Source organism: Phenylobacterium sp., assembly GCF_036677185.1.
Lineage (GTDB): Bacteria > Pseudomonadota > Alphaproteobacteria > Caulobacterales > Caulobacteraceae > Phenylobacterium.
Genome location: NZ_JAKFEN010000012.1, coordinates 1 through 54,504, shown reverse-complemented (window position 1 = coordinate 54,504; position 54,504 = coordinate 1). Strand labels below are relative to the sequence as shown.

The 54,504-nt window shown below is 69.5% G+C and carries 57 protein-coding genes (1 of these 57 only partly in view); 28 read left to right on the top strand and 29 right to left on the bottom strand.

From position 1 onward, the window contains the following. Positions 1-837, bottom strand: partial view of a toll/interleukin-1 receptor domain-containing protein gene (locus V6M51_RS01760; protein ID WP_332764107.1) — the 5' portion only. Its footprint begins 27 nt before the window's first position; only the first 837 of its 864 coding nucleotides appear in the window; the start codon lies at positions 835-837; its stop codon lies beyond the left edge, outside the window. Positions 838-954: 117 nt separating this feature from the next. Beyond that, the gene (locus tag V6M51_RS01755) at positions 955-2,640 is read right to left on the bottom strand and encodes a hypothetical protein (protein WP_332764106.1); all 1,686 of its coding nucleotides are present in this window, start codon (positions 2,638-2,640) and stop codon (positions 955-957) included. Positions 2,641-2,940: 300 nt separating this feature from the next. Between V6M51_RS01755 and V6M51_RS01750 the strand changes: the two genes are divergently transcribed. Continuing rightward, positions 2,941-3,522, top strand: a complete 582-nt coding sequence (locus tag V6M51_RS01750; RefSeq protein WP_332764104.1) for a hypothetical protein — start codon at positions 2,941-2,943, stop codon at positions 3,520-3,522. A 38-nt stretch (positions 3,523-3,560) separates the two neighbouring features. Here V6M51_RS01750 and V6M51_RS01745 read toward each other — a convergent pair whose 3' ends face one another. The 3 genes from V6M51_RS01745 to pseH form a co-directional block, all read right to left on the bottom strand. Then, positions 3,561-4,280 (bottom strand): glycosyltransferase family protein, encoded by a 720-nt coding sequence (locus tag V6M51_RS01745; RefSeq protein WP_332764103.1) that lies wholly within the window; start codon positions 4,278-4,280, stop codon positions 3,561-3,563. A 23-nt stretch (positions 4,281-4,303) separates the two neighbouring features. Beyond that, positions 4,304-6,097 carry a tetratricopeptide repeat protein gene (locus tag V6M51_RS01740; protein WP_332764102.1) on the bottom strand — a complete coding sequence of 598 codons (1,794 nt, stop codon included), beginning with the start codon at positions 6,095-6,097 and terminating at the stop codon, positions 4,304-4,306. A gap of 75 nt (positions 6,098-6,172) precedes the next feature. Further along, complete coding sequence (gene pseH / locus V6M51_RS01735; RefSeq protein WP_332764100.1) at positions 6,173-6,733, bottom strand: UDP-4-amino-4,6-dideoxy-N-acetyl-beta-L-altrosamine N-acetyltransferase; 561 nt, start codon at positions 6,731-6,733, stop codon at positions 6,173-6,175. Positions 6,734-6,945: 212 nt separating this feature from the next. Between pseH and V6M51_RS01730 the strand changes: the two genes are divergently transcribed. Genes V6M51_RS01730 through V6M51_RS01705 form a run of 6 tightly spaced genes read left to right on the top strand, consistent with a single transcriptional unit; the run spans position 6,946 to position 12,188 of the window. Next, on the top strand, positions 6,946-7,680 hold the full coding sequence (locus tag V6M51_RS01730) for an SDR family NAD(P)-dependent oxidoreductase (protein ID WP_332764098.1): 735 nt from the start codon (positions 6,946-6,948) through the stop codon (positions 7,678-7,680). Positions 7,681-7,692: 12 nt separating this feature from the next. Beyond that, positions 7,693-8,736: a hypothetical protein gene (locus V6M51_RS01725; RefSeq protein WP_332764096.1), complete on the top strand. Its 1,044-nt coding sequence runs from the start codon at positions 7,693-7,695 to the stop codon at positions 8,734-8,736. Continuing rightward, positions 8,733-9,650 (top strand): hypothetical protein, encoded by a 918-nt coding sequence (locus tag V6M51_RS01720; protein WP_332764094.1) that lies wholly within the window; start codon positions 8,733-8,735, stop codon positions 9,648-9,650. The genes V6M51_RS01725 and V6M51_RS01720 overlap by 4 nt, the downstream gene beginning before the upstream one ends. Beyond that, positions 9,634-10,194, top strand: coding sequence for a GNAT family N-acetyltransferase (locus tag V6M51_RS01715; RefSeq protein WP_332764092.1), 561 nt, complete (start codon positions 9,634-9,636; stop codon positions 10,192-10,194). The genes V6M51_RS01720 and V6M51_RS01715 overlap by 17 nt, the downstream gene beginning before the upstream one ends. After that, positions 10,195-11,124, top strand: a complete 930-nt coding sequence (locus tag V6M51_RS01710; RefSeq protein ID WP_332764090.1) for a hypothetical protein — start codon at positions 10,195-10,197, stop codon at positions 11,122-11,124. It abuts the gene before it with no gap. Then, the gene (locus V6M51_RS01705) at positions 11,121-12,188 is read left to right on the top strand and encodes a class I SAM-dependent methyltransferase (protein WP_332764088.1); all 1,068 of its coding nucleotides are present in this window, start codon (positions 11,121-11,123) and stop codon (positions 12,186-12,188) included. Before V6M51_RS01710 ends, V6M51_RS01705 begins: the two co-directional genes overlap by 4 nt. A gap of 6 nt (positions 12,189-12,194) precedes the next feature. Here the strand turns inward: V6M51_RS01705 and V6M51_RS01700 are convergent, their stop codons facing one another. The 8 genes from V6M51_RS01700 to V6M51_RS01665 all read right to left on the bottom strand — a co-directional run bounded on the left by V6M51_RS01700 (position 12,195) and on the right by V6M51_RS01665 (position 19,527). Continuing rightward, positions 12,195-13,229, bottom strand: a complete 1,035-nt coding sequence (locus tag V6M51_RS01700) for a class I SAM-dependent methyltransferase (RefSeq protein WP_332764087.1) — start codon at positions 13,227-13,229, stop codon at positions 12,195-12,197. Positions 13,230-13,239: 10 nt separating this feature from the next. After that, a complete protein-coding gene (locus tag V6M51_RS01695) occupies positions 13,240-13,989 on the bottom strand; it encodes a hypothetical protein (protein ID WP_332764086.1) in 750 nt (249 codons plus the stop codon). Then, positions 13,986-15,695, bottom strand: a complete 1,710-nt coding sequence (locus V6M51_RS01690; RefSeq protein WP_332764084.1) for an O-linked N-acetylglucosamine transferase, SPINDLY family protein — start codon at positions 15,693-15,695, stop codon at positions 13,986-13,988. Before V6M51_RS01690 ends, V6M51_RS01695 begins: the two co-directional genes overlap by 4 nt. A 1-nt stretch (position 15,696) precedes the next feature. Beyond that, positions 15,697-16,626, bottom strand: a complete 930-nt coding sequence (locus tag V6M51_RS01685; protein WP_332764706.1) for a phytanoyl-CoA dioxygenase family protein — start codon at positions 16,624-16,626, stop codon at positions 15,697-15,699. Positions 16,627-16,705: 79 nt separating this feature from the next. Continuing rightward, positions 16,706-17,929, bottom strand: coding sequence for an acyl-CoA dehydrogenase family protein (locus tag V6M51_RS01680; protein ID WP_332764082.1), 1,224 nt, complete (start codon positions 17,927-17,929; stop codon positions 16,706-16,708). Positions 17,930-17,938: 9 nt separating this feature from the next. Then, a complete protein-coding gene (locus V6M51_RS01675) occupies positions 17,939-18,226 on the bottom strand; it encodes a putative quinol monooxygenase (protein WP_305585668.1) in 288 nt (95 codons plus the stop codon). A 210-nt stretch (positions 18,227-18,436) separates the two neighbouring features. Then, positions 18,437-18,727: a hypothetical protein gene (locus V6M51_RS01670; RefSeq protein WP_332764077.1), complete on the bottom strand. Its 291-nt coding sequence runs from the start codon at positions 18,725-18,727 to the stop codon at positions 18,437-18,439. Positions 18,728-18,831: 104 nt separating this feature from the next. Then, a complete protein-coding gene (locus V6M51_RS01665; RefSeq protein WP_332764076.1) occupies positions 18,832-19,527 on the bottom strand; it encodes a TerB family tellurite resistance protein in 696 nt (231 codons plus the stop codon). A 70-nt stretch (positions 19,528-19,597) separates the two neighbouring features. On the opposite strand from V6M51_RS01665, the gene V6M51_RS01660 reads away from it, so the two are divergent. From V6M51_RS01660 to V6M51_RS01650, 3 genes are all read left to right on the top strand, one after another. Further along, positions 19,598-23,386 (top strand): hydantoinase B/oxoprolinase family protein, encoded by a 3,789-nt coding sequence (locus tag V6M51_RS01660; RefSeq protein ID WP_332764074.1) that lies wholly within the window; start codon positions 19,598-19,600, stop codon positions 23,384-23,386. Between the two features lie 18 nt (positions 23,387-23,404). Beyond that, positions 23,405-23,995 (top strand): hypothetical protein, encoded by a 591-nt coding sequence (locus V6M51_RS01655; protein WP_332764073.1) that lies wholly within the window; start codon positions 23,405-23,407, stop codon positions 23,993-23,995. 244 nt (positions 23,996-24,239) lie between these two features. Further along, on the top strand, positions 24,240-24,923 hold the full coding sequence (locus V6M51_RS01650; protein ID WP_332764071.1) for a ParA family protein: 684 nt from the start codon (positions 24,240-24,242) through the stop codon (positions 24,921-24,923). 8 nt (positions 24,924-24,931) lie between these two features. Here V6M51_RS01650 and V6M51_RS01645 read toward each other — a convergent pair whose 3' ends face one another. Next, positions 24,932-25,609: an HAD hydrolase-like protein gene (locus V6M51_RS01645; RefSeq protein WP_332698582.1), complete on the bottom strand. Its 678-nt coding sequence runs from the start codon at positions 25,607-25,609 to the stop codon at positions 24,932-24,934. A 461-nt stretch (positions 25,610-26,070) separates the two neighbouring features. On the opposite strand from V6M51_RS01645, the gene V6M51_RS01640 reads away from it, so the two are divergent. The 3 genes from V6M51_RS01640 to V6M51_RS01630 all read left to right on the top strand — a co-directional run bounded on the left by V6M51_RS01640 (position 26,071) and on the right by V6M51_RS01630 (position 31,115). After that, complete coding sequence (locus tag V6M51_RS01640) at positions 26,071-28,953, top strand: TonB-dependent receptor (RefSeq protein ID WP_332764069.1); 2,883 nt, start codon at positions 26,071-26,073, stop codon at positions 28,951-28,953. A 211-nt stretch (positions 28,954-29,164) separates the two neighbouring features. After that, positions 29,165-30,451, top strand: a complete 1,287-nt coding sequence (locus V6M51_RS01635) for a cytochrome P450 (protein ID WP_332764068.1) — start codon at positions 29,165-29,167, stop codon at positions 30,449-30,451. Positions 30,452-30,512: 61 nt separating this feature from the next. Continuing rightward, the gene (locus tag V6M51_RS01630; RefSeq protein WP_332764066.1) at positions 30,513-31,115 is read left to right on the top strand and encodes a TetR/AcrR family transcriptional regulator; all 603 of its coding nucleotides are present in this window, start codon (positions 30,513-30,515) and stop codon (positions 31,113-31,115) included. Here V6M51_RS01630 and V6M51_RS01625 read toward each other — a convergent pair. Next, complete coding sequence (locus V6M51_RS01625; RefSeq protein WP_332764064.1) at positions 31,105-32,082, bottom strand: LysR family transcriptional regulator; 978 nt, start codon at positions 32,080-32,082, stop codon at positions 31,105-31,107. The genes V6M51_RS01630 and V6M51_RS01625 overlap by 11 nt on opposite strands. A 112-nt stretch (positions 32,083-32,194) precedes the next feature. Here V6M51_RS01625 and V6M51_RS01620 point away from each other — a divergent pair, with 112 nt between their 5' ends. Next, on the top strand, positions 32,195-32,800 hold the full coding sequence (locus V6M51_RS01620; protein ID WP_332764063.1) for an FMN-dependent NADH-azoreductase: 606 nt from the start codon (positions 32,195-32,197) through the stop codon (positions 32,798-32,800). A 178-nt stretch (positions 32,801-32,978) separates the two neighbouring features. Here the strand turns inward: V6M51_RS01620 and V6M51_RS01615 are convergent, their stop codons facing one another. Further along, positions 32,979-33,488 carry a GNAT family N-acetyltransferase gene (locus V6M51_RS01615; RefSeq protein WP_332764062.1) on the bottom strand — a complete coding sequence of 170 codons (510 nt, stop codon included), beginning with the start codon at positions 33,486-33,488 and terminating at the stop codon, positions 32,979-32,981. 144 nt (positions 33,489-33,632) lie between these two features. On the opposite strand from V6M51_RS01615, the gene V6M51_RS01610 reads away from it, so the two are divergent. After that, complete coding sequence (locus tag V6M51_RS01610) at positions 33,633-34,265, top strand: DsbA family protein (protein ID WP_332764061.1); 633 nt, start codon at positions 33,633-33,635, stop codon at positions 34,263-34,265. A gap of 224 nt (positions 34,266-34,489) precedes the next feature. Here the strand turns inward: V6M51_RS01610 and V6M51_RS01605 are convergent, their stop codons facing one another. Continuing rightward, positions 34,490-34,849: a nuclear transport factor 2 family protein gene (locus V6M51_RS01605; RefSeq protein ID WP_332764060.1), complete on the bottom strand. Its 360-nt coding sequence runs from the start codon at positions 34,847-34,849 to the stop codon at positions 34,490-34,492. A 111-nt stretch (positions 34,850-34,960) separates the two neighbouring features. Between V6M51_RS01605 and V6M51_RS01600 the strand changes: the two genes are divergently transcribed. Beyond that, on the top strand, positions 34,961-35,326 hold the full coding sequence (locus V6M51_RS01600; RefSeq protein WP_332764058.1) for an EthD domain-containing protein: 366 nt from the start codon (positions 34,961-34,963) through the stop codon (positions 35,324-35,326). Positions 35,327-35,836: 510 nt separating this feature from the next. Here V6M51_RS01600 and V6M51_RS01595 read toward each other — a convergent pair. Beyond that, complete coding sequence (locus V6M51_RS01595) at positions 35,837-36,253, bottom strand: DUF983 domain-containing protein (RefSeq protein WP_332764056.1); 417 nt, start codon at positions 36,251-36,253, stop codon at positions 35,837-35,839. 69 nt (positions 36,254-36,322) lie between these two features. Here V6M51_RS01595 and V6M51_RS01590 point away from each other — a divergent pair, with 69 nt between their 5' ends. Beyond that, positions 36,323-37,666 carry an aminotransferase-like domain-containing protein gene (locus V6M51_RS01590; RefSeq protein ID WP_332764055.1) on the top strand — a complete coding sequence of 448 codons (1,344 nt, stop codon included), beginning with the start codon at positions 36,323-36,325 and terminating at the stop codon, positions 37,664-37,666. Here the strand turns inward: V6M51_RS01590 and V6M51_RS01585 are convergent. Next, on the bottom strand, positions 37,663-38,895 hold the full coding sequence (locus tag V6M51_RS01585) for a cytochrome P450 (protein WP_332764053.1): 1,233 nt from the start codon (positions 38,893-38,895) through the stop codon (positions 37,663-37,665). The genes V6M51_RS01590 and V6M51_RS01585 overlap by 4 nt on opposite strands. Positions 38,896-38,955: 60 nt before the next feature. Next, a complete protein-coding gene (locus V6M51_RS01580; RefSeq protein WP_332764051.1) occupies positions 38,956-39,342 on the bottom strand; it encodes a hypothetical protein in 387 nt (128 codons plus the stop codon). A gap of 117 nt (positions 39,343-39,459) precedes the next feature. Here V6M51_RS01580 and V6M51_RS01575 point away from each other — a divergent pair, with 117 nt between their 5' ends. From V6M51_RS01575 to cysK, 5 genes are all read left to right on the top strand, one after another. Further along, on the top strand, positions 39,460-39,750 hold the full coding sequence (locus V6M51_RS01575) for a hypothetical protein (RefSeq protein ID WP_332764050.1): 291 nt from the start codon (positions 39,460-39,462) through the stop codon (positions 39,748-39,750). Between the two features lie 82 nt (positions 39,751-39,832). Continuing rightward, positions 39,833-40,087, top strand: a complete 255-nt coding sequence (locus V6M51_RS01570) for a DUF3297 family protein (protein WP_332764049.1) — start codon at positions 39,833-39,835, stop codon at positions 40,085-40,087. Positions 40,088-40,339: 252 nt separating this feature from the next. Next, a complete protein-coding gene (locus tag V6M51_RS01565) occupies positions 40,340-41,632 on the top strand; it encodes a Xaa-Pro dipeptidase (RefSeq protein ID WP_332764047.1) in 1,293 nt (430 codons plus the stop codon). Positions 41,633-41,716: 84 nt separating this feature from the next. Next, on the top strand, positions 41,717-41,977 hold the full coding sequence (locus V6M51_RS01560) for a hypothetical protein (protein WP_332764046.1): 261 nt from the start codon (positions 41,717-41,719) through the stop codon (positions 41,975-41,977). Between the two features lie 56 nt (positions 41,978-42,033). Continuing rightward, complete coding sequence (gene cysK / locus V6M51_RS01555) at positions 42,034-43,089, top strand: cysteine synthase A (protein ID WP_332764045.1); 1,056 nt, start codon at positions 42,034-42,036, stop codon at positions 43,087-43,089. Positions 43,090-43,145: 56 nt separating this feature from the next. Here the strand turns inward: cysK and V6M51_RS01550 are convergent, their stop codons facing one another. Then, entirely contained in the window at positions 43,146-43,496 is a 351-nt protein-coding gene (locus V6M51_RS01550) for a DUF1428 domain-containing protein (protein WP_332764044.1), read from the bottom strand. Positions 43,497-43,930: 434 nt separating this feature from the next. Then, entirely contained in the window at positions 43,931-44,110 is a 180-nt protein-coding gene (locus V6M51_RS01545; RefSeq protein ID WP_332764043.1) for a hypothetical protein, read from the bottom strand. 100 nt (positions 44,111-44,210) lie between these two features. Here V6M51_RS01545 and V6M51_RS01540 point away from each other — a divergent pair, with 100 nt between their 5' ends. After that, positions 44,211-45,110, top strand: a complete 900-nt coding sequence (locus V6M51_RS01540; protein WP_332764042.1) for a LysR substrate-binding domain-containing protein — start codon at positions 44,211-44,213, stop codon at positions 45,108-45,110. A gap of 75 nt (positions 45,111-45,185) precedes the next feature. Next, positions 45,186-45,701: a histidine phosphatase family protein gene (locus V6M51_RS01535; protein WP_332764041.1), complete on the top strand. Its 516-nt coding sequence runs from the start codon at positions 45,186-45,188 to the stop codon at positions 45,699-45,701. Positions 45,702-45,707: 6 nt separating this feature from the next. On the opposite strand, the gene V6M51_RS01530 is transcribed toward V6M51_RS01535, so the two are convergent. Then, positions 45,708-46,118, bottom strand: coding sequence for a hypothetical protein (locus V6M51_RS01530; RefSeq protein WP_305675581.1), 411 nt, complete (start codon positions 46,116-46,118; stop codon positions 45,708-45,710). 235 nt (positions 46,119-46,353) lie between these two features. Here V6M51_RS01530 and V6M51_RS01525 point away from each other — a divergent pair, with 235 nt between their 5' ends. After that, entirely contained in the window at positions 46,354-47,139 is a 786-nt protein-coding gene (locus V6M51_RS01525) for a PEPxxWA-CTERM sorting domain-containing protein (protein WP_332764037.1), read from the top strand. On the opposite strand, the gene V6M51_RS01520 is transcribed toward V6M51_RS01525, so the two are convergent. The 5 genes from V6M51_RS01520 to V6M51_RS01500 form a co-directional block, all read right to left on the bottom strand. Next, positions 47,136-47,465, bottom strand: coding sequence for an ArsR/SmtB family transcription factor (locus tag V6M51_RS01520; RefSeq protein ID WP_332764035.1), 330 nt, complete (start codon positions 47,463-47,465; stop codon positions 47,136-47,138). The two genes, V6M51_RS01525 and V6M51_RS01520, sit on opposite strands and share 4 nt — an antisense overlap. Positions 47,466-47,546: 81 nt before the next feature. Continuing rightward, positions 47,547-47,927, bottom strand: coding sequence for a nuclear transport factor 2 family protein (locus tag V6M51_RS01515; protein WP_332764033.1), 381 nt, complete (start codon positions 47,925-47,927; stop codon positions 47,547-47,549). An 82-nt stretch (positions 47,928-48,009) separates the two neighbouring features. Further along, entirely contained in the window at positions 48,010-48,609 is a 600-nt protein-coding gene (locus V6M51_RS01510; RefSeq protein ID WP_332764031.1) for a sigma-70 family RNA polymerase sigma factor, read from the bottom strand. Positions 48,610-48,675: 66 nt separating this feature from the next. After that, positions 48,676-50,268 (bottom strand): hypothetical protein, encoded by a 1,593-nt coding sequence (locus V6M51_RS01505; RefSeq protein ID WP_332764030.1) that lies wholly within the window; start codon positions 50,266-50,268, stop codon positions 48,676-48,678. Between the two features lie 99 nt (positions 50,269-50,367). Further along, positions 50,368-51,099 carry an NYN domain-containing protein gene (locus V6M51_RS01500; protein WP_332764028.1) on the bottom strand — a complete coding sequence of 244 codons (732 nt, stop codon included), beginning with the start codon at positions 51,097-51,099 and terminating at the stop codon, positions 50,368-50,370. Between the two features lie 130 nt (positions 51,100-51,229). Between V6M51_RS01500 and V6M51_RS01495 the strand changes: the two genes are divergently transcribed. Next, a complete protein-coding gene (locus V6M51_RS01495; protein WP_332764026.1) occupies positions 51,230-51,826 on the top strand; it encodes a CAP domain-containing protein in 597 nt (198 codons plus the stop codon). A 222-nt stretch (positions 51,827-52,048) separates the two neighbouring features. Here the strand turns inward: V6M51_RS01495 and V6M51_RS01490 are convergent, their stop codons facing one another. Beyond that, positions 52,049-52,795 (bottom strand): enoyl-CoA hydratase/isomerase family protein, encoded by a 747-nt coding sequence (locus V6M51_RS01490; RefSeq protein ID WP_332764024.1) that lies wholly within the window; start codon positions 52,793-52,795, stop codon positions 52,049-52,051. Positions 52,796-53,073: 278 nt separating this feature from the next. Here V6M51_RS01490 and V6M51_RS01485 point away from each other — a divergent pair, with 278 nt between their 5' ends. Further along, entirely contained in the window at positions 53,074-53,892 is an 819-nt protein-coding gene (locus V6M51_RS01485; protein WP_332764021.1) for a dienelactone hydrolase family protein, read from the top strand. A 10-nt stretch (positions 53,893-53,902) separates the two neighbouring features. Beyond that, a complete protein-coding gene (locus V6M51_RS01480) occupies positions 53,903-54,202 on the top strand; it encodes an antibiotic biosynthesis monooxygenase (protein ID WP_332764019.1) in 300 nt (99 codons plus the stop codon). The last annotated feature ends 302 nt before the right edge of the window (positions 54,203-54,504 follow it).

Sequence of the window (54,504 nt, the reverse complement as noted above, 5' to 3'; positions counted from 1 at the left end):
GCGCTTGACCTTGGGGGCCTTGCGCTTCGGCGCGGCCTTCGCCTTGGGAAGCTCGGCCGCCGCCAACGGATCGGCCGCCGCCAGCGGATCGGCCGCCGCGGGCGGCGTGGGCAGCAGGGTCGCCGAGGCCAGGATCGCCACCTTCGGCTCCAGATCGGGAGCCTTTGGCTTGGGCTCGCTCAGCACCAGGCCGACGGCCACGGCGACAGCGACCGCGGCGCCCACCAGGGCCAGCCCCACCATCGGGCGCTTCGCCCGTTCGGGGGGAACTTCGCCGGTCGCGACCGGCGGCGGACCAGCCGGCTTCTTGGGGCCGTCGACCGGCGCGCTGATCTTCCGCGGCTGGGCGGTCGCCTTGGAGGTTTCGGGAGCCGCCTTGCGGGCCTCGGGCGGCGAGACGGATGGCGCGGGAGCCGGGACCGCGGCGTCGGCCGCGGGATCGCCGATCGCGCTGGCGATGCGCTGGCTGAGCTGGTCCATCGCGAACTCCCAGTCCGCGAAGAAGTCGATCCATTGACGGGTGGCGAACTCGTAGGAGAAGGCCTCGTTCGGCGTGACGTCCTCTACGCGCAACGGAATAACGATCAGCTTCTGCTGGCTGGCGAGCGCCAGCTCCTTGGTCATCTCCTCGGACTTGTTGGAATTCTCCGTGAAGACCAGCAGCATGATCCGCGCGCGGCGGATCGCCTGCACGATCGAGACCTGGAAGTTCTCGCCCGGCTGAATATTTCGCGACGAGATCCAGCACCCGAAGCCGCGGCTCTCCAGCGCAGTGCACAGGATATTCGCAATCCTCTGGTCTTTCGAAGGAAAGCTGATGAAAATATCGGCATTCATTTCAACACGCCCGAGTCTATCCGCCCAAACTCACAGCTTATATAAGACGGCCTATCCGCGGTTGTGACAAGTCCGCCCGACGAATCCTAATTCATCCTAATCTGATCTTTATAATTACTACGGCCGGAAAAGCTGCCGCCGCCCCGCACCGTCGCGCCAGTGACTGGCCTCGGCCAGGTGCCATTTCATGGCCGCGCGCGCCGCGCCCTGCAGGTCGTCCAGCGACGGGCTTGACCCGAGCTGTGCGGCCAGGCCTTCCAGCTGGTCGCCGATACGCTCGCTCCGCGCGCTCTGCTCCTGGAATTCCAGCTTGGCCTCGAGCGCCATGGTCGCCGCGGCGAACGCCGGGACGATGGTCCCGGCCATCGTGACGAGGCCGCTGATCCAGTGGGGGACGTGGACGCCGAACGCGTCGGAGAGCGAATGGCCGATCAAATAGGCGGCGAACACCACCAGCAGGAACAGATAGGCCGTGTTCTCCCCGACATGGATCCGATGGGCGATCCGGCCCTCCCGCTTGCTGACCGCCTGATGGTAGGCCGCCTGGCCGTCCACAAGTTCGCTCATCGCCCAGCGGCCCCAACTGGCGACCCTGGCCTGGTCGAACTTTCCGCTCGGCAAGCCCGCGCGCCGCAGGATCGCCTGCTCCGGCTCCAGGGCGTGGCGCGCGATGGGACGAGCCCGGGTGCTGACCAGGCTCACGCCAAGCGGCCAGCAGGCCCGCACGAGGCGCAGTTGCTCGGCCAAGTGCCGCTCCTCGCCCCACCGCTCGTGCTGGCGCGCGCGCGCCGCGCCGGTCCAGACCCACAGCGCCGCGAGGCCCAGCATGAGCTCGACGAAGACGGCGGTCGTCTTGAGCTGCGGCCACACCGCGGGGGAAGAGCCCACGATCGCCGCCGTGACCATCGCCAGCAGCAGCAGGATCTGTTCGGAACGGTGGACCGCCGACAGGCGATTGGCGTGGTGGTCGGCCTTGAGATAGGCTGCGGTCAGCAGGCGAAACCCCTCCTGCTCGGCGAGGTCCTCCGGCAGCGGGTGCGGCGCCGCGAGGCCGGACACCCGCCCGCCGAGCAGCCGACGGAACCCGCCATAGGTCTTCCAGAGCCACACGTGTAGCCAGTCGTCCAGACTACCCGCGCGCTGACCCTCCGCGCCCTCCTCGGCCATGGCTTCGGCGGCTTCGGCGACCGCAAGGGAATCCAGGTTCAGCACCTCGCGGACATTCGCCGCCGTGGCGTCCTCGACATGTGAGAGGTTCCCGGCCTGCAGGCCCTCCTGGAACTCCGGGAAGTCGAAGTCCGACGGCAGGCGTTCGGGCCGTATCAGCCGCAGCCGGGGATCGGACGGTTTCACCCATAGGACGGACAGGCCGATCTCCAGGGCGCAGCGGACCGCGTCGGCGGTCCCGCCCGCCCCCCGCGCCCGCTCTCCCGTCCACACCACCACCAACAGGTCGGCGGCCTCCACCACCAGCCGGGTCTGCTTCAGGTGGGGGTTGCGGCCCAGGGCCTCGGCGGCCGCCCCGTCCAGCCAGGTGGCCGACTGGACCCCGCGCAACTCGGCGGCCTTGGCCGCCGGATCGTCGAGGAACGGGAACACCGCGTGGATCGGCCCGAGCTGGGCCAAGCGCCACGCCTCGGCGGCAAGCTCGTCGGCGCCGGGCGCGAGGCCGCTGAGCAGCCGGGCGTGCTCCACGCCGGCTTCGCGGATGAGCCGGAACGCCGCGTCCAGGCCCTCGGTGATGGGCGCGTGGTGGCCGAGGTCGTTGGCGCGATTATGGCCCGCGAACGCGAGCTGGATCATGGTCACGTCCGACACCTGCGCTCGCCCCTCCCGCGCCGCGTGCCATCGGCGCCTCGGCCTTGCCTCATAACCAACCCATCCATCCAACACAGGGAAGAAGGATTGAGTCCCGCCGCGGCGATCAGACTGCATAATATATGGGCTTGCTTCAATCCTTCATGATTGAATACTACTCGCCTGGCGACAGTACCTCGCGGTATTGCGAGTCTTTGTTTCTTAACATGTTCAAACATGTCCATCCTGGCAGATAAGCTGGGAGGAATGCTTGTCCAGTTCCCGGAATTTCTAAGGGCGCCGCAAATGACTGACTTCGTTGACGCAACCCTGGGATCTCGCCTCCAACCCGTGGGTGTGGCGCGCCTCGCCGGCGCCGCGGCTGGACTGCTGCTCTTGCAAGCCTGCGCCACCGACCAGCCGCCGAAGCCGGCCGTGTCGAAGGGTCCTGCGGTCGTCACCGAGGAGTTCCGGACCTCCGACTTCACCTGGTCCCAGGCGCCGGGAAAGGGCCGCATCGAGGGTCAACTGACCTTCCGGGGCGGCGGCAAGCCCTACAGCTGCGCCGGCGCGGGCGTGGTGCTCACGCCCGAAACGCCCTGGACCCGTCGCCGGATGACCATTCTCTATGCGTCGCCCAGGCGCGCGGCCCTCCCCGCCACCGAGGTCCGCGGCCGCACGCCGCCGGGCCGCAGCGCGGACTATTCGGCCTTCGTCAAGCGCGCCGCCTGCGACGCCTCGGGGCGCTTCGCCTTCAACGGCCTTCCCGACGGCGCATGGTATGCGATCACGGTCGCCAAGCCCTCGCCGCCCGGCGTCGGCGCCGACATGGCCATCATGCGCCGCGTCGAGATCCGCGGCGGAAAGACCGTCCAACTGAGCCTCTGACCGCGCCTCCCGGAGCGACTCGGCCTGGCCGAGCCCGTCTAGACGCGGGGGTCGCCGCCCAGTCGGGCGAGATCGGCTCGCCCGCGCACGAAGCTTCGGATGTCGTCAGAGGTGAAAGGCTCCCCTTCGCGATAGAGGGCCTCATAGACAGCGCGGACGAAGACCAGGTCGTCGGGGCGATCGACGGTCCAGCGGACCTCGCCCTCGTCGCGATCCTGCGACACCCCGCCAAGCGTGAAGCGGTCGGGCCGGCGATAGATGAAGGGCGTGACGTGCTCGCGCTCATAGGGGTCGACCGCTTCGGCGGCCGCCACGCGCAGCGTTCCGACGCTCATCACCTCGGCGTCCAGGCCCTTGGGATAGGTGCGCGTCGGCAGGGTGGTGGCGGTGTAGTGGGCGTGGGAGGCGAGCTGTTGGCCGATCATGGCGTCGATCAGCCCCGGATCGGTCAGCGGACAGTCGGCCGTCAGGCGCACGACGAGATCGTCCTCATCCAGCGAGGCGACCGCGCCGGCGAAGCGACCCAGCACATCCTGCATCGAGCCCCGAAAGACCTCGACGCCGGCCTTGGTCAGGTGATCGGCCAGCACGTCGTCCGACGGGTCGTCGGTGGTGGCGACGATGAGGCGGTCGATGGCCCGCGCGCGGTTCAGGCGCTCGATCTGACGCGTGATCATCGGGGCGCCTGCCAGGTCGGCCAGCACCTTGCCGGGCAGCCTCGTCGAGCTCATTCGCGCCTGGAGTACCGCCGCGATCATGGGACGCTCCTACGCTGTCGGGATCAGGCCTGGCCGAACGCAACCATGGCCTGGCCGACCTGCGCCATCACCGGGTCCCACTCGCGGAAGGCTTCCGGGATGAAGACCCGCATCTGCGGATACCAGGGATAGCGGTCGGTCCCCAGCCGCGCCCAGGCGCCCGGCGTCGAGATCAGCCAGGAAGGCGCCCCGCAGGCCGCGGCGATGTTGGAGGTGGCGTTGGCGAAGCCGACCACCAGGTCGAGCGCGCAGGAGAGCGCGGCCACGTCGTCCAGGTCCTGCTTCAGGTCGATGCCGGGCGGATTCCAGATCTCCACGCCCAGCTCGCGGCGGGCCTGCTCCAGCTCGGCGTCGACATCGCCGTACTGCAGATTGACGAAGGTGATCCCCTGGGCCGCCAGCACCGGCGCCCACTGCTCGAAGCTCGAATAGTAGCGGTGCCGGGCGCCCAGCGTGCTGCCGCTCTTCCACAGCAGGCCGACCTTGCGGCCGGCCGGCGCGGCGTCCAGCACCTCGCGCCAATGAGCCAGGCGCCCCGGATCGGCCTCCAGGAAACGCGATCGGTTCGGATAGGCGGCCACCTCACGGCGGAACTGGCGCAGCAGCGAACCGATGGGGGTCCAGAGGTCGATCCGCCCCATCGCCGCCTCGTCCAGGAACGGCGCCAGGCGAAAGGTGCGGCCTTCGGCCTGATAGGTCGCGTGGGCGCCCACATGGGCCTTGGGGAAGCTGCGCTGGAACAGCGGCACGAGGCGCGGCTCGACGGCCAGGGTCAGCCGGCCCTCGGGCCCCAGGGCCTCGATGACGTCGGGCACGAGATTGGCGAACATGACCTCGTCGCCCAGGCCCTGTTCGCCGACGATCAGCAGCGACTTGCCGGCCAACGCGTCGCCCGGGTTCCAGCGCGGTCGATCGACCATCACCAGGGTGACGTCGGCGAAGCTCGGATCCAGGCGGGCCTCGTAGTCGTCCCAGCCCTCGCCCACCCGGCCCAGGTCCAGCAGGATCGTCGAGCGGGCCAGTCGCATCATCAGTTGCTCGTCGAGCGGCATGGGCGCGGTCATCGCACGCTCGCAGTCCTCCAGCGCCCCGGCCGTGTCGCCCTGGAACAGTCGGACATTGCCGCGATTATAGCGGGCCTTGGCGAAGCCCGGGTCCAGCCGCAGGGCCTCGTCGAAGAAGATCTGGGCGTTGGCCGGATCGCCCTGTTCGGCCAGGGTGCTGCCGAGCGTGTTCCACAGCAGCGGCTGGTCCGGCGCCCGGCCGATGGCCGACTTCAGGAGCTCGATGGCGTCGCCGTAGCGATGCTCGTCGCGCAGCACGCAGGCGAGGTTGTTGGCGCCCTCGTGATCGTTCGGAAACCGCGCCAGGTGGTGGCGGAACAGCTTTTCGGCCACCGGCTTCTGGCCCATGCGATAGGCGAGGCGTCCCAGGTTGTTGGCGATCTCGGCATGGTCCGGCAGCAGGGCCAGCGCCGACTCGTAGCAGGTGATCGAGCCCGCGAAGTCGGAGGCCTTCTCGCGGGCGATGGCCAGCAGGTACCAGCCGAAGCCGTTCCGCTCGTCCTGCTCCAGCGCCTTGATCGCCCATTCCGCCCCGGCCTTGGCGTCGCCGGCGTTGAGCGCCGCCACGGCCTGGTGCAGCATCGGCTGAATCTTGAGGGCCTTCAGCTCCTCGACGGCGAGCGACAGCTTGGCCAGGGCGTCGCGGGAGCCGGAGTCGCCCACAGCGCCAGCGGCCAGCCGGGCCGGGGTCGGCGCCGCGCCGACCCCGAGCGCCGCGGGCGATGTTGCGCTGGGCGCGGACGGGCGCGGCATGGCCTGACTCCGAGGCGGGCGAGGATCGGGAGATGCTTCGCCCATATACGGTTAACCCCCGCCTAAGCGGCGGCCCTAGACGGGGTAGCCGCGCTCCGCCAGCCGCGCCCGGCTCGCCTCGCGGATCTTCGCCCAGTCGCTGGCCAGCAGGCCCAGGGCCACGACGTCCGTGGCCTTGCCGTCCTTCCAGACGTGTTCGCGGAACAGGGCCTCGCGCGCGAAGCCGAAGGCCTCGTGCATCTTCCAGACCGCCTCGTTGTCGATCAGGACCTCGCAGCACAGCTTGTTCAAGGCCAGCTCGCCGAACACATGCTCGATGATGAAGTACTCGACATAGGCGCCCACGCCCTTCCCCCGGACCGAGGGATCGGCAAGGTAGTAGGCCCAGGCGGTGCGGCGATGGGCCGGGGCGTAGTCGGCGAGATTGGCCAGGCCGACCGGAAGACCGTCCAGCTCGATGATCCAGTAGCGCCGGGAGGGATCGGCCAGGGCGGCGGCGTACCACCGGTCATGCTCCTCCTGGGAGATGACATGGTCGGTGTACATCCAGCGCCGGATCTCCGGCAGGTTGCGCCAAGCAAGCAGGCGGTCGGAGTCGGCGGGCCCCGGAGGACGCATCTTCACATCAACGGCCATGGCGGCTTTCCCCGTTTGGTCCCGGCTCACCAGTGAGACGCTCTCCCTAACTCGACGTTAACCACAAATGTGGCGCTATCGGCCGGGGATTTTCCGGAGGGGATCAGCTTGGCGGCCATCGACCTCGGCCCAGCGGAGATCGATCGCATGTCGGCCGCGCTGCAGCGGGCGCCCGCCGGTCTCTGATGCAGGGTTTGGCGGGTAAGACGGTTTTGATCACCGGCGCCTCCGGGGCGGTCGGAACGGCGTGCGCGCAGGTGCTGCTGGACCAGGGCGCGCGGGTCGCCCTGACCGACCGCGTCGCGCCGCCGCCCCATCTGCTCGCCCACCCCGATGTCGATTTCCAGGCCGCCGACGTCACCGACCGCGCCTCTGTCGACGTCGCCTTCGAGGCGGCGCTTCGCCGCTTCGGGCGCATCGACGCCGCCGTGCTGGCCGCCGGGGTCGAGGGTCCGGTGGCCCTGGTCGAGGAGATCTCCGAGGCCGACATCGACCGCGTCCTCGCCGTCAATGTGAAGGGCTGTCTCTTCTCGATGCAGGCCTGCCTGCGCGACATGAAGCCCAGGGGCGCCGGCAGCATCGTCGCCCTGTCCTCGATCTCCGGCGTCGTCGGCAGCGCGACGCTCGGAGCCTATACGCTCAGCAAGCATGCGGTGGTCGGCCTGGTCAGGTCCGCCGCCCTGGAGGCGGGGCGCCATGGGGTGCGCGTCAACGCCCTCTGCCCGGGCCCCATCGACTCCGACATGATGCGCCGGCTGGACAAGGCGCTTTCGGACCGCGACCCGCAAAGAGCCCAGGGCCAGGCGGACGCGGCCAAGGCCCTGCCCCTGCAGCGGTACGTCACCGCCCTGGAAGTCGCCCGGATGGCGGCGTTCCTCTGCAGCGACGACTCCGGGTCCTGCCATGGCGGCACATACATGGTCGACGGCGGCTTTACCGCGAGGTGATGCGTGACCGCCATGGCCACACCTGATGCTGAGCTGATCGCCCCCATCGGCGGATTCTTCGAGCTGCACGAGCCCGATGGCGCGCTGGCCGGCGCCAGCGTTCTCGAGGCCTGGACCGGGGGGCGGCCCTACGCGGCCTTCGTGAACGCCCGGTCGGCCTTCGCGGCCCTGGCGGCGGCCATGCCGCAGGCGACGATCTGGCTGCCCGCCTTCGTCTGCGGCGACCTCGTCGATCCCTCGTTCGGCGCGCGGGTGCGGTTCTATCCGGTCAATGAAGGCTTCGCGCCGGACCTCGCCCGTGTCGAGGCCGAGGCGCAGGCCGGCGACCTCGTCCTCGTGGCGGCCTATTTCGGCCTGCCGGGCGCCCCCGGCGTACGCGACTTCGCCGCGCGGCGGTCCGACCTGCGGATCGTCGAGGATCGCGCCCAGGCCTTGGGTCCAGGCCTGGACACGGTCGGCGGCTGGACCCTCTACAGCCCGCGCAAGCTGCTGGGCGTCGCCGACGGCGGACTGCTCGTCGCCCCCGCCGGGCAAGCGACGCTCCCCCAGCCGACCTCGTCGGCCGACAGCGTCGCGTTGTGGCGCGCGCCGCTGCTGCGCCACGCCGATCCCCTGGGCCGGGACAACGCCGTCTGGCACGCCGCCAACCGGACCAAGGAGGCGGCCATGGCGGTCACCTCGCAGGCCATGACGGACGCCAGCCGCTCCATCCTGTCGCGCACCTCGCTCGCGAGCCTGGCCGGCCCCAGGCTCGCCAACTGGCGCATCCTCGACCGGCGCCTGCGCGCCTGGTCGGCCCTGCCCGCCGATCCGCCCGCGCCACCCCTCGGCTATGTCCTGCGACTGGCGCCCGCCGCGCGCGACGCCCTGCTGCGCGGCCTGCACGCGGAGCGGATTTTCGCCGCCGTGCACTGGCCGGCGATCGCGGCGCCGACCGCCGACTTCCCCCGCGAAGCCCAATGGACCCTGGAGCTCGTCACCCTGCCGTGCGACCACCGCTACGGCGAGGCGGACATGGACCGGATCGCCGCGCGCGTAACCGAGCTGCTGCGATGACCCACCCCTATGCCCGTGAGGACTACGCCAGCAGCCTCGCCCATATCGGCGCGCCATTCCCCGTTCCCGAATGGAACGGCCACGTGCTCGTCCGGGCGACCCCCTGCGGGACCCGGCAGGACGCCATCGGCCCCTATCCCCTGAGCGTGCTCGCCGCCGGCGCCGATGTCGCCGCGGGGCTGGCGCGGCTGAAGGCGGCCGGCCTGGTCTCCGTCGTCCTGGTGCTCGACGAGCGCCTGCGGCCCGCGATGAGCGCCCTGGAAGCGGCGTCCGTCACCGTCCGGCGCTTCAAGTCGCACTACGTCTATGACCGGAGCCTGGGCCCGCTCGCCTACAGCAAGCACCATCGCTATGAGCTCCGCCGCGCCCTGGCCCGCACCTCGGTCTCGGAAATCCGGCTGGCCGACCACCTGCCGGCCTGGGAAAATCTCTACGGCCAACTCGTCTCCCGCCACGAACTGGGCGGGCTGCACACCTTCTCGCCGGCCCACCACGAGGTCTTGACCCAGCTTGACTGCGTGCGGACCTTCGGCGCCTTCGTCGAGGATCGGCTGGTCTCGGCGCATCTCTTCGTCACCCACGGCGGCCACGCCATGAGCCACCTGGCGGCGTCCGCGCCCGAGGGCTACCAGACCGGCGCGGCCTACGCGGTGAACGATCTCGCGGCGGCCGAGCTCACCGATTGCGGGCTGATCAATTTCGGCGGCGGCGCGGGGGTCGACGACGATCCGACCGACGGCCTCGTTCGTTTCAAGAAAGGGTTCTCCAACAAGGTGGAGCCCGCCTACCTCTGCACCGCGGTCCTGGACGACGACGCCTATCGGGCGCTCAGCGCCGGGCGCGGCGACAGCGGCTTCTTCCCGGCTTACCGCGGGCCACGCCAACTGGAGCGATCTGATGAACATCCGGGGTAAGATCGTCACCCTGCGCGCCGTCGAGGAGAGCGACCTGCCGGCGCTGCACGCCTGGGGCAACGACCCCGACCTTTGGAACATGCTGGGAGGCTGGCATTTCCCGACCTCGCTGCATCAGACGCGCCAGTGGTTCGAACGCCTGGCCGGCGATCCGCTGAACCAGCGCTTCGCCATCGACGTCCCGGGGACCGGCCTGGTCGGCACCGCCAACCTCGTGGACATCGACTGGAAGAACAACAACGCCTTCCACGGCATGATGATCGGCGACCCGTCCATGCGTGGCCGGGGCATCGGGGTCGACGTGATCATGGCCACCATGCGCTACGCCTTCGACGAGCTGCACCTGAAGCGCCTGGACGGCTCGATGGTCGCCTATAACGAGGCCTCGGTGGCCGTGTACTGCGGCAAATGCGGATGGCAGGTCGAAGGCCGCCAGCGCGACTGGTACCACCGCGGCGGTCGCTACTGGGATCGCATCATGGTCGGCGTGACCAGCGACGACTACCGCGCCCTGGTGGGCGCGAACGGCTATTGGGAGACCTGAGTGGCCTGGAAGCAGCTTGGCGCCGTATTCACGCCCGACGGCGCGTTCGACTGGTCGCGGACCCACGCCCAGGCGCCCGCCGCCCTCCTGATGGAGGACCGGATCCGCGTCTATTACGGCACGCGCAACGACGAGAACCGCAGCCGGACCAGCTTCATCGAGCTGGACCGCGCCGATCCCACCCGCCTGCTCCACGTCCACGACAAGCCGGTGATGGACCTGGGCAAGCCGGGGACCCACGACGAGGACGGGGTGATCGGCAGCCAGGTGATGGCCGTCGGCGACGAACTCTGGATGTACTACGGCGGGGTGAGCCGCGGCGGCAGCGTCCCCTACCGGATGTCGGTCGGCCTGGCGCGCAGCCGCGACGGCGGCCTGACCTTCGAGCGGGCCTTCGATGGTCCCGTGGTCGACCGCACGCCGCACGAGCCCTACATGACCATGGCGCCCAACATCATCATCGAGGGCGGGCTCTGGACCATGTGGTACGGCTCCGGCACCGGCTGGGTGGAGATCGACGGCAAGTTCGAGCCCACCTACCAGGTCAAGCTGGCCTTCTCCGATGACGGCCTGACCTGGCGGCAGACCAACCACGCCTGCATTCCCAAGCTGGACCCGCTGGAGGCCAACACCCGCCCCTCGGTTATGCGCACGCCCGACGGCTACGAGATGTGGTTCTCCTATCGCAACAGCCGCGAATACCGCGACGGCGCGGGCTCCTACCGCATCGGCTACGCCACCTCGGCGGATGGCCGCGACTGGCTGCGGCGGCCCGATCCTGAAGGCCTTGCGCCCACCGGCGCCGGCTGGAACTCGGCCACCATGTCCTATCCCAGCGTCATCGCCGCGGACGGCCGCAAGATCATGTTCCACAACGGCGACGGCTTCGGGAAATCCGGCATCGGCTGCGCGATCCTGGAGGACGCATGACCATCCTCGTCTTCCCCTCGGCCCTCGAGGCCGCCGCCAGGTTCGCGCGCGAGGCGGGCCAGTGGGGCCGCCGGGTGGTCGGAGCCTCCTCCCTCGAAGTCGACCCCAACCAAGCCGAGTTCGACGCCTGGGGACGGCTGCCCTTCATCGGGTCCCCCGATTTCTTCGAGGCGCTCGAGGCGCTCGTCGTCCGTGAAAAGGTCACCGCCCTCTTCACGCCCCACGCGCCGACCTTCCACCTGCTCGAGCAGGAGCTGGGCCGCCGGCTGCCGGGCCTGGAGCTCATGGGCCCGGGACCGTTCAGGCGGCAGATGGACCGCGTGACCAACGCGCTCGCGGATGGCGAAGCCGGGCTTGCGAAGGCCCGCGCCTATGGCGAGGGACCCTCCCCGCTCCCGGTGGAATTCATCGCCGGCCTTCTCGCCCAGGTCGAGACCATCCACGGCGAGTGCTCCCGCGACAAGATCCTGGCGATCTGCGGCGTGGTTCCGTCGGCGCCGAAGGGCGACATCGTCGAGATCGGCGCCCTGTTCGGCAAGAGCAGCTACGTGCTGAACCGGGTCGGCGCCTATGGCGGCGTCGGCGCCACCCTGTGCGTCGATCCCTGGGACCTCGGCCTGTCGGTGCAGACCGATGCGCCCACCCACATCCAGGAGGCTTCCGGCGGCTGGGACTGGGATGTGGTCTATTCCGGCTTCCTGGTCAGCATGCTGGCCTGCGCGACCGGCGCCTTCAACTATCTGCGGATGACCTCGGAGGCGGCCCACGGGCGCTATGTCCAGGCCAAGACCGTGACCTCCCGCGAGTTCGGCTCAACCCCGCTCGCGGGCGCCATCTCGGTCCTGCACCTCGACGGCAACCACGACGAATCCGCCGTGGCGCAGGATTTCGAGCTGTGGGGGCCGCTGGTCCTGCCCGGCGGCTGGATCATCTTCGACGACTACAACTGGCCGCACGGGGACGGGCCGCGGAAGGTCGCCGATCGCGCCATCGCCGCCTACGGACCGCGCGTGAAGCGGCGCTTCGTCGCCGGCGGCGCCATGTTCGTCAACCTGGCGTCCTGAGCAGCTTCAGGCCGCCTTCCGCGCCGTGCAGATGTAGTAGAACTGATAGACCTGCGACACGCGCACGTCGGTCAGCGTCGGCGGGAACGTCTCCACCGGACAGCGGTGGATCACGTTGTGGCTGGAGAGCACCTTCATGAAATAGGCCCGCTCCACCGCCGTCGCGGCGTCGTAGATCTGCTCGTCGAGGAACAGCAGCACGCCGCCGGGCTTGGCCACACGCGCCATCTCGGCGATCGCCTTCGAGGGATCGGTGAGGCCGTTCACCGCCCCGTAGCTCAGCACCACGTCGAAGCTGTCGGTCTGGAACGGCAGCTCCATGGCGTCGCCCAGGACCAGGTCCACCGGCACGCCGGCCGCGCTCATCATGTCGCTGCCCTGCTTGAGCATGGTCTCGGACAGGTCGATGGCCGTGTAGTCGGCGTCGAGGTCCATCCAGCCGTGCTTGTAGAGCGAGTTGCACGAGCCCGTGGACACATCGAGGACCTGCAACCTGCGCCCGGCGCTCCGAAGCGGCGCGAGCACCCGCTCATGGACCTGGGCGAAGGACTCGGGCGGCGCATAGGGCTTGCGCGACAGCGACAGCCACGCCGGAACCGCCACCCACATCAGGTGCAGCAGGTAGCGCTGCCGGCTGAGCAGCCAGCCCGCCACCGCCAGCGCGGCGGCCAGCAGCCCGGCCAAGGCGAAGGCGCCGCTCGCAAGGGCGTCGACCAACCCGACCACCAGGCCCAGCAGCACGGCCACGACCACGCCATAGGCGATCCAGTAGGGCCACGACATCGCCAGCGGCCGGACCGGCATCACGATGGCCGGCATCATGACCTGGTAGAGCCGCCCGAACAGGCCGTCATAGAAGGTGTCCCGCAGCTTGCGGTCCTGGGAGCCGAGCCGCGCCTCGACGAACAGCCGTGGTATGCCCGAGGCGCAGGCGAACGCCTGGCCGCAGGCGTCGCAGCGCCACTGGGTCGTGGTGACGGAGAAGTCGCCGGCTCCACATTGCGGGCAGCGGTATTTGCTGGATTTCAGTTCGGTCGCCATGAGGCCCGCCTTACCCGCGAGGATCGAAATAGGCGAAGGTCGCCACCCAGCGGCCGGCGTCGCTGTCCCAGTCGAACTTGTCGCGCAGGTCGGACTGGGTGACCCAGTGCTGATGGTCGTAGCGCCAGATGCAGATGTCGCCGATCTCCTGGCGGGCTTCCATATCGACCACCTCGCCGTCGATCTCGAAGCAGGTGCCGCCGTTGCGGAAGTCCCGGCCGCGCTTGGACAGCGACACGATGAACCCCAGCTTCTGCGGCGTCAGGTTGTGCCAATGCCGCGCGAAGAAGCCGCCGCCGCTCGGATAGTGGATGAGTTGCGGGTGGACATAGGGGCCGGCTTCCGGAATCCCGAACCGGACGCCGTTGCCGGTCAGGTCGTTGTAGAGCAGGCGCAGGGGCTCGAAGAGGCCCCGAAGCGTCGCTTCCAGCTCCGGCGGCGCTGCGGAGAGATCGTTGAAATTGTAGTCGTGGAAGACGTGCGGCGCCTGCTGCTGGCGAGCCACCATCGCCCGGCGGCGATGATAGTTGCCCCGAAAGTCGTCGGTCTCGGCCGCCGGAACCTCTCGCCCCCAGGCCGCCACGGCCGTCCTGGCGGCGGTCAGCATCTCGTCGGGAAAGGCGTGCTTCAGCAGCACCAGTTGCCCGCGGTCCATGACTCGGCGGACGATCTCGCCGCGGTCCATTTCCGTCTCGATGACGCCGTCCCGAAGGCCGGCGCCGACCTCGATCACCCGCTGCAGGTCCAGGGCCGCGCTCACGCCGACGCCGCCAGCCAGCGCGCGTGCATCTGGCGGAAGACGCCCTCCAGATGGCGTGTGAAACCGACCTCGTCGCGATAGGGCGAGGCGTCGAAGCCCGGGCGGACCCTGGCGCGCAGGGCGTCCAGGGCCTGGTGGTCCTGCGTCAGCGTCAGGGCCTTGGCCACATAGTCGTCCCAGCCCTCGGCGATCAGCTCGGGCAGGCCGCAGGGCAGCACCACCGGCACGCCGATGCGGCTGTAGAAGTCGTCGCCCCACTGGGTCAGCACCGGCACGCCGTTGGCCAGGGCGTCGCACGAGGTGGTGCCCCCCGGGCAGGGCGAGGGGTCAAGCGCGAGGTCGATGTCCTGGAACTCGCGCCAGTAGTCGGGGCCCGTGGTGTGGCCGCGGAATTCGAGCTGTTCCGGGGCCGCGCCATAGGCGGCGAAGCGAGCCTGGGTCACCCGCTGCAGCACCGGATCGATGAACGGGCCGTACTTCAGGACCAGGCGATCGGCGGGCCGCTGGCGCAGGATCACCGCCCAGGCCGCGATGGTGATCTCGCTGAGCTTGGCGGGGTTGTTGAACGATCCGTAGGTGACGTAGCCGTTCTTGAGCGCCGGGGTCGGTGCGACGTCCAGGCGCTCGGCCGGCGGACGGCTGGGCGCCACGATCGGGCCGATATGCCAGATCTCCTCGGTGAAGTACTGGTCCGTGCCCGAAACCTCCATGCTGTCGGCATGCAGGATGTAGTCCATGCAGGCCAGGCCCGTGGTCTGCACGAAATTGATCCAGGCGACCTGAACGGGCGCCGGGCGATAGGCGAAGACCGGCAGGCGGCTGCCGGAGGTGTGCCCCCAGACATCGATGAGGATGTCGATCCTGTCGTTGCGGATCTGGGTCGCCACGTCCTGGTCGGACAGTTGGCCGATGCCGCGGACCTTGCAGCCTGGCGGCAGCTCGCCCTCGCCGCTGGGATCGGCGCAATAGAGGAAGACCTCCACCGCCTGGGGATCGTGGGCCTCCAGGACCGGCAGAAGGAACTGGGCCACCTGGTTGCGGGTGAAGCTCGGGCCCACATAGCCGATCCGCAGGCGCCGGTTGGCCGTGCGCTCATTGCCGAAGACCGGTTTCGCCGGCGTCAGGGGCGCGGCGTACAGGTCGCTCCACCGACGCGCCTCCTCCGACACGCGGCGCATGCGGTCCGGGGCGTGGAACACCGCGTAGAGCAGGAACTCGTGGATCGCCGGGTGTGGAAAGGCCTCGGCCGTCGCGCTGAACACGTCGATGGCCTCGTCCGTTCGCCCCTGGTGCTGCAGCGACAGGCCGTAGCTGATCATCCGCTCCGCGTCGGGCTTGTCGAGATCCAGGCTGCACCCGAGCGCCAGGCTGGCCAGCGCCATGTGCTTGGTCGCGTAGAGCTGCCGCCCCACCTGGGCGCAATAGGCCTTGTCGGTCTTGAATCGTCCCGCATCGACACCGTGGGTGCGGAGCATGGCCCCGGCGTGCAGGTTCCGCGCGTCGTCCAGCGTCTGGCGCGCGATCCCCGCCTCGCCGGCCGCCACCAGGGCGCTGTAGAGCCAGTAGCGGCTCTCGTGGTCAGCGGGCCGCGCCTCGGCGATGGCGTGAAACAGGTTCGCGGCCGTCACCGGGTCGCCGGCGTCGAGCGCGGCGCGGCCCTCGGCGATGGGGTCGGACGACGCCAGGCTGGCGAGGGCGGCGGTCATATCAGGCCTTCAGAACCGTGTTGGCGCGGATCGCGGCCGAGCCGTCGGCGGCGAGGTCCTTGCGGGTGTCGATCAGGCTGAGCGGGCCGTTCAGGGTCGCGTTCACCGCCTCCATGCCCACCGCGCGGTCCTTGCCCCGGGCCACCAGGTAGCGCAGCGAGATCCGCTCGTGATCGGCGGCGTCGGGCTGGGTGCCATGCAGGGTGCAGGCGTGCCACATGGCGGCGAAGCCGGTGTCGCCGGTCAGGATCCGCTGGCGCGTCTCCGTCTCGCCATGTGGGTCGTTGCGGTAGGTCCAGGCGTCGTCGCCGCTGCGCGTTAGATCGTGCGGGAAAACCGAGCCGCCCAGCCTGTGGCTGCCCTCCAGCAGGTAGAGCGGCGCGTCCGCGCGCGTCACCGGATGGAGATAGACGTAGAGCGTCAGGAAGTCGGCCTCGCGCTCCTTGTAGTCGATCAGGTCCTGGTGGAAGTCGATGCCGTAGAAATAGGTGATGTCGCGGTGTTCGGGGCGCACATAGGCGCCGAGATTGTTCACCGGATTGCCGTGGATGCGGGTCTTCAGCCAGTCGGGGATCGCGCTGGCGGGCACGCCGCAGACCACCTTCTTGTTCAGGATCTCATAGTCGGCGCCCAGCAGGGCCGTGATCGCCTCGACGATGTGCGGCGCCTGCTCGACGAACCCCAGCCGTTCCTCGAACCGCTCCAGCAGGTTGCGGCCAGGGCGGGGGTTCACGCCGGTATATTGCGGATCGGCGTCGAACTCGGCCTCGCCCAGGAACAGGCTGTCGTCGAACCGGCGGGTCTGGCGGATCGCTGCGAGCAGGTCGGTCGCCGCGCGCGGGTCCACGGGCGCGTCGAACAGGTGCGCGCCGGCTTCGATGAAGTCGGAGATCACCGCGCCGGCCAGGTCCGGGCGCGCCTTCGCCATCATGTTCACGGTCATCTCCGGTCGTATGGTTAACGACGGAGTAGCCGCATTGCGTTAACCCGTGCTTACGATCGCGCGCCCGCTAGAGCCCCAGCACCATCTTGGCCATGATGTTGTGCTGGATCTCGTTGGACCCGGCATAGATCGAGGTCTTGCGATAGTTGAAGTACATCGGCGCCACCGTGGCGGCGTAGTCGGCGCCGGCGCGCGGGACATTGGTCTCCCCGTGCAGCTCGGCCCAGGTGTCGCGCACGAAGGGCTGGGCGTAGACGCCCGCCGCCTCCAGGGCCAGTTCGGTCACCGCCTGCTGCGCCTGGGAGCCTTCCAGCTTGAGCATGGAGGACGCCGCCCCCATGGCCTCGCCCGACGTCCGCGCCGCGAACATCCGCAGCTCGGTGGCGTTCAGCACCTCGACCTTGATCTGCAGCTCGGACAGCTTCCGGCGGAAATCGGGATCGTCCATCATCCGGCGCCCGCCGTCGGACGGCTCGACCCCGGCGATCTTCTTGACCTTGGCCAGCTGGTTGGTCAGGCCCGCCGCGTAGGGATTGCCGCGCTCGAACTGCAGCAGGTACTTGGCGTAGGTCCAGCCCTGGCCCTCCTCGCCGATCCGATTGGCGACCGGAACCCGGACGTCCTCGAAGAACACCTGGTTGATCTCCTCCTCCCCGGTCGGCGGACCGTCCAGGGTGGGCAGCGGCACGACCGTGATCCCCGGCGTCTTCATGTCCAGCAGCAGGAAGCTGATCCCCATCTGCCGGATCGGCTCGACCGAGGTCCGCACCAGGCAGAACATCCAGTCGGCGTGCTGGGCGTAGGTCGTCCAGATTTTTGAACCGTTCAGTACATAATGATCGCCGTCGCGCTCGGCCTTCATCGACAGCGAGGCCAGGTCCGAACCGGACCCCGGCTCGGAATAGCCCTGGCACCACCAGACGTCGGACGACAGGATCTTGGGCAGGTGCTGGGCCTTCTGCTCCGGGGTGCCGAAGGCCATGACCACCGGGGCGCACATCTTCAGGCCCATGTTGCTGGTCGAGGGGGCGCCGGCCAGGGCCATCTCCATGTCGAAGATGTACTTCTGGGCGTGGCTCCAGCCGGTGCCGCCGTATTCCGTCGGCCAGTCGGGCGCGATCCAGCCCTTGTCGCCCAGCCGCTTCAGCCAGCGGATCTGACCGTCCTTGCCGATGTGGCCGTTCTTCGACTGGGCCATGTGGGCCCGCATGTCGTCGTCAAAGGCGTCGGCGATGAACGCCCGGACCTCGTCGCGGAAGGCGAGGTCTTCCTTGGAAAATTCGAGGTCCATGACGTGCTCCTAGACGGCGTCGAGATATTCGATCTCGGGACGGCCGCCCATGCAGGGGCCCATCTTGGCGCCGGCGGCCTTGAAGTAATCGGTCTGACCGTGGGCGGAGAGCGCCTCCTGGTCCTTGTAGAGCTCCAACACCTTGTAGACCGTGGCGTCGGTGCGGCTCTTGGTCAGCTGGTAGAAGACATTGCCCGGCTCATTGGCCCGGACCTGCGCGGCCAGATCGGTGAAGATCGCCTCGAACTCACCCTGCTTGCCGTCCTGGACCTTCAAGGTCGCCACCACGCCGATCATGCCGTTCTCCCAAACGTTTGTTTGAAGTCACGGTAGAGGGCTAAATGATCATCGGCAAGTCAGCAAAACCGAGGGACGGTCACCACCATCCGCTCATCCCGGCGAAGGCCGGGACCCAGGTCATAGGGCTCGGCGCTGGTACGAAAATTCAGGTGCGGCGGATGAAACTGGGTCCCGGCCTTCGCCGGGATGAGCGGTTTAGGAGCAGAGCTACCGCCCCGCGGGCTCGTTCCAGCCATAGGCCACCCAGTGGTGGCCGCCCAGGTTGCGGGCTTCGATGACGCCGTCGTCGCGGCGGACGCGGGCGCGCTTGGCGCGGAGCGCGAGGCCGGCGAGGGCCAGCAGGACCGACGCCATCACGGCGATCACCACCACGGTGGCGGCGAAGAACACCGCCAGCACCGCACCGATGGCGACGGCCGCGGCCGTCGCGAGGGCTCCGCCCAACATCGCAAGACTGCGAAGGGCCGAACCGTGCTTCCTGGCGAATTCCCGGACCATGGCTTCCTCGAAGGCGCCGCTTTCTCAGCGACTAGAACGATTATGTCGGACGAGCGATCCCGAACGTCAACTCTAGGCGACGAAAACGTGAAAAAGTGGCGGCATCATGCCGCGCCTTCGAGCGCCATCGCCTTGCGTTCGCGCATAATGGCGTCGAAGGCCGCGTTGATCGCCGCGGCCTTGGCCTCCGCCACCTCGATGAATTCGCTGGGTAAACCCCGGGCGCGGGCCCGGTCGGGGTGGGCGTCCGACACCGCCCGGCGCCAAACCGCGCGCACCGCCTCGTCGCTGGCGTCGTGCTCGACATCCAGCACGCCATAGGGATCGTCGGAGGCCAGGCCCAGATGGGTGGCCTTCAGCCGCCGGAACACCAGGGGCGAGAAGCCGAACAGGTCCGAGACGTTCTCGATGTAGTCCAGCTCGTCCTGCGACACCGCCCCGTCGGCGGCGGCGATGTGGAACAGGCCGTCCAGCACGTCTTCCAGCAGGGTCGGGCAACCGGCGTAGCGCTTGGCCAACCGCCGGGCGTAGCTCTGGTAGCCTCGCGTGGTCTGGCGGGCCAAATCGTACAGCCGGTGGATATTGCGCTCCGAGGCCGCGTCCGGCGTGAACACCCGGGAAAAGGCGTCGAACTCCCCCAGGCTGGCGCGGCCGTCGGCCTTGGCCAGCTTCGCGCCCAACGCGGTCACGGCGGTGGAAAAGGCGGGGTCCTCGCCGGGCCGGGTGGCCGGGCAATCAGCGCAGTCGCCCGCATCGGGCCGGCGGACTGCGAGCCCAGCAATGTTGCGCCAGAAGCTCATGGGAGTTAGCCACCTGTAAGGCCCCGGACGGGACCTGACAACGCGTATCCGAACATTGGAAGGTTAAGGATTGGACAGGCTCTGGAGCTTCTGGATCGATCGTGGCGGCACCTTCACCGACGTGATCGGACGCGGGCCGGACGGTTCGGAGCTGTCCCTGAAGCTGCTTTCCGCCTCCCCGTCCTATGAGGACGCCGCCGTCGAGGCCATGCGCCGGACACTCGACGTCGGGCCCGGCGAGCCATTTCCCGCCGACCGCGTCGGGGCCATCAAGATGGGCACCACCGTGGCCACCAACGCCCTGTTGGAGCGAGCCGGGGCCAAGACCCTGTTCGTCACCACGCAGGGTTTCGCCGATTCGCTGGTGATCGGCGACCAGTCCCGGCCGGAGCTCTTCGCGCTCAACATCGTCCGCCCCGAGCCGCTCTATTCCGGCGTGGTGGAGGCCCAGGAGCGGCTCGCCGCCGACGGCGCGGTGGTCACCCCCCTAGACGCCGACGCCCTGGCCGAGAAGCTCGCCGCCGCCCGCGCTGAAGGCTTCACCTCCGCGGCCATCGCGTTCCTGCACGCCGATCTCAACCCGGCCCACGAGATCGTCGCCGGGGACTTGGCCCGCGCCGCCGGCTTTGACTTCGTCGCGCTGAGCCACGAGGTCTCGCCCCTGCCCCGCTTCATCCCCCGCGCCGAGACCACCGTCGCCGACGCCTATCTGACGCCGATCCTGCAGGCCTATGTGCAGCGGGTGGCCCGGGCGGTGGCCGGCGCCCCGCTCTATTTCATGACCTCGGCCGGCGGCCTGGTCCGCGCCGAGGCCTTCCGCGGTCGCGACGCCGTGGTCTCGGGACCGGCCGGCGGCGTGGTGGGCGTGGCCCGTACGGCGCAGATGGCCGGCGCCCCGCAGACGCTCGGCTTCGACATGGGCGGCACCTCCACCGACGTCTGCCGCTACGCGGGCAGCTTGGAGCGGCGCGACACCGCCAAGGTGGCCGGGGTGCGCCTGCGCAGCCCCATGCTGGACGTGGAGACCGTGGCGGCCGGCGGCGGCTCGATCCTGGCCTTCGACGGCCTGCGCGCCCGGGTCGGGCCGCAGAGCGCCGGCGCCGATCCCGGCCCTGCCGCCTACGGCCGCGGCGGTCCGGCCACGGTCACCGACGCCAACCTGGTCCTGGGCCGGCTCGATCCGCGCTTCTTCCCCTCGATCTTCGGGCCCAGGGGCGACGCCCCGCTGGACGTCGCCGCCGCCCGCGCCGCCATCGCCAGGCTGGCGGAAGCCATGGGCTCACCCAGCGTCGAGGCCGCCGCGGAGGGCTTCGTGGCCATCGCCGTGGAACAGATGGCCCGCGCCACCGACCGCATCTCCACCGAGCGCGGCTTCGACCCCCGCGACCATGCCTTGACCGCGTTCGGGGGCGCCGCCGGGCAGGTCGCCTGCGAGGTGGCCGACGCGCTGGGTCCCTGGCAGGTGCTCTGTCCCCGCTACGGCAGCGTGCTCTCGGCCTGGGGCATCGGCCAGGCCGAGGTGACGAGCCTGCGCCAGATGGGCCTCGACGCTATTCTCGACGCTGCCGGCCTCGCCCGCGCCCAGGCCCTGGCTGTCGAGGTGGAGGCCCAGGCCCGCGCGGCCCTCGCCGACCAGGGCGCGGAAGCCTCGGAGGTCCGCCGCACCCTGCGCCTGCGCTACGACGGCGCCGACGCCCAGATCTCCATCCCGGTCGGCGACCTAGCCCAGGTGAAAGCCGCCTTCGAGGCCGGTCACCAGCGCCTGTTCGGCTTCATCGAAGCCGAACTCCCCATCGTCATCGCCACCGTCGAAGTCGAAGCCGTTAGCATCTCCTCCTCTCCCCATTCATGGGGAGAGGATAGGGTGAGGGGCGCGTCGCAAGGCGACGCAACTCTGCCCAACCCCAACCACGAAGCTTCCGAAAGCCCCCCCTCACCCTACCCTCTCCCCCCGGAAGACGTGGGGAGAGGAAAGACTGTCCGCATGTTCTTCCACGGCGCCTGGCACGCCGCCCCGATCATCCTGGCCGAAACCCTCACCGAAACCGCCGGCCCCGCCCTCATCGTCCGCCCCGACACCCAGATCGCCCTTTCCCCGGGCTGGATCGCCACCCCCGCCGCCGACGGCCTGATCCGCCTGGACCGCGCCCAGCACATCGTCACCGCCGAGCTCACCCTCGAGCGGCCCGACCCGGTCACCCTGGAGCTGTTCAACAAGCGCTTCATGGGCGTGGCCGAAGCCATGGGCGCGGCCCTCGAACGCACCGCCCATTCCGTCAACATCAAGGAGCGCCTGGACTTCTCCTGCGCCCTGTTCGACGCCGATGGCGGCCTGGTGGCCAACGCCCCGCACATGCCGGTCCACCTCGGCTCCATGGGCGCCAGCGTCCGGGCCGTGCGCGACCGCCATCCGGACCTCAAGCCGGGCGAGGCCTATGCGCTCAACAACCCCTATGCTGGCGGCACCCACCTGCCCGACATCACCGTGGTCATGCCGATCTTCATGGGCGACGAGCGATCTCTTCCTCCCACGTTTACGGGCGAGGGGGACCGCGAAGCGGTGGAGGGGGCGGCCTCAGGCTCTGCGCCCAGCCTCGCCCCCTCCACCACCCTTCGGGCGGTCCCCCTCCCCCATTCGCTCCGCGATGTGGGAGGAAAAAGTCCCACCTTCTACGTCGCCGCCCGCGGCCACCACGCCGATGTCGGCGGGGTCCAGCCCGGCTCCATGCCGCCCTTCTCCCACACCCTGGACGAGGAAGGCGTCCTGCTCGACGCCCTGCCGATCATGCAGGGCGGCCGGTTCCTCGAGGCCGAGACCCGCGCGGCTCTCGGCTCGGGCCAATGGCCGTCCCGCGCCCCCGACCGCAATCTCGCCGACCTCAAGGCCCAGATCGCCGCCTGCCAGGCCGGCGCCGCCTCGGTCCGCACCATGATCGAGACCCATGGCGGCGCGGCGGTCGCCGCCTACATGACCTTCGTCCAGCAGAACGCCGCGGCCTCGGTCCGCCGGGCCATCGGCAAGCTCTCGAACGGCGAGGCCCGCGTGCCCATGGACGGCGGCGGCGAGGTCGTCGTGCGCACCACCGTCGACGCCGCCAAGGGCGAGGCCACCCTGGACTTCCGCGAGTCCGCGGCCCAGCTCGGCTCCAACTTCAACGCCCCTTCGGCCATCGTCGACGCCGCGGCGCTCTATGTGTTCCGCACCCTGGTCGACGACGACATCCCGCTGAACGCCGGCTGCCTGGAGCCCCTGCGCATCCTCACTCGCGAGGGCTCGATGCTCGCTCCGAAATACCCCGCCGCCGTGGTCGCCGGGAATGTCGAGACCAGCCAGCACGTGGTCGACGCCCTCTATGCGGCCCTGGGGGTCATGGCCAACGCCCAGGGCTCGATGAACAATTTCACCTTCGGCGACGAGGACCGCCAGTACTACGAGACCATCTGCGGCGGGGCCGGCGCCACCGCCGACCGCGCCGGGACCAGCGCCGTCCACACCCACATGACCAATTCCCGCCTGACCGATCCGGAAATCCTGGAACGCCGCTTCCCGGTCCGGGTCGAGGCCTTCGCCATCCGCCACGGATCGGCCGGCGCCGGCGCCATGGCCGGCGGCGAGGGCGCCTATCGCCGGGTCCGCTTCCTAGCCCCCATGGAGGCGGCCCTGCTCTCCACCCGCCGCCTGCACGCGCCGCAGGGGATCGCCGGCGGCGGCCCCGCCCTGCCCGGTCGCCAGCGTTTGATCGAACGCTCCGGCGCGGTAAAGGAACTGCCCGGCTGCTTTTCCATTACGGTCCAGCCCGGCGACGTCATCGAGATCGAGACCCCCGGCGGCGGGGGCTTTGGTCGGTCCGCCGCCTGATCAGACATTCGAGGTCCTATGTCCGCGCTGTTGTTCGCTCTCGCCCTGTTCGCCCAGGATGCCGCGCCTGCCGCCGCGGAGCCCGCGCCGGACGTCGTCGAGGCGCCCTACCCCGCCGGCGCGCCCAAGGACGACTACGGCCTGGTCGCCTGGTGCCACGGGGCGCTGACCGGCTATCTCGACCTGCACGACCAGGTGATGCCCGAGGTCACCCGCATCGAGACCACCTTCCGCGCGCCGGGCCGCACAATCGCCGAGGACCTGCAGGTCTATGCCGACCTGCAGAAGCAGGGCCGCAAGGACCTGAAGCTGTTCGCCCGCGCCATGGAGACCGCCGAACGCGCCAGCCTCAAGCCAATCAATGTCCGCGGCGGCGAGGCCGTGAAGCGCGGCCGCGCCACCTGGGCCGCCGCCCCCAACCTGCCCAAGGCGCGCCTGGCCCAGGAATGGATGAGCTGGACCCTGCCGGCCCGCTGCTCCACCACCGCCAAGGCGCTCGAAGCCCGCGCCAAGCTGCTCGGCGCCACCTTCGACGCCAGCGCCGAAATGCCCGCCGACCCTGCCCCGCCCAGCGAGGCGCCGGTGGAAGCGCCCGCCAACCCGTCATAGGGCTCGGAATTCGCCACCTTTTCCTCCCCCATTCATGGGGGAGGGGGACCATCCGCTAGGATGGTGGCGGGGGCGAGACCGGGCTCGGCGCTTGAGGCCGCCCCCACCACCGCCTATCGGCGGTCCCCCTCCCCCGTAAACGGGTGAGGAAAAGGACGCACCCCAAGACTCTGGTCACAAACGGCCCCTCGTGCGTTTACTTTGATCACGTGACGCCCTCGACGGCGTCCGGAGAGGGATAGGCTTGCCGACCGTAGCGTTTGTGAATCCGAAGGGGGGCGCGGGTAAGACCACCGCCGCGCTTCTGCTTGCGCTCGGCCTCAGCGAGCAGGGCCAGCGCGTGGCCATGATCGATTCCGACCCCAACAAGCCCCTGGTCCACTGGGCCAGCCTGCCCGGCCGGCCCGACAGGATCTCCGTCCACCCCGCCCCCATGACCCAGGATATCCGCGACGCCCTGCGCGAGGCCCAGCGGAAACAGCCCGACTGGCTGATCCTCGACACCGAGGGCTCGATCCGCGGGGCGATGAACTTCACCACCATGCGGCTGGACCTGGTCCTGACCCCGCTGGCCTCCTCCGCCATCGAGGCCATCCAGGCGATCAAGGCCGCCGAGATGGTCGCCCAGTTCGGCAAACGCGGCGGCGCCCCCCTGCTGCACCGCTGCCTGCTGACCCGCGTCCCCGCAGCCCTGCGGCCCCGCTCGCTGAAGCAGGTGGTCGAGCAGCTGCGCGAAAGCGACATCGGCATCCTGCCCACCGCCCTCATCGAGAAGGAGGCGTTCCGGATGCTGTTCTCGGTCGGCGGCGGCTTCGCTGAGCTGGAACGCAGCGGCGTCGGCGGCGTCCCCGCCGCCCGCGCCAACGCCCAGGGCTACCTGGCCGCCGTGCTGGAACTCCTCGAAAGCGCCAAGACCCAGGCGGCTTAGGGTCTCGGTCAGGTCATTCCGGCGGTGGCCATCGCGAGGGCGGCTGTCGCAAGACTTGCCGGTTCGGAGACAAGGCCGTCCGCCCCCGCGGCCTCCAACTCGTCCAGGGTTCCGTAACCCCACAGGACGCCGAGGGCGCGCATCTCGTTCGCATGGGCTCCCGCGACGTCATGTCGACGATCCCCGATCATCACGCAGTGGCCCGGCGCCAGCGAATGAAGCTCCGCAATATGGGAGATCAGTTCCGGCTTGTGGTCCAGCGCGCCGCCCGGCTCGGAGCCGTGGATGGCGACGAAAAAGCCATCGAAGCCGATGTGCTCCAGAATGCGCTGGGCGAATTCTCTGCGCTTTGACGTGGCAAGAATGAGCTGCGCGCCCGCGCGCCGCATCGCCGTCAGCGCCTGCCCGATGCCTGGATAAGGCAGGCTGCTGAACAGGCCGCGCTGGCCATAGTCTGAGCGATAGGCCGCCACCGCCTCGGTGACCCGATCGTCTCCATATCGTTCCAGCAGCCACCGCATGCCGTCCTCTATCGGCGGGCCGATCAGCGCCGAAAGGTCGAGCGATGGCTCGGGCGTATGGCCTAGGGCGCGCAGAGCGGCCCGGCAGCTCGACAGAATGCCCGGCTCCGAATCAATGAGCGTGCCGTCCAGATCCAAAAGCACTGTGGGGGTGGTCGAAAGCATGGCCGAGCTTAACCCACGTTGGCGGGCTGGCTAGCGCCGCGTTCCGCCCTTCCCGGCACTCCAGGGAATCCGCCAGGGCGCGGCGCTTCATAGATTCTCCGGCGCGACCTCGCCTCTCACCAACGCTTGTCCGCCATACCCGCCACACGAATTATCGCCGGACGTGGCGCGAAAGCGACAGGCGCGGTTCTGACGCCCGCGCCGAAACTCACGCGGGCCGTGAACCTTGATTTTCCAGGGCTAATTTCGACAGTTTTCGAAGTTTCGGTACGATTTTGTCCATAGATTCAAATTCTGAACAATGTTCGGATGAGTTTTGACAGACCCGTCGTATGTGTCCGCACTCTATTCTTTCATGCATACAAAATCGACTTGCGTTTTGCTGAAATCCTCGCGCATTCCTCCCCCGCAATCTGTCGCAATATCGACGGATAACGTAGTTATATTAAAAGGGGAAACGCTTGCTACAATCCAGATACCTTGCCGGAGCCTCCTCCCTCGCGCTCCTGCTCACCCTCGGCGCCGGCCAGGCCCTGGCCCAGGATTCCGCCGAGGTCGAAGAGGTCGTGGTCACCGGCTCGTTCATCGCCGGCACCCCCGAAGACGCCGCCCTGCCGGTCAATGTCATCGGCGCCGAGGAGATGGCCAAGCAGGGCTCGCCCTCGACCGTCGACCTGATCAAGTCCATCCCCGCCGTCTCGGGCGCCGTGGGTGAGTCCAACCAGTTCGGCGCCGGCCAGACCACCGGCTCGGGCAACGTCAACCTGCGCGGCCTGGGCGCCGAGCGGACCCTGGTGTTGTTCAATGGCCGCCGCATGGCGATCTCGCCCGGCTCCATCTATGTCGACACCAACCTGATCCCGACCGCCGCCATCGGCCGCATCGAGGTGCTGAAGGACGGCGCGGCCGCCACCTACGGCTCCGACGCCATCGGCGGGGTGGTCAACTTCATCACCCGGCGCAACCTGAGCGGCCTGGAGGTCTCCGGCGGCTATTCGCTGATCGACGGCTCCAAGGGCGACTACAATGTCAACGCCGCCTATGGTTGGGTCGGCGACCGCGGCGACGTCCTGGTCACCGCCGGCTACCGCAAGCGCTCGGAACTCTCCACCACCGACCGCGACTTCGCCCTGCGTTCCTTCACCGACAACCCCCAGGGCGGCTGGTCCACCTTCGGCAATCCCGGCCTCTACCTCTCCAGCAGCAATGGCGGGACGACCTTCACCTCCCCCGTGGTCGACCCGGCCTGCGGCGCCATCTCCGGCCCCGGCACGGCGACCAGCTGCCAGTTCCAGTTCCTCGGCTTCGACAATCTGACCGAGGATGAGGATCACTGGCAGCTCTACGGCGAGATCAATTTCGACCTCACCGACACCACCAAGTTCCACGCCGAAATCCTCTATTCGGGCCACGAGGTCGCCGCCGAGAACTCCTCGCCGTCCTACCCGCCCAACAACTTCCCGACCTCGGCGCTGACCACCAAGGTCCAGGGCAACGGCTTCTACATTCCCAGCGCCAATCCGGGCCTCCAGGCCCTGATCGCCTCGGGCGGGCTGACCCCGGCCCAGGCCGCCACGGCCGGCGCCAACGGCCTCTTCACCTCGGTCGCCTGGCGTCCGCTCGGCGTCGGCGGCAACCCGCTGTTCGGCGGCAAGGGCAAGGAGGACAAGCGCGCCTTCGAGGCCTACCGCATCTCCGCGGGCCTGAAGGGCAAGTTCGACTTCGGCGGCGGGATCGGCTGGGACGCCGCGCTCACCTACATGGACAACAACAGCGAGATCGCCACGCCGGACGTCCTGGTGGGCCGTATGCAGCTCGCCCTGCGCGGTCTGGGCGGCAATGGCTGCACCGGCAATACCCCCGGCGCCAACGGCTGCCTGTGGTTCAACCCGTTCTCCTCGGGCGTGGCGGGCAACGCCATCGATGGCCGGACCAATCCGAACTACAACGCCGCCACGGCCAACAGCCTGGAAGTCCTCGACTACGTCTTCGACGAATACGCCTACAAGATCCGCTCGCAGATGTTCACCGCCGACCTGGTGTTCAACGGCGACCTGCCCGTCGACTTCGGCGCGGGCCAGCTGGCCTGGGCCGCCGGCGCCCAGTACCGCTGGAGCGGCATCGAGCGGCAGAACAGCGACTTCACCAACATCGCCGTCAGCCCCTGCGCCGACTCCTCGGTCAATCCGGGGGCGACCTGCACGGCCAAGAACGGGCCGTTCAGCTTCTTCGGGGCGCTCGCCGACTACGACCTCGACTATTCGGTGATCGCCACCTTCGCCGAACTGCAGATGCCGTTCACCGACAGCCTGACCGGCACCTTCGCCATCCGCTACGAGGACTACGGCGGCAATATCGGCGCGACCACCAATCCCAAGGTGGCGCTCAAGTGGCAGGCGGCCGACTGGCTGGCCTTCCGCGCCTCGGCGGGCTCGACCTTCCGCGCTCCGCCCCAGACCCAGATCGCCAACACCGCCACCACCAGCCTCGCCTACACCACCGCGGCCGGCGGCTATCGCGCCTACGACCTCTGGGGCGCCGCCAACCTGAAGCCGGAAAAGGCCGACACCCTGAACCTCGGCGTCCTGTTCGAGATGGGCGACTTCAACGCCTCGCTCGACTACTGGCGCTTCGCCTTCAAGGGCCCGATCGACAACGAGAGCGGCTCCGACATCGTCAACGCCATCTTCCCCAACGGGGCGGCCGGCGCCAACAACTGCGCCAACCCCGCCTACGCCCCGCTGCTGGCCCGGATCAGCTTCACCGGCGCCTGCTCGGCCCCGAACATCAACCGGGTGCGGATCAACTACGTCAACAGCCCCGACATCGACACCAGCGGGCTGGACTTCGCGGCCAGCTACCGGGCGCGTGACGTACTGGGCGGCGACATGAACTTCGGCCTCGATCTGACCTATGTGCTGGAATACATCGTCGCGGCTACGACCCTGGAAGGCGTCGTGGTCGCCAAGGAGACCGACTACGCCGGGACCATGGACTATCTCGGCTACGGCTCGCAGCCGCAGTGGAAGGCCACCGCCTTCGCCGAATACGCCCGCGGCGACCACAACATCCGTTGGACCCTGCGCTATGTCGACGACATGCGCGACACCCGCGGCGGCACGTCGACCTTCGCCACCAACCAGAACGGCCGCAAGATCAAGGCCTTCGTCACCAGCGACATCACCTACCGGGTGGTCCTGCCTTGGGACACGACCCTGACCGCCGCGGTGATCAACGTGTTCGACGAGGACCCGCCGTTCGCGCGCCTCGACCTAAGCTACGACCCGTTCACGGCCAATCCGCTCGGCCGCTACTACAAGCTGGGCGTCACCAAGCGGTTCTAGGAGGTCTTCCCCCTCGAGAACCACCACTGGCCGGTCCCCCACGGGGCCGGCCTTTTTTTCGGAGGCTAGGCTGGGGATAGGCGCCCTTCTCCCCTTGCGGAAGAAGGAATTCTCGCGTGCGCCACGGCGGGCAGACCCCCTTGTGGAACATTGTTCGAAGCGTCTCGATGTCCCCGCGCCCCGCTCCGGGCGCGCAGTTGAGGGCGCCGCCATGGCTGACGGAACGACGGACATTCTGAAGGACAAGCGCGCCGCCGCGCGCAAGGCCGCCTACGAGACCCCGCTGGAGGAACTGAACCCGGCCCGAGCCTCGCTGTTCCGCGACGACGCCATGTGGCCGATCTTCGAGCGCCTGCGCGCCGAGGCCCCGGTCCACTTCACGCCCGACAGCAACTACGGCCCCTATTGGTCGATCACCCGCTACGACGACATCATGGCGGTGGACTCCAACCACCAGGTCTTCTCGTCGGCCAAGGGCATCGCGCTGTCGCCCAAGGCCGCCCAGGGGTTCCGCGACCCCAACAACAGCGCCACCAACTTCATCGCCATGGATCCGCCGCGCCACGACGTCCAGCGCAAGACGGTGAGCCCGGCGCTCTCGCCCCATGCGCTCTCGATCATGGCCCCGCTGATCCGCGAGCGGGCGGGCCTGATCCTCGACAGCCTGCCCATCGGCGAGCCCTTCGACTGGGTCGACCTGGTGTCGAAGGAACTCACCACCATGACCTTGGCGACCCTGTTCGCCTTCCCCTTCGACGAACGGCGCAAGCTCACCCGCTGGTCCGACGCCATGACCACCCCGCCGGGCTTCGGCGCCGGCGCCGCCAGCCTGCAGGACCTGCGCGCCACGATGGCCGAGTGCTTCGGCTACTTCACCGAGCTCTGGAACCAGCGGGTCAACGCGGAGCCCACCGGCGACCTGATCTCCATGCTGGCCCACGGCGAGGAGACCCGGAACATGACGATGGCGGAGTTCCACGCCAACGTCGCCCTGCTGATCATCGGCGGCAACGACACGACCCGGAACACCATCTCCGGCTCGGTCCTGGCGCTGAACCAGAACCCCGACCAATACGCCAAGCTCCGCGCCAACCCGGCCCTGATCCCCTCCATGGTCTCCGAGACCATCCGCTGGCAGACCCCGCTCGCCCACATGTCCCGGACCGCGACCCAGGACTTCGAGATGGGCGGCAAGACCATCAAGGCCGGCGACAAGGTGGTCATGTGGTACGTCTCGGGCAATCGCGACGGCTCGGTGATCGAGAACCCCGACAGCTACATCATCGACCGCCCGCGCCCGCGCCAGCACATGTCCTTCGGCTTCGGGATCCACCGTTGCGTCGGCAACCGCCTGGCCGAACTGCAGCTCACCATCATCTGGGAAGAGATCATGAAGCGCTTCCCCGACATCCAGCTCCTGGAAGAGCCGAAGCGCAGCTACTCGGTCTTCGTGAAGGGCTACGAGGACATGAAGGTCGTCCTGCCGTCCAGGCTCTAAGGCTGGCTGCGGGGGCTGGCATCGTCCATGTTCGCGGCCGTCTTCGAAGGACGGCTGTGAGATGACTCGCCCCCAGATCGCCATCGCCGGAACCCTGCGCCGCCGCGCCCTGGACGCGGCCCGCGGCCTGGTCGGCAAGGGTGGGGCCGAGGCCCTGCAACTGCGCGTGATCGCCGCCGAAGTCGGCAGCGGCGTCGCCAGCCTCTACTACCACTTCGCCAACAAGGACGCCCTGCTGGCCGCGGTGGCGGTCGACGGCTGGGGCGAACTCACCCAGAAGATCGAGCGCGCGCGGGCGAGCGGCAGGTTCCCCCACCCGATCGACGCGGCCTCGGCGGCCCTGCTCACCTTCATCCGCCGCAATCCGCACCTCTACGCCCTCATGCAGACCGAGCCGAGCCTGTCGGGGAACCTCGCGGTACGCGCGGCCGAGCAGCAGGCGCTCGAGGCGTTCCAGGCCGCCGTGCGCGACGATGACAGGGCGCCGCCGGACCGGGCCGAAGACATCGCGCTGGTCTTCTGGGTGCTGGGACGCGGAATCGCCTCGGCCGTCCATAGGCAGGAGGACGCGGCGTCGGCCGAGCGCCTGGAACAGGCCGTCCTGCGCGGCTTCGCCTTCCTGATGTCCCGAGGGCCACCCGCCCGACCCGATTCTAGGGCGTGACCTCGGCCAGGGCCACAACCGGCGCCGCGGCCCCCACGCGCATCTTCGCCTTATAGGCCTCCCGCGCCTCGTGGCAGATGTCCCAGTAGGGCTCGCCGCCGAACCGCTCGACCAGCAGCTCGGTGAGCGCGCGGACCTTGCCCGGCATGTGGCCGGCCGGCGGCGGCCGGACCACATAGAGCCCCGCCTCCGGGATCGGATAGTCCAGCAGCAACGGGACCAGCTCCCCCGCCTCGATGGCGTGACCGGCCAGGAAGGTCGGCAGGGCGGCGATACCCAGGCCCGCCACCGCCGCGGCCACCAGGGCCTGGCCGCTATCGGCCTTGAAGCGGCCCTCGGGGCGGATGGTGACCAGCTTCTTGCCGTCCCGGAACGACCAGGCCTCCTGGCCCTGCATCAGGGCGGCGTGGCCCATCAGGTCCTCGGGCGTCAGCGGCGTCCCGTGGCGCTCCAGATAGGCGGGGCTGGCCACCACCGCGGCGTTGATCGGGGCGATCCGCCGGGCGATCAGGCTGGAATCGGCCAGCTTGCCCACCCGCACCGCCACATCGAAGCGCTCGCCGATCAGATCGACGAACCGGTCGCTGTAGGAGGCCGTCACCGACAGTTTCGGATGGCGCACGGCCAGTTCCGCCAGCACCGGCGCCAGGTGAGTCATGCCGAACGACAGGGGCGCGGCCACCCGCAGGCTGCCGACGATCTCCTCGCCGCGCTGGGCCAGCGAATCCCGCGCCGCCTCCAACTCGGCCAGCACCCGGTCGGCGCGCTCCTTGAACTCCGCCCCGGCCTCGGTGAGCGCCACGCCCCGCGTGGTGCGGCTCAGGAGCTGCGCGCCCAGCGAGGCCTCCAGCCGCGAGACCCGGCGGCTGACCATCGACTTCGACAGCTCCAGCCGCTGCCCCGCCCGGCCGAACCCGCCCGCCTCGGCGACCTCGACAAAGGCCCGGATGTCCTCCAGCTCCATCATGGAAGCGTTCCTCTACGCGCAACAATCTGGTGCGATATGTGGGGCTACTGTTGCACAATGTGAACCCTCATCTTCCAGGACGTCAATTCATCAGCGCCCTTGGAGGGGTGTCATGTCCAATATCCTGGTTCTCAACAGCAGCCTCAGCGGCGAGGCCTCGGTCTCGCGCCTGTTGGTCGCCGATGCAGTCACCGAGCTCACCCAACGCGACCCCGGCGCCACCCTGGTGTTCCGCGACCTCGCCGTCGCCGCCATCCCGCACCTGACGCCGGAAAGCGTCGCCGGCGTCCGCGCCCAGGCGACCACGCCGGCCGAGCTGGCCTCCCGCGCCCTCTCCGACGAGCTGATCGCCGAGCTGCGCGCCGCCGACACCATCGTCATCGGCGCCCCGATGTACAATTTCAGCATCCCCAGCACCCTGCGCACCTGGTTCGACCACGTCCTGCGCCCCGGCGTGACCTTCAGCTACTCGGAAGCCGGGCCCAAGGGCCTGATCGAGGGCAAGCGGGTGATCGTCGTGGAGTCGCGCGGCGGCCTCTACAGCGAGGGCCCGGCCCAGGCCGCCGACTTCCAGGAGCCCTATCTGCGCCAGCTGCTGGGCTTCATCGGCCTGACCGACGTCACCTTCGTCCGCGCCGAGAAGATCGGCTACGGCCCCGACGCGCGCGACCAGGCGGTGGCCGACAGCCGCGCGGAACTGGCCAGGCTGGCGGCTTAAACCGAGCGCCCCACCCGGACGTTGAAGAGATGCTCCCCCACTGGGGGAGCTGTCGGCGAAGCCGACTGAGGGGGACTTTGACTCGCTTTCGAGCGCTTCAACCCCCTCCGTCTCTCCGCTTCGCTCCGAGCCACCTCCCCCAGATCGCGCTGCGCGCTGGGGGAGGATCTGGCCGTCGCTACACCTCTCGCCGCATGAACACCCGCGTGCTCTCGTCCAGCCCACGCGCCTCATGCTCGGCCCGGATCTCGGCCATGCCGGGCGTCAGGCTCTCGACGTCCTCGAACCCCAGCCGCCGGTAATAGGGTGCGTTGAACGGTACGTCCTTGAAGGTCGAGAGCGTCAGCGCCGCCCAGCCCCGCTCCGGCGCCAGGTCCGCCACGGCCTCGATGAGCCGCGCCCCGATCCCCCGCCGCTCATGGCTGGGCAGGACGTCCACCTGCTCGATATAGCCGCAGCCCTCCACCTCTCGGAACATCACGAAGGCGATGGGAACCTCGCCGTCGCAGGCGACCAGCAAGCCGCCCTCGCCGACCCGCTCGGCCAGCGTCTCTGCGTCGGTGGGATCGTCGTCGGTCAGCCAGGCCCGGTCGGTCCCGAGGAAGCGGCTGGCGGAGGCGCGCTCGATGGCGCGCACGGGTTCGATATCGGCAAGCTCGGCCGCGCGAAGGCGCAGGTCATGTGTCATCGGAATTATCCGGAAGGAAATGGATCCAAGGGCTGTGGCGGTCTGGCGCTCAGTCTTTCAAGGATCGTGGTCTCCGGGGCTCGCCGATCACGTCGGTCGATCCTAGTTTAGGGCCAACGGCCGCAGCGCGCCAAGGATCGCGACATGGAAACGCCCCACCTGATCTATTTCGCCGACCCCATGTGCTCGTGGTGTTACGGCTTCTCGCCGGTGATCGGCCAGATCCGCCAGGCCTTCGGACGGTCCCTGCCGATCCGGCTGGTCATGGGCGGCCTGCGCCCGGGCACGGACACCCCCACCACCGAAAAGGCCAAAATCGAGCTGGTCGGCCACTGGGGCCATGTCCACGAGGCCACCGGCCTGCCCTTCGACGGCGCCGTGCTGGACCGGCCGGGCTTCCTCTATGACACCGACCCGGCGGCCCGCGCCGTGGTCCGCGTCCGCCGCGACGATCCGGAAAAGGCCCTGATCTATCTCGGCCGCGTGCAGCAGGCCTTCTATGCGGAGAACCAGGACGTCACCAAGGCCGAGACCCTGGCCAACCTCGCCGCCGAGCTGGGCGTCGACCGCGACGCCTTCCTGGCCGACTTCGAGACCGACGACCTCAAGCACGAGACCTGGGCCGACTACGGGACCTCCCAGCGCGCCGGGGTCACCGGCTTCCCGACCCTGGTGGCCGGTCCCGGCGCCGACGGGACCTATGGCGTGGTCACCCGCGGCTACCAGCCCGCCGACCAGGTGCTGCCGGTTCTGCATCGCTGGATGGGCACGGCGTAGCAATTGCCGGGATTGCCGCGCTCCGATTTCCCTTCTCCCCTTGCGGGAGAAGGTGGCCCCGCGAGAGCGGGGTCGGATGAGGGGTCGAAAGCCCTATCCGTTTGACATTTGAGCTGCAGCTAGGCCGGACGCTGGCCGGACGGTTCTGAGAGACCCCTCATCCGTCGGGCTCCTCGCCCGACACCTTCTCCCGCAAGGGGAGAAGGGGGCGAGCGCCTGTGCGGTCAGGCGGCCGGGACCTGGTCCAGGAACCCGGTCACGGTCTTCAGCCGCCCATCCTCCAGGCGGCAGAAGTCGGTGCCCTTGATCGGGGCGTCGGCCGTCCCGTCGGGACCCAGGCCCCAGGAGAAGCGGACATGATCGCCATGTCCGTCGGCCGCGCCGATCAGGGAGAAGCGGAAGCCCGGAAACCGGTCCTGGACCCCGGCGATCAGGGCGTCGACCCCGGCGTGGCCGGCCACGGCGGCCAGCGGGTCCACATAGGTGGCGTCGGCGGCGAAGGCCTCGGCGATCTTGGCCTTGCGGGCCGCGCCGTCCGTCTCGTTCCAGGCGGCGATATAGGCCTCGGCGATGGCTTGGGTCATGGGGAGTGCTCCTTGGCTTGTTGACGCCCCCACCTTGCCGCCCCGCCTGAACCGTCGCGATTACGCGCGAGGTAACGGTGCTAGGCTCGGCCAAACCGGGAGGACCCAATCTTGATCAAGCTCACCTTCGCCCTGACCCGCCGCCCGGAATTCACCCGCGAGGCCTTCCAGGATTACTGGTTCAACACCCACGCCCCCCTGGTCGCCAGCGTCCGCGAGACCCTGCGCATCAAGCGCTATGTCCAGCTGCACAGCCTGCCGGCCGAGATCTCAGCCGACCTGCGCATCGCCCGCGGCGGGCCTGAGGGCTATGACGGGGTCGCCCAGCTCTGGTGGGACAGCTTCGAGGACCTGGCCGCCAACGCCGACAACGAAGCCGCCAAGGCCGCAGGCCGCCTGCTGCTGGAAGACGAGGCCCGCTTCGTCGACCTCCCCAAGTCCCCCCTCTGGTGGGGCCAGGAAAAGGTGATTTTCTAGGGTCGCCGCGGGAGGACATGGCTGGCGTCATGCTCCTTCTCCCCTTGCGGGAGAAGGTGGCCCCGCGAGAGCGGGGTCGGATGAGGGGTCTCTCAGAACTTGCCAGTCGGCTTCGGCGCTGTCTTCAACTCTCAAGCCAGACGGATAGGGCGATCGACCCCTCATCCGTCAGGCTTCGCCTGCCACCTTCTCCCGCAAGGGGAGAAGGGCGCCGAACTGCGATCCCATCCACCACCCAGACACGAAAAGGGCGCTTCCGACCGTGTCGGAAGCGCCCTCGCCTGTCCCCACAGGCAGACCTTGTCGCCTCGAGGCGCCATGTCTTCAAAACATGGCGCGTTTGTGGCGGATATGACGGTGTTCGCCTAGCCGCGAGATTGTCGCAGGCATGAGGGAGCCCCGGCGCTCTTGGGGAGATCCGGGGCTCAGGCGAAGGCGGTGTCGGGGGCGACCAAGCCTTCGCACCACATGAATACGCGAGACTCGCCCGTGTTCCGTCGTCGCGTAACTTTAATCACGGGCCCGGCCGCGCAGGCCGAAACCGCCCTCGCCATGACCGCCCAGGCTGGAGAACCGCGCCTCCTCGGCCTTGTGGAAATACTGCGAGGCCACCAGCCAGGCCTTCACGGGCCGCAGGCTGGCCAGGCAGCCCACGATCAGCGCCGGGAAGGTGGTCAGCAGGTGGACCCAGATCGGCGGATGCCAAGCGACCTCGGCCCAGGTGAACAGGGCGATGACCACGATGCCGACCCCGCTCATCACGAAGAAGGCCGGGCCGTCGGCCGGGTCGGCAAAGCCGTAGTCCAGGCCGCAGCGGTCGCACGACTTGGCCACGGTCAGGAAGCCGGCGAACAGCCTGCCCTCCCCGCACCGCGGGCAACGGCAGCGCAGGCCGGAGACGATCGGCAGCGGCGGGTCGTGGGGCATGCAGACAATCCTTGAATTGATACATACAATCTCGTATCAATGTATGTATTCCTCGCCGGACTTGCAAGCATGAGCCTCCCCACCGCCCGCTGGCTGGACCGCGTCGACCGCGACGAGGGCCCGATCTACCTGGCCATCCTCAAGGCGCTCTCCGCCGCCATCGCCGGCGGCGAGCTGCAGGCCGGCGAGCAGCTCCCGCCCCAGCGCGCGGTGGCCGCCCAGCTCGGCGTCGACTTCACCACCGTCACCCGCGCCTACGCCGCCGCCCGGGCGCGGGGCCTGGTGGAAGGGGCGGTGGGCCGCGGCACCTTCGTGCGCGGCCGCGCCGCCGAGGACGAGGCGGGCCTGGTCGATCTCTCCATGAACCTGCCGCCGCCGCCCCTGGACCTCTCGCTCGGCCGGATGCTGAAGGAGACCAGCCGCGCCGTCCTCGACCGCACCGATCCCGCCGTCCTGATGGCCTACCACCCCGGCGCCGGGTCCCTGGCCCAGCGCGCCGCCGGCGCCGCCTGGCTAGCCCCGACCCTGGGCGAGGTCGCCCCCGACCGCATCCTGATCTCCCCCGGCGCCCAGACGGCGCTGGCCGCACTCTTCTCCACCCTCATGCGCCGGGGCGACGCCCTGCTGGTCGAGCCCCTGACCTATCCTGGCGTCCTGGCCCTGGCCGCCCACCTGGGCCTGCGCCTGATCCCCTGCCCGACCGACGACCAGGGCGTCCTGCCGCAAGCCCTCGAACGCTTCTGCGCCGAACATCGTCCCAAGGCCATCTACCTGATCCCCACCCTGCAGAACCCCGTCGCCACCACCATGGGCCTGGAGCGCCGGAAGGACGTGGTCCGCATCGCCCGCGCCGCCCAGGTCCCCATCGTCGAGGACGACGCCTATGGCCGCCTGCCGGGCGCCCCCCTGCCGGCCCTGGCCGCGCTCGATCCGGAGAACGTCTGGCACGTGGCCACCCTGTCCAAGGCCCTCTCGCCCGGCCTGCGCACCGCCTTCGTCGCCGCCCCGGACGCCGCGGCCGCCCAGCGCCTGGCCCAGGCCCTGCGTGCGCTATCCCTGATGGCCTCGCCGCTCACCGCCGCCGTGGCCACCGCCTGGATCCGCGAAGGCGCCGCCGAGCACCTGCTGGCCGCCATCCGCGCCGAGGCCCGCGCCCGCCAGGCCCTGGCCCGTGAGATCCTGCCTCATGCCGTCGGCGGCCCCGACGGCGTCCACGTCTGGCTGGACCTGCCCCCGGGCCGCGATCCGGCGGCCCTGCGCGCCAGCGCCGCCCAGCGCGGCCTCTCCCTGGTCACCGCGGACACCTTCGCCGCGGGTCCGAACCCGCGCAACGGCCTGCGCATCTCCCTCGGCGGCCAGTCCCGCCGCGACGTCCTCGCCCAGGCCCTGCAGGCCGTGGCGGCGCTTGTCTAGGCGACTACCTCCAACCGCTCCAGACCCCGGAAGAACGGCAGGGTCCGCCACACCGGCTCCGCGCCCGGATCGGCCAGCCGCAGCTCCGGGAACCGGTCGAACAGCCGCACCAGGGCCACCTGGGCCTCCAGCCGCGCCAGGGGCGCGCCGATGCAGATGTGCGCCCCGCCGCCGAAGGCCACGTGCGGCTTGTGCTTGCGCGCCACGTCGAAGCGGTGCGGGTCCTCGAAGGCCTCCGGGTCGCGATTGGCCGCCCGCAGCGAGAACATGAACGACTCCGTCGCCGCCACCGGGCAGCCGCCCACCTCCATGTCGCGGGACGCCACCCGGCCGGTGATGTCCACCGGCGGCTCGTAGCGCAGGGTCTCCTCGACCACCGCGCTCACCAGTCCCGGATCGGCCTTCAGCTTGGCCAGCTCCTCGGGATGGGTCAGCAGCAGCCGCACGGCGTTGCCGATCAGGTCGGTGGTGGTCAGGTTGCCGCCCACCAGCAGGGCGCCCAGATTGATCCGCAGCTCGATGTCGCTGATCGGCGCCCCCTGCGCCTGCAGCTGGGTCATGTCCGAGATCAGGTCGTCGCGCGGCGCGGCCTTTCGCGCCGCGATGGTCTCCGTCCAATAGGCCGTCAGCGCCGCGCTCGAGGCCTCCATCCGCGCCGTCTGGGCCTCGTTGCGGAACGGGTTGAGGCTCTGGATCACGTCCTCGGACCAGACCCGGAATTCCGCCAGCCGGTCATGGTCGACCCCCAGGATCGAGGCGATCACGTCGATGGGGATCGGCACGCAGAAGGCGGTCATCAGGTCGAAGGGCGCGCCGGGGACAATGCGGTCCAGGGCCTCGTCGACGATCCGCTCCACCTCCGGCCGGAACTTGGCCACCCGGGCGTAGAGCGCCTGGGTCAGGGGCTGGCGGATCCGCGCGTGGTCGGGGTCGTCCAGCAGCAGGATGCTGGTGGTCTCGCCGCGATTGTCCGGGTCGGCGTCGGCCTCCACGAGGCTCCGCGACAGGAAGGATTTCCCGTCGGCCCGGATCGGGTCGCGCCACAGGGTGCGGTCCGACACCATGCTCCGCACATCGGCGTAGCGGGTCAGGACCACGCTGCCCGAGGCCGCGTCGCGATGCACCGGGCAGCGGGCCCGCAGGTCGTCCAGCAGCACATGCGGGTCGGCGCGGTAGGCGGGATTGAGCGGCGTCAGCTCGAACACCGTCGGAAGGGCTCGGTCGGCCATGTCGTCCTCCACCGTTCGACAGGAGGATAGGCTGGGTTCCCTTGCGGCGGTCTAGGGAATTTACCCCGCCCGGTACGGCAGGTAGCCCCGCTCGACCATGCGCCGCAGGGCCTCGTAGGCCTCGGTCAGCTCCTCGAAGGCCAGGCGCATCTCGGCCAGGCGGGTCACCTGCTCGGGGTTCGGGGGCTGGGACGTCTCGGTGCAGGCGAGCGCCGCGGCCACCCACTGGGCTCGGGCGATGGCCGCGGCCACCGCCAGGCGCTGGAACTTGCCGGCGTCGGCATGGCCCAGCACATGGGCGATGACCTCCTGGTTGGAGGCGTAGACGGTGTAGTCGATCCGCTCCATCTGCCCGCGCAGCCGGCGCTGGGCCTGCGGATCGAGCATGGCGTCGGGCTCGAAGTGATCGATGGCGCGTCGCACGTTCGAGGTCCTGGTGACGGACATAGCGGTCTCCCATGCCGAACGACCGACTCTAGGAGTGGGGCTTTAAGGTTCGATTGACGGGAAACCGGAACCGATCTCGCGCGCTTTAGGGGGCTCCAGCCTCACAAGGACGTTACCATGCGTATCATCACCCTCACCGTCGCCGCCGTCGCCGCCCTCTCGCTCGCCGCCTGCGGTAAGCCCGCCGACAAGGCCGCCGAGGCCCAGGCCGACGCCGTCGAGGCCCAGGGCGAGCTCAAGGCCGACGCCCTGCAGAACAAGGCCGACGCCGCCGACGCCCAGGCCGGCGCCATGACCGGCCCCGCCGAGGCCAACGCCGAAGCCCAGGCCGACTCCATGCGCGCCCAGGCCGACGCCACCGAGAAGGCCGCCGACGCCAAGGCCGAGGCCATCGAAGAGAAGAAATAACCGAACGAAGCGCCCGGCTCCGGCCGGGCGCGGCTTCGCCAAGACGATTGGCTTCCGCCGCCCGGGGCGCTAAACGGCGGACATGAGCGACACGCCCCCCGACCGCCTCTCGGTCAACCCGAACAGCCCCTATCATGACGCCGCGGCCCTCGAGCGCGGGGTCGGCGTCGTCTTCAAGGGCGTCGAGAAGACCAATGTCGACGAATATTGCGTCAGCGAAGGCTGGGTCCGCCTCAGCGTCGGCAAGACCGTCGACCGCAAGGGCAACGCCATGACCGTGAAGCTGCAGGGCGAGGTCGCTCCCTACTTCCAGGACATCGCCGCGGTCAAAGAATAGCGCCTCGCGTCCTTCTCCCCTTGCGGGAGAAGGTGGCCTTGCGAAGCAAGGTCGGATGAGGGGTCTCTCAGAACTCGCCGGATAACCTCAGCGCGCTCTTCCACTCAGCAGACGGATAGGGCTTTCGACCCCTCATCCGACCGTTCTCCGAACGGCCACCTTCTCCCGCAAGGGGAGAAGGACGCGTCGGCTTGATTTCAGGCGTTCGCCGGTCCCCACTTCCGGCGTGGTGCGGAATTCGGAGCAGAATCGATGAAGGCTTGGGGTCTGATCCTGGCGATGGCGCTGGCCGCTACGGGCGTCCGGGCCGAAACCGCCCCAAGGACGGTCTATGTCCGGGCCGGCAAGCTCATCGATCCCGAGCAGGGCGTCGTCCAGGCCGATCGGCTGATCAAGGTGGTCGGCGGCCGCGTGGTCGCGGTCACCGCCTGGACCTCGGCCCCGGCCGACGGACGCCTGATCGACTGGTCGGCCTACACCGTCCTGCCCGGCCTGATCGACATGCACACCCATGTGGCGGACGGCTACGGGTCCACCAACGACCCCGCCGAGCCGCTGAAGCACTCGGCGGCCGCGACCATCCTCAAGGGCGCCGAGACCGCCCGCGTCACCCTGCGGGCCGGTTTCACCAGCGTCCGCGACGCGGGCGTCTACCGCGGCCTCAGCGACGTGGCCCTGCGCGACGCCATCGAGGCCGGCCAGGTCGAGGGCCCGCGCATGAAGGTGGCCGGCGCCTATATCACCGTCCCCGGCGGCGGCGGGGCGGTGACCGGCGCGGCGCCCGACGTGATCATTCCGGCCGACTTCAAGCTGGGCGAGGTGCGCAACCCCGGCGAGGCCCGCGACCGGGTGCGCTACCTGCTCCAGCAGGGCGCCGACTTCATCAAGCTGATCGGCACCGGCGCGGTCCTGGCCATGGGTAGCGAGCCCGGCCAGCTCGAGCTCAGCGAAGCCGAGATGAAGGCCGCATGCGACGAGGCCGCCGCCCACGGCAGCTACTGCATCGCCCACGCCCACGGCGCGGAGGGGATCAAGGCCGCCATCCGCGCCGGCGCCCGCTCCATCGAGCACGCCTCCCTGATCGACGACGAGGGCGTTTCGCTGGCCAAGGCCAAGGGCGTCTGGCTGGACATGGACATCTATGACGGCGACTGGATCGACCAGGCCGGCCGCCGCGAGGGCTGGCCCGCCGAGTACCTGCGCAAGAACCTGGAGACCACCGAGCTGCAGCGCCAGGGCTTCCGCAAGGCGGTCAAGGCCGGGGTCAAGCTCAGCTACGGCACCGACGCCGGGGTCTATCCCCACGGCCTGAACGGCCGCCAGTTCGCCTACATGGTCCGCTACGGCATGACCCCCATGCAGGCCATCCAGTCGGCCACCACGGTCGCCGCCGCCCTGATGGGCGCCAGCGCCGATGTCGGCGCCCTCAGCCCCGGCCACTACGGCGACATGATCGCCGTCTCGGGCGACCCGCTCGCCGACATCGAGGCGCTCACCCGCGTGAAGGGAGTCGTCAAGGGCGGAAATCTGGTGAATATTCCGTAAACAGGACACACCGGTTGGCACGACATCTGCGACGCCGCCGCTGCGTCCAGACGAGTTGTGTCACAGTGAGAGGCGCGGAACGGAATGGCTGACGTGCTTCTCAGCGGCCCCTCGCAGGAACCTCCCGCCGCCTCCGGAGCGGACATCTCGAAACGCGCCGGGATGATGCTGCTGCGGCTGTCGCCCTGGGTCGTGTTCGGACCGATCACCGGGGTGCTGAGCGAGATGGCGCTGCGGTCTCATCGCCGCGGCCGGCCCATGCTGGCTGTCAGCTACGTGGTCCTGAACGTCGCCATCCTGCTGGCCATCCCCGCGCTCACCGCCTATCTCGCCTCGCGGCTCTGATTGACTCACTCGCCTCGGCAAGCGCTCATTCGCCGCGTTCGAGGGAGATCCGCCGTATGGCCAAGTTTCAAAACATCCTGGAGACGGTGGGCGACACCCCCGTGGTGCGGATCAACCGCCTGGCTCCGGCCCACGTGAACCTTTACGCCAAGGTGGAGGCCTTCAACCCGCTGGGCTCGGTCAAGGACCGCCTGGCGCTGGGGGTCATCGAGGCGGCGGAAAAGTCCGGCGCGCTGAAGCCCGGCCAGACGGTGATCGAGGCCACCAGCGGCAACACCGGCATCGGCCTGGCCATGGTCTGCGCCCAGAAAGGCTACCCCCTTGTGGTCGTGATGGCCGACAGCTTCAGCGTCGAGCGGCGCAAGCTGATGCGTTTCCTGGGGGCCAAGCTGGTCCTCACCCCGGCCGCGCATCGCGGCACCGGCATGGTCGCCAAGGCGGTCGAACTCGCTCAGAAGCACGGCTGGTTCCTGACCCGCCAGTTCGAGAACGAGGCCAATCCCGACACCCACTCGGCCACCACCGCGCGTGAGATCCTCCGCGATTTCGAAGGCGAGCGCCTGGACTATTGGGTGACCGGCTACGGCACGGGCGGCACGCTGAAGGGCGTGGGCCGCGTGCTGCGCCAGGAACGGCCCGAAACCAAGATCGTGGTGTGCGAACCGCAGGACGCCCCCCTGCTCGGCAGCGGCGCCCCCCAGGCCCGCAACCCCGATGGCTCGGCGTCCGACGGTCACCCGGCCTGGAAGCCCCATCCGATGCAAGGCTGGACCCCGGACTTCATCCCCAAGCTGACCGGCGACGCGGTGGATATGGGCCTGGCCGACATGATCCTGCCCATCGAGATGGCCGACGCCATGGGGCGCAGCAAGGATCTGGCGCAGAAGGAAGGCGTCTTCGTCGGCATCACCGCCGGCGCCACCCTGGCCGGCGCCCTGCGCGTTGCACGGGACGCGCCGCAGGGGGCCAACATCCTCTGCATGCTGCCCGACACCGGCGAGCGCTACCTCTCGACCCCGCTGTTCGCCGACGTCTCCATCGAGATGACCCCCGAGGAGCTCGAGATCGCCCGTTCGTCCCCAATGTTCGCCGACGTCCCCACCCCGGCCTGAGGGGCGACCAACGCGCCCTTCTCCCGCAAGGGGAGAAGGGCGTGAGCGTCCCGCCCCTACAGCTCCACGAAGCTCTCGAACCCGCCGAAGATCATGCGCTTGCTGTCGAACGGGCACTCGTCAGGGCCCTTCAGGCGCAGATCGGCCATCACCTTGGCGTTGATCTCGTCGCGCGCCCGGCGCGAGGCGAAGGTGATCCAGGAGAACACCACGATCTCGTCGTCCTTGGCCTGGACGGCGCGGGGGAACGAGGTCAGCTCGCCCATCGGCACATCGTCGCCGATGCATTCCACATAGGATAGCGCGCCGTACTCCTTCCAGATCGTCCCAGCGAGGCGGGCTATCTCCTTATAGGCCTCGATACTGGCCTTCGGGACCGCCAGGACGAAACCGTCGACATAGGACATCTTGCGTCTCCTCTTGATCGCTTCGTCCAAAGGACGCGCGCCTGGAGAGCGTTCCGACAAGGGCCGGCGAATTTTTGCCGCCACGCGTCCTTCTCCCCCTGCGGGAGAAGGTGGCCTTGCGGAGCAAGGTCGGATGAGGGGTCTCTCAGAACTCTGCGGTTAGATCGGCGAAGCCGAATTGAACCACGAAGGACACCAAGGACACAAAGGACCACGAAGTTCATGAGGACGCGGATGGCGCGAGGCTCTAACGCGGACCCTTGGTGCTCCTTTGTGTCCTTGGTGTCCTTTGTGGTTCCTCTATCCTCGGGCCTCCGCGGCTTCGCCGCCGCCAATCGGATAGGGCTTTCGACCCCTCATCCGACCCCGCTCTCGCGGGGCCACCTTCTCCCTCAAGGGGAGAAGGATCCAGAGAGGTCCATCCGCGAGGCCGCTCAATGGGGCCCGGCCAGGTGATGCATGTCGCCCGGCAAGGCGGAGGTGTCCGTGCGCCGGCCCCACGGGCCCTGGACGGCCTGGCCCCGCCGCCGCGACGCGCGCGCCGCCAGGAATTCCTGCAGCATGGCGACCCAGCCAAAGGGAACGTCCTTATGCAGCCTGCTCAGCTCTTCCATGATCTTTCTCCGTCCACGGCCCTTTCCGGGCTTGGAGAAGATCGCGCCTGGGCGCTCCCGTGACAAACGCGTCCTCCTGCTCTAAACATTAGGACAGCTTATGCCAGACAGTCTCGCCACCATCCCGCTCAGCGCCATCCGGGTCTTCGAGGCCGCCGCGCGCCTGAAGAGCTTCACCCGCGCCGCCGAGGAGCTGGGCGTCACCCAGGCGGCGGTGAGCTGGCAGGTGAAGGCCCTGGAGCGCCGGCTGGACCAGGCCCTCTTCCTGCGCCTGCCGCGCGAGGTCGTGCTGACCGCCGCCGGCGAGCGGCTGGCGCGGGCTTCCAGCGAGGCGGTCAACCTGCTGCGCGCGGCGCTCGACGACCTCACCGAGACCGGCGAGGGCGTGCTGGCCATCACCACCATGCAGACCCTGGCCACCCAGTGGCTGGCGCCGCGGATCGGGGCCTTCCAGGTCGCCCACCCTAAGCTGGCCGTGCGGCTGGAGGCCAGCGGCCGGCTGGTGGACCTGATCCACGAGAACCTGGATGTGGCCGTGCGCGGCGGCTATGGCGACTGGCCCGGCCTGGAGGCCCACTTCCTCTTCCCCTCCGAGCAGACGCCGCTCTGCACGCCGCAAATGCGCGAGAGCCTGGGCGGGCTGGAAAAGCCCGAGGACCTGCTGGCCGCCCCGCGCATCGGCTCGCCCGACGAGTGGGCGACCTGGTTCCATTTCGCCGGCGTGGTCACCCCGGGGCCGAGCGCCTCACCGCCACGGCTGATGGCCGACACCCAGACCCTGGAGGTGGCCTCGGCCCTGGCCGGCCAGGGCGTGGCGCTGGGCTCGCCGATCCTCTTCCAGACCGAGATAGCCGCAGGGCGGCTGGTGCGACCGTTCAGGGCCACCATGCCCCTGGGCGGCGGCTACTGGCTGGCCTATCCGAAGGACCGCCGCCGCTCCGCCAAGATCGTCGCCTTCCGCGACTGGCTGCTGGCCTGCGTCGCCGATCTGCCGGAGTAGACGAGGCGGAGTAGACCCGGCGGCCGGCGCCGTGGTTCTCTCCCGCCTCACAACCCTCGATCGCCGGAGCCGTTCATGAGGACCAGCCTGATCGCCCTGGCGGCGGCGCTGATATCCGTCACCTCCGCCGGCGCCCAGACCGTCGTGATCGTCCGGCATGGGGAAAAGGTCGACACCTCGTCCGACCCGGCTCTGTCGGCGGCCGGAGAGGCCCGCGCCGCGGCCCTGGCGGCGGCGCTGCGGGGCGCCGGCGTCAGCACGGTGATCGCCACGCCGCTGAAGCGCACCCGGTCCACCGCCCAGCCCACCGCCGCCGCGGCCGGCCTCACCGTCACCAGCATCGGCTTCGACGGCGGCCAGCCGATCCACGTGGCCGCCGTCGCCGCCCTGGCCCGCCAGGCCCCGGCGACGGCCACCGTCCTGGTGGTCGGTCACAGCAACACTGTCCCGGAGATCGCCCGCGCGCTCGGCGACGCCGATCCGCAGCCGCTCACCGACTGCGACTTCGACCGCATGACCGTCATCCAGCTCGGGGCCGGCGCGCCCAAGGTGGTCCACGCGCGCTACGGCGCGCCAACCTCGGCCTGCTGAGATTCTCTAGATAGCCGCGCAGCTCGCCAGGTTCACAGGGCCCACCTTGGTGCGCGTCCAGGCGCCGTCGACCTTGTTGAATTCCGCGAAGCCGGACTGCGAGCGGTACTCCGCCCGAGCCTCGTCCCAGCCTTCCCAGCTCATGGCCACGACGATCTTGGTCGAGACCCCCTTGGCCTGCTCGGCCGGGGCGATCTCACGCTCGCCCTTGCAGGCGACTTCGAAGGCCTGGCAGCCCTTGCCGTCCTTGGCCTTGCACTCGGCGTCGGAGGCCACGATCGCGTCGTGCCAGCCGCGGATCGCCACGTCGAGCCCCGCATACTTGTCCTGCCCGGCGCCGGCGCTCTTGCCGGCCTCTCCGCAACCGCCCAGGGCCAGAAGGCCCGCCGCCACGATCACGGTCGAAAATCTGCTCACGTTTCGCTCCAGCTGTCGGCCGCGCCCCCGCAGCCTATTCCCGCCCATAACGCATAAATGACGGCGAAGGCATGACGCGGCGGCGACTTAATCGTCGCATGGAGCCGATCGCCCAATCTTGCCGCAACGCGCCTGCGCTTCGGCGGTTCACCGCGGCCTTGGCGTGATCGCGCCGGACCTCATTGACACATGGCCACCGACCGCGAAGGGTCACTCTACCCTAGGGAGTTGTCCAATGTTGAAGCTTGTCGCGCCGGTTGCCGCAGCTGTTTTCCTCGCCTGGGCCGGTACGGCTTCTAGTGCCTCTGTGGTCGTTCAAGGCCAACTCGTCGCGGAACGGGGTTTCCCGTATGTTGATCCGCATCTGTCGCTGGGCGATCCCGTCACGGCCGTCATATCGTTTGATCCCAATAACGCCATCCAGTTGGGGAAATCCGGCTATTCGCTTGCCCAGATGAGCACCCTGCGTGTCTCGTCGAGCGGGTTCCTGATGCCATTCTCCGATAAATTCGACGGCGATCCCATCGCCGCTCAATACTTCGAGACCAACTGTGAAGCGGAGTTCGGGCCAGGTTGCAGCCACTCGGATGAAACCCGCTTCGTCAAAAACGGCGCAATCCTTTACAAAGGATCCAAGGTGATCGGATTGATCGGGAAGTCCGCGCCAAGTTATTTCGATATTGGTCCAGACTACAACCTTGGCTCTCGAATGAACCCCGGGCCGGATGCTACCGACTATATTGGCTGGCACGGATACTGCTTGAGGCAGAGTAAATCCGAGCCTTATGACTGCGACGGAAGGGGCAATTGGACCGCCACCAGCGACTTTTGGATCGACGCACCAACCTATACGAGCACCTATTATACCCAAGGCTTTCGGGGCGTCTGGGATTTCGACGGCGCTAGGATCGTCGGCATCCCCGAGCCCTCTGCCTGGGCCATGATGCTCATGGGCTTCGGCCTGGCTGGGGCGGCCCTGCGCCGCCGGGGTCGCCCGATCACCAGCCAATCCGCCGCCTAGAGCCGCTCGCGCTCTTCCCCGAAGGTGGCGGCCGGGGGGTCTGGCTCCCAGCAGCTCTCATACTCAGCCAGCCAGCCGATGGCGGCCTGCATCAGCCCCGGCGTCAGCTGGCAGGTGACCTTGCGGCCGGTCTTGCTGCGGCTGATCAGGCCGGCGTCCGACAGCACGTCCAGGTGCTTCATCACCGATGGCAGCGACATGGCGAAGGGCGCGGCGAGCTCCGAGACCGACATGGCCTGCCGCTGGCGCAGCTGCGTCAGCAGGGCGCGCCGGGTGGGGTCGGATAGGGCCGCGAAGGTGCGGTCGAGTTTGGATTCGTTAACCATGAGCGACGCCTACGCCCCCGCGCGCCGAAGTCAAGCTCGCCTGTCACGAGAAATCAACAACCAGAGGTCGCGCGCCCAGGCCTAGCCGCGCGCCAGCATCTCGCCCATGGCCCGGTGCAGTGTGTTGATGGCTTTCAGCGGTCGCACCATCACCTTGAACCGGGTGATCTGCTCGGCCGGGTTCCACCAGATCATGTCGACGCCATTGATCGCCACCCCCTCCACCTCGCAGGCGAACTCCAGCACCGCCGAGCCCTCCGCCCGCCATTCGCCCAGATAGCGGAACGTGCCGTTGTTCAGCAGGCGCAGGGCCGAGGCCAGGTACTTGACGGTGATCGCCTTGCCCACCTGGGGCGTGTGCACGATGGGGCTCTCGAACACCGCCCCCTCGGCGATCAGGTCCTCCAACCCGGCGGGGTCGGAGGCCTCGATCAGGTCGTGCCAGCGGGAAAGCGCGGTCATGGGCGGAGCCTCCGGACGGGTCGCCCCCACCATGGCCGGTGTCCCTTGCGGAAAGGAATTGGTTTTCGTCCCCTGGGAGGGGCTACGCCGCGTGGGCCCGCGCATAGCTGTCCAGCTGGGCCATGATCGCCGCCATGGCGCCGCTCGGCAGGCCGTCGTCGCCGCCGATCTCGCCCTCGGCATAGATCAGGGCCAAGCGGTCGCGCGCCCGGCTGACCCGGCTCTTCACCGTGCCCACCGCCACACCGCTGATCGCGCTGACCTCCTCGTAGGACATGCCCCCCGCCCCCACCAGGACCAGGGCCTCGCGCATGTCGACCGGCAGCATGGCCAGGGCCCGGCGCAGCTCGTCCAGTTCCAGGCCGGCGGTCGGGTCGGAGATCGAGACCAGGGTCCGCTCGGCGACCTCTGGATCCAGCGGCTGCGAGCGCCAGGCGCGGCGCATGTCGGAATAGAACTGGTTGCGCAGGATCATGAAGACCCAGGCCTTCATATTGGTCCCCATGGTGAAGCTCTTCTCCGACGCCAGCGCCTTGGCCAGCGCGTCCTGCGCCAGGTCGTCGGCATAGGTCCGGTCGTTGCAAAGCGACCGCGCGAAGGCGCGCATGTGGGGAATGAGACCGATCAGGTCAGTCCGGAAGTCGTTCGTCGGCCCGTCACACGTGGTCGTGGTCTTGGTCATTGTTGGTCCTCCGTACCCACAACAACGCTCCCCGGGCGGAATGGCTCCGCTTGTTGACCAAGATTTCTAGGCCGCCGGCCGCGTGCATCCCGCGCCGCAGGGCGGCAGCAGCGCGCGGTAGCGGGCCGCCTTGGCCGGATCCTTGGCGAGGTCCGCGGCGCGGGCCGCGCCTGACAGCCCGCCATAACGTCCCGGAGCGCGGGTCAGCGAAGCCTCGAACTCGGCCAGGGCGTCGGCCGGCCGGTTCAGCTCCAGCAGCAGCTCGCCCAGCTGTTCGCGGGCCGGCAGGATCTGGCCCGGCGTCACCGGGTGCTTCTCCGTGGCGTCGTCCAGGTCGGCGGCGGCGCGCATCAGGCCCACGGCCGCTTCGCCACGCCCCTGCGCCTTCGCCAGCCAGGCCGCGGCGATCCGGCGCTCGATCTCGACCTGCTTGCCCCAGTCATATTCCCCCGGCTTGGCCGGCAGGGCCTTCACGATCTCGTCCAGCCGCGCGATCTCCGCTTGCGCCGCCTCGGTCTGGCCCGAGCGCGCCGCGCCCACCGCGCGCGCGAAGTGGATATGGGCCTGCGCCCAATGGAAGCGCGCCCAAGGCACGGCCGCCACGGACTGCGGCGGAAGCTCCAGGGCCGCGGCCTCCGCCCACCGCCGCCGCTCCAGGGCGTAGCGCGCCGGGATCGCCGCCATGGCATAGGCGACCTTGAAGTTCGGCGGGTCGACCCGCGTGATCGCATTGAGCTCGTCCAGCACCCCGCGCGCCTTGGCGTCGTCGCCGAGCTGCAGATAGGCGTAGGCCAGGTAGTCCATGGCGTGCAGCTGCTCGTCCCAGGCGCCGGCCATGCCGTGGCGCGTGGCATAGGCCTTGGCCGCCGCCTCCGCCTTCAGGTCCGAGGCGACCGCCTCCTTCCACAGCCCCAGCCGCGTGAAGATGTGCGAGGGCATGTGCTGGGCGTGGGCCGAGGCCGGCGCGATGCCGGCATAGCTGCGCGCCGCCGGCAGGGCCAGGTGCGCCAGCGGCGGGTAGTCGTAGCTGTGGATCAGATAGTGCGACACGCCGGGATGGCGCGGCTGCCGCGCCAGCACCGCGTTCAAGAGCCCGGCCGCCTCGTTCTCCCGCGCGAAGCTCTCGTCACTGTCCATGGTCCCGGCCGCGATCAGCGCGAGCGCATAGAACACCGCCCCCTCCTGGTCGTCCGGATAGCGCCCATGCAGCCCGCGCATGGCGTCCACATAGGCCAGCACGCGCGGCCCATGACCGACCGTGCCGGCGTCCCGATAGAAGGCCGCCATGGCCGCCACATAGTCCCGCTCCCGCTCGCTCGGCGCGCCCAGGGCCTGGGCCTTGGCGATGGCGGCGGCGCCCTTCTCCAGCTCCGCGGGGCCGGGCGGCGCCCAGAGCGGATGGTAGTGGCTCATGGCCACGCCCCATTGCGCCATGGCGCAGTTCGGATCGGCGCCCGCGGCCTCAAGGAAGCTCTTCTCGGCCTCCTCGTATTCGAACGAGTGCAGCCAGGCGATCGCCCGGTTGAACGTCGCCTGCGCCTCGGGCCGGCAAGACGTCGCGAACGCCACCTCGCCCAGCTCGACGGCATGGTGCTCATGTTGCGCCTGTGCCGGACCGGCGGCGGCAAGGACAGCGGCGGCGAACAGCAGGGCTTTCATCGGGGAACCTCCGGGCGGCGAAGCCAGCGGGGCAGCCTCCGACCATCACGGGGCCTTGGCAACCTCGATGCTAATACGGGGACACGATACCAACATCCCCTACTTCTTCCGCACCCGCACCGAACCACCCCCCACCAGCGCCTGGGCCTGGAACTTCCCTGTCGCCCGGATCAGGTCCGACAGCTTCGCGAAGCCGTAGGTCCGCTGGTCGAAGTCCGGATAGGCGTTGCGCAGGCGGTTGGCGATGGCGCTGACCGTGGCCCAGCCCTCGTCGTCGTCGATGTCGGCCATCACCGTCTCGATCAGCGGCACGGCCTCGATGGCCTTGCGCTTGGCCGGGGCCGGCGGGGCGGCCGGCGCGCCCTTGGCGGCGGGCTCGGCCAGGGGCGCGGTCAGGTTCTCGGTGTAGATGAACCGCGTGCAGGCCTGGCGGAAGCTCTCGGGCGTCTTCTGCTCGCCGAAGCCGTAGACCGACACCCCCTCCTCCCGGATGCGCGAGGCCAGCCGCGTGAAGTCGCTGTCCGACGAGACCAGGCAGAACCCATCGAAGCGCCCGGCGTTCAGCAGGTCCATGGCGTCGATGACCAGCGCGATGTCGCCGGCGTTCTTGCCCTTGGTGTTGGCGAAGTTCTGCTGCGGCTGGATGGCGAACCGCGCCAGGACCTTGGTCCACTGGTTCATCTGGGCGCTGGAGAAATCGCCATAGATCCGCCGGGCGCTGGCCTCGCCGATGGTGGCGATTTCGGTGAACAGGGCCTCGGCGATGCGGGCCGAGGCGTTCTCCGCGTCGATCAGCACCGCCAGGCGCGGCGCGCGGCTCTCGTTCGACATGGGATATCCTTCGTGGGCGTGTGGCCCCAGCCTTAACCCCGCCCGCCGGGGCGCGCTATGCCGCAACCCCAACTTAACCGCGCCGCTGCTACACCCTCCCCGGGGGACGCTTGATCGACGAGACGCCAGTATGCGCGCAGCCCTTCGCCTCGCCCTCCTCCTCAGCCTCGCCGCCCCGCTGGCGGCCACCGCCGGGGAGTTCGAAGACGACGTCCTGGCCGAGATCAACTACGCCCGCGCCAACCCCGCGAACTATGCCCGCGAGCTGCGCACCGCCGCGGCCGAGCGCCCCTACGGCGGTGGCCTGGCCAGCGTCGGCTATGCGGACGAGGACGCCCTGCACGAGGCCGTGGCCTTCCTGCAGGCCCAGCCGCCCCTGCCGCCCCTACGCCATGACGAGGGCCTGGCCGCCGCCGCTCACGCCTTCGTCGGCGCCCAGTCGCGGCGCGGCGACGAGGGCCACGGCCGAGGCCCCGACGCCCTGGGCCCGCGGCTGCAGCGCCACGGGGTCTATGCCGGCCTGACCGCCGAGAGCCTCTCCTACGGCTATGACAACCCCCGCGACGTGGTGATCCAGCTGGTGGTCGATTCCGGCGTCCCGGGCCGGGGCCACCGCAAGGACATCTTCCGCCGCGCCTACCAGGCCGCCGGGATCGCCTGCGGCCCGCACGCCGTCCACGGCGCCATGTGCGTCATCGACTACGCCGGGGCCTTCGTGCAGCGCTGAGAACGGCGGCAGAACTCGGTCCTTCTCCCCTTGCGGGAGAAGGTGGCCCCGCGAGAGCGGGGTCGGATGAGGGGTCGAAAGCCCTATCCGTCTGATGTCTGAGTTGCAGCCAGGCCGAAAGCTGACCGGCGAGTTCTGAGAGACCCCTCATCCGTCGGGCTCCTCGCCCGACACCTTCTCCCGCAAGGGGAGAAGGGCGATCAATCATTGCTCGACCCTATCCTAGCCTGACGGCGCCGCCGCCCGTCCCGCCCGGATCATCTGGATCTGGCCGCGTTCCTCCAGTTCCAGGGCCGCGTCGAAGCTCAACCCCTCCAGCGTCGCGTCGAAGGTGCGCTTGGAGACCCGCAGGGCGTCGGGGGCGGCCTTGAGCATGGCCTGCGCCAGCCGCTCGCCCTCGGCGGCCAGGGCCTCGTCGGGGACGACCTTGGAGACCAGGCCGGTGCGCCAGGCCTCCTCGGCCCCCATCGGCTCGCCGGTCAGCAGCATTTCGCGGGCCCGCGAGATGCCGAGGGTCCGCTGCAACCGCCAGCTCACCGCCAGCTCCGAGCCCGACAGGCCGATCTTGATGAAGGCGGGATGGAAGGCGGCGCTCGCGCCCGCCACGATGATGTCGGACGCCAGGGCGAAGGCCAGGCCCCCGCCCGCGGCGGCCCCCTGCACCAGGGTCACGATGGGCTGCGGGCAGGCGCGCATGGCCTTCAGCGTGTCGCGCAGCATCCAGTCGCCGTTCGGCCCGTCGCGCAGCGCGTCCGGCTGGCCGCCGGCCTTGAGGTCCGCCCCCGAGCAGAAGGCCCGCCCGGCGCCGGCCAGCACGATCGCCCGCGCCTCCGTATCCCGCCGCCGCGCCTCGAAATAGGCCAGCAGGGCCTCGGACATCGGCTGGTTGATGGCGTTCAGCCGCTCGGGGCGGTTCAACGTCACCCAGTCGACCGCGCCCCTGCGCTCCACGATCAGGATATCGGCCACGGGCGTCTCCTCCGGTCCAGCCTCGCCATCAAAGCCGATCCGTCAGCCCCGCGCCATGGGGCCGGCGCCTCGATCGCTGGGGCGCCCGCCGTTGAGGCCTAACGGGTTGGCGGTCTCCAGGGCGTCGAGGGCGAGGGCCAGGCTTGAGGCCATACCGACCGGCAGCGCCAGGCGCGGACTCGGATCATTTGGCGAATTATCCCCGAAAGGTGTCGTATTCGACCCTACCGCCCGGCCCCGTCCCGCGCAAATCTCACACGGACGAAAGGACCCCGCCCATGCCCCACCGCCCGATGACCCAGGACGATCCCCTCGAGGACTTCGAGCGTCGGGAGTTCACCTTCGAGGACGCCGCCAAGCGCGTCTATGTGGCCGGAACCGGCCCGGCGGTGATCGTCATGACCGAGATGCCCGGCATCAGCCCGCACGTGGCCCGCTTCGCCCGCTGGGTCCGTGACGCCGGCTTCACCGTCTACATGCCCTCGTTGTTCGGGCGGGACGGTGCGGTCCCGGACGCCGACGAGGGCGCGGCGGTCTTCCGGCGGGCCTGCGTCAGCGCCGAGTTCCGCGCCTTCGGAGCGGGCCGGACGGCCCCGGTGACCCAGTGGCTGCGGGCGCTCGCCCGCCAGGCCCACGCGGCTTGCGGCGGCCCGGGCGTGGGCGCCATCGGCATGTGCTTCACCGGCAATTTCGCGCTCACCATGACGTTGGAGCCCGCGGTCCTGGCCCCGGTGCTCTCCCAACCCTCCCTGCCGCTCGACGAGCCTGGCGGCCTGGACATCGACCCCGAGGACCTCGCCGCCGTCGGCGCCCGCCTGGAGGCCGACGACCTCACCGTCCTGGCCTACCGCTTCGCCGGCGACCAGGTCTGCCGCGCCGAGCGGTTCGCGGCCCTGTCCCAGGCGCTGGGCGAGCGCTTCGTCGGCCGCGTCCTGCCCGACAGCGCGGCCCACACCGACCCGCCGTCGTTCTTCCAGCGCCACGTGGCCTTCCCCCACAGCGTCGTCACCGCCCACTTGATCGACGAGGCGGGCCAGCCGACCATCGCCGCCCGCGACGAGATCCTCGCCTTCTTCCACCACCGGCTCCACGCCTGAGACCCGCCCCATGCCCACCTCCAAATCCGAGTCCTACGTCCTGATCCTCCATGAGGTGGACGACTACGCGGCGTGGAAGGCGGTGTTCGACGCCGCCGCGGGCCTGCGCAAGGCCGCCGGCGAGCTCAGCTTCCAGGTCCTCAGCGCCGACAGCGACGCCAACCAGGTCGCGCACATCTCGCGCTGGCGCAGCCTGGACGCCGCCCGGCGCTTCTTCGAGTCGCCCGAGTTGGTCGAGATCCGCCGCCAGGCCGGCGTCCGCGCGCCGCGGTTCATCTATCTCGACGAACGCGACCGCGGCGACCTCTAGCCGCCGGCTCTGATTCTCTGCGGTCGGGCCAACGCCTCGCCGGCCAGGTTGACGAACTGCGGCCCGCCGTCGCCGCGCCTACTCCTGCTGCGTGAGACAGTCGACATAAGGCCGTCCGGCATGGCGCCTACGTGGCGCCATGCCGGTGTCGGTCAGCGAGGACGTTCGGGCTCGACCGCGGAGGCGTCGACTGCGTGAGCGTCGGCCGCGAGCGGCGTCCGGATCGCTGTGCGGAAAACGTCCTTCGCGTTCGAGGGCGGCGGCCCCATGCGGTAGGCGTACGCCCCGTCCGTTCCTGAGAC

Coding starts and splice junctions, on each gene's coding strand:
- V6M51_RS01655 (WP_332764073.1), top strand. CDS start 23,405: ATGTCCGCGCTGTTGTTCGCTCTCGCCCTGTTCGCCCAGGATGCCGCG.
- V6M51_RS01520 (WP_332764035.1), bottom strand. CDS start 47,465: ATGGTTAACGAATCCAAACTCGACCGCACCTTCGCGGCCCTATCCGAC.
- V6M51_RS01635 (WP_332764068.1), top strand. CDS start 29,165: ATGGCTGACGGAACGACGGACATTCTGAAGGACAAGCGCGCCGCCGCG.
- V6M51_RS01700 (WP_332764087.1), bottom strand. CDS start 13,229: ATGGCGACCGAACTGAAATCCAGCAAATACCGCTGCCCGCAATGTGGA.
- pseH (WP_332764100.1), bottom strand. CDS start 6,733: ATGGCCGTTGATGTGAAGATGCGTCCTCCGGGGCCCGCCGACTCCGAC.
- V6M51_RS01745 (WP_332764103.1), bottom strand. CDS start 4,280: ATGATCGCGGCGGTACTCCAGGCGCGAATGAGCTCGACGAGGCTGCCC.
- V6M51_RS01590 (WP_332764055.1), top strand. CDS start 36,323: ATGAGCCTCCCCACCGCCCGCTGGCTGGACCGCGTCGACCGCGACGAG.
- V6M51_RS01545 (WP_332764043.1), bottom strand. CDS start 44,110: ATGGAAGAGCTGAGCAGGCTGCATAAGGACGTTCCCTTTGGCTGGGTC.
- V6M51_RS01675 (WP_305585668.1), bottom strand. CDS start 18,226: ATGATCGGCGTGGTGGCGACCTTGAAGGTCCAGGACGGCAAGCAGGGT.
- V6M51_RS01580 (WP_332764051.1), bottom strand. CDS start 39,342: ATGTCCGTCACCAGGACCTCGAACGTGCGACGCGCCATCGATCACTTC.
- V6M51_RS01625 (WP_332764064.1), bottom strand. CDS start 32,082: ATGATGGAGCTGGAGGACATCCGGGCCTTTGTCGAGGTCGCCGAGGCG.
- V6M51_RS01720 (WP_332764094.1), top strand. CDS start 8,733: ATGACCCACCCCTATGCCCGTGAGGACTACGCCAGCAGCCTCGCCCAT.
- V6M51_RS01540 (WP_332764042.1), top strand. CDS start 44,211: ATGCCAGACAGTCTCGCCACCATCCCGCTCAGCGCCATCCGGGTCTTC.
- V6M51_RS01665 (WP_332764076.1), bottom strand. CDS start 19,527: ATGAGCTTCTGGCGCAACATTGCTGGGCTCGCAGTCCGCCGGCCCGAT.
- V6M51_RS01725 (WP_332764096.1), top strand. CDS start 7,693: ATGGCCACACCTGATGCTGAGCTGATCGCCCCCATCGGCGGATTCTTC.
- V6M51_RS01630 (WP_332764066.1), top strand. CDS start 30,513: ATGACTCGCCCCCAGATCGCCATCGCCGGAACCCTGCGCCGCCGCGCC.
- V6M51_RS01645 (WP_332698582.1), bottom strand. CDS start 25,609: ATGCTTTCGACCACCCCCACAGTGCTTTTGGATCTGGACGGCACGCTC.
- V6M51_RS01685 (WP_332764706.1), bottom strand. CDS start 16,626: ATGATGGCGAAGGCGCGCCCGGACCTGGCCGGCGCGGTGATCTCCGAC.
- V6M51_RS01595 (WP_332764056.1), bottom strand. CDS start 36,253: ATGCCCCACGACCCGCCGCTGCCGATCGTCTCCGGCCTGCGCTGCCGT.
- V6M51_RS01575 (WP_332764050.1), top strand. CDS start 39,460: ATGCGTATCATCACCCTCACCGTCGCCGCCGTCGCCGCCCTCTCGCTC.
- V6M51_RS01615 (WP_332764062.1), bottom strand. CDS start 33,488: ATGACACATGACCTGCGCCTTCGCGCGGCCGAGCTTGCCGATATCGAA.
- V6M51_RS01505 (WP_332764030.1), bottom strand. CDS start 50,268: ATGAAAGCCCTGCTGTTCGCCGCCGCTGTCCTTGCCGCCGCCGGTCCG.
- V6M51_RS01680 (WP_332764082.1), bottom strand. CDS start 17,929: ATGGACCTCGAATTTTCCAAGGAAGACCTCGCCTTCCGCGACGAGGTC.
- V6M51_RS01565 (WP_332764047.1), top strand. CDS start 40,340: ATGAAGGCTTGGGGTCTGATCCTGGCGATGGCGCTGGCCGCTACGGGC.
- V6M51_RS01690 (WP_332764084.1), bottom strand. CDS start 15,695: ATGACCGCCGCCCTCGCCAGCCTGGCGTCGTCCGACCCCATCGCCGAG.
- V6M51_RS01560 (WP_332764046.1), top strand. CDS start 41,717: ATGGCTGACGTGCTTCTCAGCGGCCCCTCGCAGGAACCTCCCGCCGCC.
- cysK (WP_332764045.1), top strand. CDS start 42,034: ATGGCCAAGTTTCAAAACATCCTGGAGACGGTGGGCGACACCCCCGTG.
- V6M51_RS01480 (WP_332764019.1), top strand. CDS start 53,903: ATGCCCACCTCCAAATCCGAGTCCTACGTCCTGATCCTCCATGAGGTG.
- V6M51_RS01500 (WP_332764028.1), bottom strand. CDS start 51,099: ATGTCGAACGAGAGCCGCGCGCCGCGCCTGGCGGTGCTGATCGACGCG.
- V6M51_RS01750 (WP_332764104.1), top strand. CDS start 2,941: ATGACTGACTTCGTTGACGCAACCCTGGGATCTCGCCTCCAACCCGTG.
- V6M51_RS01515 (WP_332764033.1), bottom strand. CDS start 47,927: ATGACCGCGCTTTCCCGCTGGCACGACCTGATCGAGGCCTCCGACCCC.
- V6M51_RS01755 (WP_332764106.1), bottom strand. CDS start 2,640: ATGATCCAGCTCGCGTTCGCGGGCCATAATCGCGCCAACGACCTCGGC.
- V6M51_RS01550 (WP_332764044.1), bottom strand. CDS start 43,496: ATGTCCTATGTCGACGGTTTCGTCCTGGCGGTCCCGAAGGCCAGTATC.
- V6M51_RS01485 (WP_332764021.1), top strand. CDS start 53,074: ATGCCCCACCGCCCGATGACCCAGGACGATCCCCTCGAGGACTTCGAG.
- V6M51_RS01715 (WP_332764092.1), top strand. CDS start 9,634: ATGAACATCCGGGGTAAGATCGTCACCCTGCGCGCCGTCGAGGAGAGC.
- V6M51_RS01535 (WP_332764041.1), top strand. CDS start 45,186: ATGAGGACCAGCCTGATCGCCCTGGCGGCGGCGCTGATATCCGTCACC.
- V6M51_RS01605 (WP_332764060.1), bottom strand. CDS start 34,849: ATGACCCAAGCCATCGCCGAGGCCTATATCGCCGCCTGGAACGAGACG.
- V6M51_RS01705 (WP_332764088.1), top strand. CDS start 11,121: ATGACCATCCTCGTCTTCCCCTCGGCCCTCGAGGCCGCCGCCAGGTTC.
- V6M51_RS01525 (WP_332764037.1), top strand. CDS start 46,354: ATGTTGAAGCTTGTCGCGCCGGTTGCCGCAGCTGTTTTCCTCGCCTGG.
- V6M51_RS01495 (WP_332764026.1), top strand. CDS start 51,230: ATGCGCGCAGCCCTTCGCCTCGCCCTCCTCCTCAGCCTCGCCGCCCCG.
- V6M51_RS01585 (WP_332764053.1), bottom strand. CDS start 38,895: ATGGCCGACCGAGCCCTTCCGACGGTGTTCGAGCTGACGCCGCTCAAT.
- V6M51_RS01570 (WP_332764049.1), top strand. CDS start 39,833: ATGAGCGACACGCCCCCCGACCGCCTCTCGGTCAACCCGAACAGCCCC.
- V6M51_RS01740 (WP_332764102.1), bottom strand. CDS start 6,097: ATGCCGCGCCCGTCCGCGCCCAGCGCAACATCGCCCGCGGCGCTCGGG.
- V6M51_RS01510 (WP_332764031.1), bottom strand. CDS start 48,609: ATGACCAAGACCACGACCACGTGTGACGGGCCGACGAACGACTTCCGG.
- V6M51_RS01610 (WP_332764061.1), top strand. CDS start 33,633: ATGGAAACGCCCCACCTGATCTATTTCGCCGACCCCATGTGCTCGTGG.
- V6M51_RS01670 (WP_332764077.1), bottom strand. CDS start 18,727: ATGGTCCGGGAATTCGCCAGGAAGCACGGTTCGGCCCTTCGCAGTCTT.
- V6M51_RS01620 (WP_332764063.1), top strand. CDS start 32,195: ATGTCCAATATCCTGGTTCTCAACAGCAGCCTCAGCGGCGAGGCCTCG.